This is a genomic window from Pseudomonas cichorii (genome assembly GCF_015471405.1).
Classification (GTDB): domain Bacteria; phylum Pseudomonadota; class Gammaproteobacteria; order Pseudomonadales; family Pseudomonadaceae; genus Aquipseudomonas; species Aquipseudomonas serbiensis.
In genome coordinates this window covers 227,382-273,065 of sequence record NZ_BLVZ01000010.1, presented here as the reverse complement: position 1 = coordinate 273,065, position 45,684 = coordinate 227,382, and the positions used below count along the sequence as shown (strand labels likewise).

Genomic DNA, 45,684 nt, shown 5'->3' with positions numbered 1-45,684 from the left:
TGGATAGGTGTAAACCTATTTCAGGACTAGACAGCGCTATTTGGGGGTTATAACGCTGGGTTTCTGTAGCCGCTGTCTGGGTGCTTTAAACGTTTTAAACGCCTCCAGATGCCTTGCAGGCCGCATCCTGCCTCGCGTCACTGTTCTTGTCCTCCATTCCCGCCTTTGCAGTCATGCTCCTGTCATGGATTCATGCCTGGTTGATATGAGCTCACATAAGTCAATACATGGGCTGTTCAAAATCATCCGGTCATGCTAAAACCTTCGGAGCGCTGATCTAGCTGCTTGAAAAAGAAGGGAAAAATATGACGAAGTCGGAGTTGATCGAACGAATTGTCACCCATCAAGGGCTGCTCTCATCCAAGGATGTCGAGTTGGCCATCAAGACCATGCTTGAACAAATGTCTCAGTGCCTGGCAACAGGCGACCGCATCGAAATACGCGGGTTTGGCAGCTTCTCCCTGCATTACCGCGCACCGCGGGTAGGGCGCAATCCTAAAACGGGCCAGTCTGTCAGTCTTGACGGAAAATTCGTTCCTCACTTCAAGCCAGGCAAGGAGTTGCGGGATCGAGTCAACGAGGATGAAGAAGAGGGCCTCTGAGGCCGATAACCAAAGGACCAGCGGATGCACATCTTCAAACGAATCATCTTGATCGTCGTTGTGTTGCTTGTCGTTCTGGCAACGACGGTATTCATGCTTGAGAATCAGCAGCCTGTCACGTTGGTTTTTTTCGGCTGGTCTGCCCCTCGGCTTTCCCAGGCCATCCCTGTCGTTCTGGCGCTCCTGCTGGGTATGCTGGTCGGGCCTGTACTTGCCTGGCTGGTAAGTCTGCGTAAAAAGCGTACGCGCTCGGCTCGTTCAATTTAAAGCAGGCATCCCGGAGCCTGCTGCCGTGCGAAAAGCTTATGAGAGCCTGGCAGTTTTTGTCTTCTGTCCCGATTCTGCGCATTCCTTGAGTTTTACTTGACGGGGCTGCCAGGCCCGTCTTTTGCCTGATAAGTTATGTGCTGATTTCATTTGTGGGAATTTTCTTATTGTTCTTAGAGAAAGTTAATTCTTGATAGTAGTCTTTTTTAGACTGTTTTTAGTTTGCCCCGATTTACGGGGTGTTTAGTGTCGTTTATCCATGTCAGGCGCTTTTTTCTGTTGTTCTTGTGCCCGCCTGTCAAGACTTGAAGATAAGTCTTTGCAGCGCAGAATAGTCCATCTTTCAATCATTCGATGTCACGCCCTGACGTTATTCACAGGGGCTGGCTTATAGAACAGGTGGCTGCATGTCTTTCCCTGAAATCATTCATCACGGCTCAACTAATAATGTCACGGGTTCTTGTCACCAGTTGTTCATGGAGTCTGCCAGTAGCCTGCTGATCGACTGTGGGGCGATTCAACATGAAAGAGTGGTGCCGGACACAGGCAAGTTCGGTTTTTCGCCAACTGACATCAAGGCTTTCATTGTCACTCATGTACACGCCGACCATGTAGGACGAATTCCCGGGTTACTGGCTGCGGGTTATCAAGGTCCTATTCTGTGCAGCGAGCCTTCTGCGCATTTGCTGCCTCTGGTAATGGAAGATCTCCTCAAGATTGAGTTTCACCATGACCGCAAGCAGATTGACCGCTATCTGGCGCTGATTGAAAAGCGCGTGATTGCCTTGCCCTTCGATCACTGGTTTGTTCTGGCCAACACTGATTCGCTGATCTGCAAGGTTCGTTTGCAACGTGCCGGGCATATTCTGGGCTCTGCGTATATCGAGTGCGATCTGCACTATCCGTTGGAAGGGCGTACGGAACGTGTCGTGTTTTCGGGCGATCTGGGCGCGGCTCATGCACCGATGCTTCCCTCCCCGAAGTCACCCGAGCGGGCTGACATCCTGGTGCTGGAGAGCACTTATGGCGATCGCCTTCATGCAGACCGCAGCACGCGGCAATTGCGTCTTGAGCAGGTGATTGACCAGGCTCTGGAGGATCATGGCACGGTCTTGATTCCCGCATTCAGCATTGGTCGCACTCAGGAGTTGCTGTACGAGCTGGAAGATATCCTGCGTCGCAAGACACTGCCGGGCAGGCTGTCCGATCAGGATGTCGGGCCTGCTGACACGTCTGTCTTGCCGATGGACTGGCCGCAGCTCCCGATCATTCTCGACTCCCCTCTGGCCAGCCGCTTCACCGGGGTCTATCAGGCATTTCAGGACTATTGGGATGAGGATGCTCAAGAGCGCTTGAAGAGCGGAAGACGGCCTTTGGGGTTTTCTCAATTGATTACCATCGATAGCCATGCCCGGCATTTGCAGACGGTCAACTATCTGGCCAGTACTGCACGACCCGCTATTGTTATCGCAGGCAATGGCATGTGTGCCGGCGGGCGGATCGTGAACTATCTGAAAGCCATGCTGGGAGACAGGCGGCATAACGTGGTTTTTGTCGGTTATCAGGCCAAGGGCACGCCAGGGGCTGCGATTCAGAAGCATGGCCCTGTGGGCGGGTATGTCGAGCTTGATCGAGAACGCTTCGAGATTCGTGCCGGTATCTCTACCGTGGCGGGCTATTCCGCGCATGCGGATCAGGAAGAACTGGTCAGATTTGTAACGGACATGGCCGAGTGGCCAGTGCAGATAAGGCTGGTACATGGCGAGGCGAGTGCCAAGAAGGCGCTGGGCAATGTTTTAAATCGAAAGTACTCACTGGCAAACCGGCGTCTGGAGTTGGTCATACCTTGAGCCCGTACGCTGAAAGTCATTCTGGTTTTCAGGGCGCGTAATACAGGGCAAGGCATGTTTTTCACAAAAGCTTTGTGATTCTTTGCAGGTCGATATTTCCAAAACCTGTACGATGTTCAAGTGGGCATCACTGCTGGGGGTGAATGACACGATGGAAGAAACAGTACGGTCTTTTCTGGAACGCAAAAAATGGTTGAGTGGTTTTCGGTAGTCGCTGTAGCGGTTTTATCTTTAGGGTTGACGGCAGTGCTTCGCAGGTACGCCCTGTCCAGAAGCCTGATGGATATCCCAAATGCTCGTAGCTCACACAAGATTCCCACACCGCGAGGCGGCGGGGTTTCCATTGTTGTAGCCTTTTTGCTTGCCATTCTGCTGTTGGGGCTTGGAGACCGGATTCCGTTTTCGGCTCTGATGGCCATCCTTGGTGCGGGCGGACTGGTCGCCGTGATCGGTTTCATGGACGATCATGGGCACATCGCCGCACGCTGGCGTTTGCTGGGGCATTTCAGTGCGGCGGCATGGGCACTTGCCTGGCTGGGAGGATTGGCGCCACTCGATTTCTTTGGTTTCACCCTCGACCTCGGGATTGTCGGCCATGTTCTTGCCGCTTTTTACCTGGTCTGGATGCTGAACCTCTATAACTTCATGGACGGCATCGACGGCATCGCCAGCATCGAGGCGGTAACGGTCTGTGGCGGTGTCAGCCTCATTTATGTACTGGGCGGCTTTGGCGAGTTGCTGTGGGGGCCTGTACTGCTGGCTGCTGCGGTGATGGGGTTTCTCTACTGGAATTTTCCTCCTGCACGGATATTCATGGGCGATGCAGGCAGCGGGTTTCTGGGCATCGCGCTGGGCGTGCTTTCCCTGCAGGCTGCATGGGCTTCACCTCAGTTGTTCTGGGCCTGGCTGATTTTGCTGGGGGTATTTATCGTCGATGCCACTGTGACGCTTGCCCGCCGTCTGTTGCGTGGAGACAAGGTATACGAAGCCCATCGAAGCCATGCGTATCAGTTCGCCTCGCGTCGTTATGGCAGGCACCTTCCGGTGACCCTGGCTGTCGGCTTTATCAATGTCTTCTGGCTTCTGCCTGTTGCGTTGTGGGTTTCGCTATTCGATGGCGACGGTTTGACGGGCTTGCTGATTGCCTATGTGCCGCTCGTCATATTGGCCCTTAAATTCGATGCGGGCCGCCTGGAATCCAATTGAGTTTAAGTATTAGCGCTTTTTCATCTAAATTGAGACATTGCATGTCTGCATTTGCTTCGGATATCGGGTGTAACGTTTTGTAGAGGATCGAGAGGTCGTGGAGGCATGAACAGATTACGAGCTTTGCTGCTGGCCTTGCCGCGGCGGAGAAAGCGAATAGTTCAAGTCGTTGCTGACCTCTTTCTGGTCTGGTTTGCTCTGTGGATGGCATTTGTCGTTCGTCTGGGCGTTGAGGACCTGATCAACCCTCTTGAAAAACACACCTGGCTTTTCGTCAGTGCGCCGATCATTGCCATCCCGCTGTTTATCCGGTTCGGGATGTATCGCGCGGTCATGCGTTATTTCGGTAACGATGCTCTGATAGCAATTATCAAGGCCGTAACGCTGTCTGCGCTCGTCCTTGGGTGCGTGGTCTATCTGTACAGCAACCACCAGCATGTGGTTCCCCGTTCGATCATGTTCAACTACTGGTGGCTGAGCATGATCATGATCGGCGGCCTGCGCCTGGCCATGCGGCAGTATTTTCTCGGCGACTGGTTCGTGGCCGCACAACACATGCCTTTCGCCAATCGCGACGATGGCCTGCCAAAGGTCGCCATCTATGGCGCTGGTGCCGCAGGCAATCAACTGGTGGCAGCCTTGCGAATGGGCAGGCTCATGCGCCCCGTTGCTTTCATCGATGATGACAGGTCGATCTCCAACCGCGTGATTTCCGGGTTGCACGTTTACAGGCCCAAACATATCCAGCGCATGATCGAAGTCACGGGTGCGCAGGAAATTCTGTTGGCGATTCCGTCTTCCTCACGTGGGCGCCGTCGAGAGATTCTCGGGTTTCTGGAGGGCTTTCCTCTGCACGTGCGAAGTGTTCCAGGGTTCATGGATCTGGCTTCGGGGCGCGTCAAGGTCGATGACCTTCAAGAGGTCGACATCGCGGACCTTCTGGGGCGTGACCCTGTGCCCGCCAGGGAAAACCTGCTTGAGCATTGCATCAAGGGGCAGACGGTCCTGGTGACGGGGGCGGGTGGTTCCATTGGTTCGGAGTTATGCCGGCAGATACTGGAGCTGGGGCCTACGAAGCTGCTGTTGCTCGACCATGGCGAGTTCAATCTTTACTCCATCTTGTCGGAGCTTGAGCAGCGTGTGGCGCGTGAATCCTTGCGGGTCAAGTTGCTGCCTATTCTGGCGTCTGTACGCAACCCTCCAAAGCTGCTGGACATCATGAGGACCTGGAAGGTCGATACGGTCTATCACGCCGCCGCCTACAAGCATGTGCCGATGGTCGAGCACAACATTGCAGAGGGGGTTGCCAATAACGTCATGGGCACCCTTCATACGGCTCAGGCGGCTTTGCAGGCCGGAGTTTCCAACTTCGTCCTGATCTCTACCGACAAGGCTGTCAGGCCTACCAACATCATGGGCAGTACCAAACGGCTTGCCGAACTGATCCTGCAGGCATTGAGCCGTGAAACCGCACCGGTGATCTTTGGTGACGTGGCCAATGTCCATCAGGTCAACAAGACCCGTTTCATCATGGTTCGCTTTGGCAATGTGCTGGGTTCTTCGGGGTCGGTGATTCCGCTGTTCCACAAGCAGATCCAGTCTGGCGGGCCGGTAACAGTCACTCATCCGAAGATCACCCGTTACTTCATGACCATTCCCGAAGCGGCGCAACTGGTCATTCAGGCGGGCTCGATGGGGCAGGGAGGTGATGTCTTTGTTCTGGACATGGGCGAGCCCGTCAGGATCACCGAACTGGCCGAAAAGATGATTCATCTGTCAGGCCTGAGCATTCGCTCGGAGAAGAACCCCCAAGGCGATATTTCCATCGAGTTCACAGGTTTGCGCCCCGGGGAAAAGCTTTACGAGGAATTGCTCATTGGTGAAAACGTCGTGGCCACCGAGCATCCGATGATCATGAGCGCCAACGAAGATCATCTGCAATGGGATGTGTTGAAAGGGCAACTGACGGCATTACTTGAAGCCGTTGATCAAGATGATTACAACAGTGTTCGCCAATTGCTGCGCGAAACGGTCAGTGGCTACAGCCCTGAAGGGGAAATTGTTGACTGGATATATCAGGAGCGTCGCCGGGGGACTGACTTGAAGTAATCGGGTGCGCATTAATATCTTGAATATATATTAGAATAATTAAAATGTTTCGCTGTTTTAAATTGAGCGCGGAAACAAGTAGACACTTTCCGTTCCTTTGATACTGATAACGAGTGGTCTAGATTATGAGGGCGGCATTTGGAGTGCTGCCTTTGAATCCTATGGAGCGTTATCTATGCGAACTGATTTTTTGTCCTCGTTGTTATTTGCCTTGCTTGCCAGCTTCTCGGTTGCCGTTACGGCGGCACCTGCTGGCCAGATGATGACTGATACCGTTGCCCCTCATTCTGTTGCCCAGCAACAGCAAACCGGAACTGTCAATATCAATAAGGCCGATGCCGACACACTTCAAAAGGAACTTGTGGGTATCGGTAAAAATAAAGCCAGTGCGATAGTTGCTTATCGGGAAGCCAACGGTGAGTTTGCATCCGTCGAAGAACTGATTGAAGTAAAGGGCATTGGCAAGGCTCTTCTGGACAAGAATCGCGACAAGTTGGCGGTTGAATGATAGCGCCTTGAAAGTCCGGTCAATCGCCGAGCTTTCATCCTCTGCACGGGAATGACGCTCGTGCAGCTCCAGCCTCGCGGGTTGGACGCTCAACGAACCTCTTTTATTTCCTGTTTGAGCCTGTCGCGTGTGTTGTTCAGAATCTGCTCCGACAGTTTGGCGTCCTGAGTACTGCGCGACAGTACCAGGGCTCCAACCAGTGTCGACAGGATGCTGATGCTTCTTTCCTCGATGTTTTCCCCTGGCAATACCTTGGCAAATGACGATTGCAGATGAAGGATGATTTCATCGGTGGTTATGCTGGGTTTGCCTGTCTGCCCCAGTTCTGCACAAATGTTTGGCAGCGGACAGCCTGATTCGGGAGAGTCGCGGTGCTCGGTCGAGAGGTACAGGTCGATGAGGCCAGACAGCGGGTCTTCCATGGCGAAGAACTTGCCGATGGTTTCCTCCGCTTCTTTCGCGGCGCTACGCAGGGCCTGCTCTACCAGGTCATCCTTGGATTTGAAGTGGGCATAAAAGCCGCCATGGGTCAGACCCAGCGCTTTCATCAACGGCTGCAGGCCTGTGGCACCAATACCGTCACGGCGAAAGCGTGCCGACGCTTCCTTGATGATGCGCTCATGGGTTTGAGCTTTGTGATCCAGGGCATAACGCATGTGATGAGCCTCCCGACTATGGCTCTTAAATTGTTACTGCGTATTTTCACATGGATAGGTTAATCGATGCAGCGATGATTTCTTAAATCGCATTTACAGCATCCGGGTGTTAGACACATTTGGCAATGCAAGTTCAAGATGGGCTCATGTTACGTGTTTTTACGCAAGGCAGAACCTGCCGATCGGCATACTACGAAAGGATGATACCGCTCGTCAGAGGGGGATCAGGGGGACGGGGACGACGCATCCTGGCGCGAAACCTTGCGGCAATGGACCAGCGCATCGCGAATCATGAAGTTGACCAGCGTCGGTGACACCCCCAGTTCCCGGGCGATCTCTTTTTGCGGCACACCATGCAGGCGGTACATCTCGAAGGCGTATCGAGTGCGGCTGGGCAACTCAGCCAATGCGTCGGCAATGTGCTCCAGCGTTGCAAAGTTGATGTGTGAGGTTTCGGGGGATGCACCATGCACGACCACGTTCAGCCCCTCTTCTTCGCTGCCGGAGTACTTCTGCTCAAGCGCCTGCTTGCGATAGTGGTCAATGGCCAGATTGCGCACGATCTGAAACAGGTAGCTGAGCTGGGCCTTGATCGACGAGGTGATTTCAGGGGCCGATTGCAGACGGAAGAAAGCATCTTGCACGACATCTTCTCCACGGGACGTGCAGCCGGTGATACGGGTTGCGACCTTGACCAGGATCGTACGGTTTTCGACGAAAGCCTGTAGCAGAGGAGTATCACACGTACTTGTGGTTAGTCGTTCCGGCATGGAAATCACCTGACAGCAATGGCAGCAGAGGTTTGCAGGGAGGCCCCGACATATCGCGCAACAAATTAGTGTGGATGATAATCATTGTCAATTGTAGTTAGTAACTAATTTCAGATATCCGGGGCTCTTTCCTCACGGATGGGGCATCTGATCCTGGCTTGACTGATATCAAAGGCATGAAGCCGACACGGGCCCAGAATGGCCGGGACCGTAGTGCCCGTTTTTGCGGGCGTGAATTTCGATGGAATGGGATACAGGAATCAGCATGAACGCCTCTGTAGATACGCCTGAAGCACCGCCGGACAAGGTAAGGATTCCGGTCGGTCTGGTGATCGGTGTACTGGCCATGATCGGGGTGTTGTTCTTGCCCATGCCCGCAGGCTTGCCAGTTGCCGGTCAGCGGATGCTGGCGATTCTGGCTTTTGCCGTAGTGGTATGGATTACCGAGGCCGTTTCCTACGAAGCCAGCGCAATCATGATCACCTCGCTCATGGCGTTCCTGGTCGGCTCGGCTCCTACCTTGCAAGACCCGTCAGTGGTTTATGGATCGTCCGCAGCGATCACCATGGCCCTGAGCGGATTTTCCAATTCGGCACTGGCGCTGGTGACAGGTGCGCTCTTTCTTGCCGCCGCCATGACCCATACCGGGCTGGATCGGCGTATCGCGCTGGTGACCTTGTCGCGAATCGGCACCAGCACCCGCAGGATCATGATCGGCGCGATTGCCGTGACGATCCTGCTCAGTCTTGTGGTGCCCAGCGCAACGGCGCGCAGTGCCTGTGTCGTGCCCATCATGATGGGGGTGATTGCGGCATTTGGTGTCGACAAACGCTCGAATATCGCGGTGGCGATCATGATTATCGTGGCCCAGGGCACCAGCGTCTGGAACATCGGTATCCAGACGGCAGCCGCGCAGAACCTGCTGACGGCAGGTTTCATGGACAAGATGCTCGGGCAGCGGGTTTCCTGGATCGACTGGCTGATCGCCGGCGCACCCTGGGCCTTGATCATGTCGGGTGTACTGATTCTGCTGGTCCTCAAGCTCTTGCCGCCGGAAAGCGACAGCATTCCCGGCGGCAAGGAGGCGGTTGCGCAATCGCTGGCTGACATCGGCCCGATGACCGGCGCGCAGAAGCGCTTATTGAGTGTCTCTGTACTGTTGCTGCTGTTCTGGTCGACCGAGGGCAAGTTGCACAGTTTCGATACGACCTCCACGACTTATGCAGGCCTGGTGATTCTGCTTCTGCCGCGCTGGGGTGTCATGACCTGGAAGGATGTGCAGTCACGTATTCCCTGGGGCACAGTGATCGTGTTCGGTGTCGGTATCAGTCTGGGGACGGCTTTGCTGACGACCCAGGCCGGTCAATGGCTGGGAGGCCAGGTGGTCAGCAGAACCGGGCTCGATCAGGTCGGGCCGCTGGGGATCTTCGCCATTCTGGGCGCGTTTCTGATCTTGATTCATCTGGGGTTTGCCAGCGCCACGGCCTTGACCTCGGCGTTATTGCCGATCCTGATTGCAGTGCTGCAAACCTTGCCAGGGGATTTCAACCGGCTGGGTATGACCATGTTGCTGGGGTTTGCGGTCAGCTACGGTTTTATCCTGCCGATCAATGCGCCGCAGAATATGGTCTGCCTGGGGACGGAAACCTTCAATGCCCGTCAGTTCGCCAGGGTCGGTATTCCCATGACCATCATTGGTTATGTACTGATGCTGGTATTCGGCATGACGTACTGGAAGTGGCTTGGCTGGATGTAATCCGCAATCGTCAGGTCGGGTAGGGAATGTTCTGTCTTTACCCGGCCTGTAACAGATATCCGGGACAAGCCAGGACGCCTTCGCACATCCCCGTTCATTTCCTCCTCACGATCGGGCTTTCGGTCTGATAACTCTTTGATTTCTGTCCGTGATCCCTGACAATCGCGGCCCCCTGTTTTGGGTGGGACCTTTGACTGCCAAGTTTCGATATGTCCCACCCGATTTGAATAACCGGCCACGGAGACTAGACCGGATGAATGATCAGGCCAATGGCGTCGTAGAACGCCTGGATGCAGAACCCGCGAGCATAGCCGCGTGGAGTCGTCACGATACAACCTGGATGCTGGGACTGTTCGGTACCGCTATCGGTGCCGGCACCCTGTTTCTGCCGATCAACGCAGGTATCGGTGGTTTCTGGCCGTTGCTGGCGCTGGCGTTGCTGGCTTTTCCCATGACGTTTTATGCACACCGCGGTCTGACTCGCTTCGTTCTTTCCGGACGTGACGGGGCCGACATCACCGAAGTGGTCGAGCAACATTTCGGCAAGAGCGCCGGTGCAATGATCACGCTGCTGTACTTCTTTGCGATCTTCCCGATCCTGCTGATCTATAGCGTGGCGCTGACCAACACGGTCACCAGTTTTCTCGAACACCAGTTGCACGTACAGGCTCCGCCGCGGGCGTTGCTTGCCTTTCTGCTGATTCTTGGCCTGCTGTCTGTCGTGCGTTGTGGCGAGAGACTGATCGTCAAGGCCATGAGCCTGATGGTGTATCCGTTCATCGTGGCGCTTGTGTTTCTGTCGGTGTACCTGATTCCGCACTGGACCGGCGGCATCCTGAGCACCGCGACCACCTTGCCTGAGCCATCGGCGTTCCTGCCGGCGCTGTGGCTGGCGATTCCGGTGATGGTGTTCTCCTTCAACCACACGCCGATCATTTCAGCCTTTGCCGTGGATCAGAAGCGCCTGTACGGCAAGAACGCAGATGTGCGCAGTTCGCAGATTCTGGCCCGCGCCCACGGTTTGATGGTGGTGATGGTGCTGTTCTTCGTGTTCAGTTGCGTGCTGACCCTGTCGCCCGCACAACTGGCTGAAGCCAAGGCGCAGAACATTTCGATCCTCTCGTATCTGGCCAACCACTTCAGCAACCCGACCATCGCTTTTGTCGCACCGCTGATTGCGTTCGTGGCCATCGCCAAGTCCTTCCTGGGTCACTACATCGGTGCCAGCGAAGGCTTGAAAGGTCTGATCGTGAAAACCGGTCGTCGTCCTGCGCCTCGTACCCTGGACCGAGTGACTGCCGGTTTCATGCTGCTGGTGTGCTGGCTGGTCGCGACACTCAATCCGAGCATCCTGGGCATGATTGAAACCCTGGGTGGTCCGATTATCTCGGCGTTGCTGTTCCTGATGCCGATGTATGCCATCCACAAGGTTCCTGCCATGCGTCAATACGCTGGCAAGCTCTCCAACATCTTCGTGGTAACGGCTGGCATCGTGGCGATTACCGCGCTGGTTTATTCGCTGTTGCAGTAAGCCATTGATCTTCCACAGAGTCTGCTCTGACTCTGTGGAAGGTTTACCTGGTTTCAGATTCCCTTCCTGCCAGATCCTTGCGCTACGCCCAACTTACCGGTTCATGTCCAGAATCATGCAGGTCGTGCTGGCGGTGGCGTACAAACGATCATCCACGTCATACAGACGGCCTTCGGCCAGCGCCGTCGAACGTCCAAGATGAATGACTTTGCCTTCGGCCCTTACCGGTCCGACCTTGTCGCTCAGTGCTCGAACATAGCTGATCCGCAGATCGAGGGTTGTGTAGCCCTGGCCTTTCTTGAGTTGGGTATGGATAGCGCATCCCATGCATGAGTCCAGCAATGTTGCGGCATATCCACCATGCACGCTTCCAAGCGGGTTGTAGTGACGCTTGTCGGGTGTGCCTTGGAAAATGAACAGGCCAGGCAGCCACTGCAACGGGATGAAGTCCATCAGATCGCCAATCGGAGGGGAGGGGAATTCACCCCGGCCGATGCCTTCCAGAAAATCGACAGGTTCCAGTGCGGCCACTTCAGCAAGGCTGGTAGTACCCACCGGCCCCAGACGCGCCCGCATGTATCTTTCTTCCTCATGCCATAAAGCAAGTTTTTCATCGCGCGAAAGGTTTTGCATGGCGCCTTACTCCTGAGCGGAACAGGGATTGTCAGAAAAATTATGCTCATAATATTTATTTGATTGTTGCAGCAATGTAAAGCGCAAAAAAGGATGGCGTGCCGCCGTTCGAGCGCAGCAGGTACGCGAAGGCAGTGGCGAGGGAGGAGGGCTGTTTATAAAGCGCGGGTACAGGAATGCATCATTGGGGCGTGAATGCCCCAAGTTGCGGATTGCCGTACTGCCCGTTCAGTCAGGCAGTGCTATGGATGAGCTAGTGTTTTAATCCACCGGCTCCGGGTACAGAGGTTTTGACAGGTGCATGATGCTCGCATAGTCATACACATACTGGCGTCCTGCATGGCTGGTCGAACGCAGTTGATCGATCAGCAGCCGCTCTTTCTTGTTCAAGTATCTTAACGCCGGTTCTTCGCTGGACTTCAGGCGATCACGTTCATGGGCGTCAGGAAAGGCGATGACGTTCGTCATGAAATATCTCCTTGATTGAGTCCTTGCTTGCTGCGGTGTAGCCCCTGTTTAACAGCGGTTTACATTACCCACAAAAACTCTGTGCGGGAACCCTGAAAATGACGGGCGTGTCACAGAGCTTGAGTGACTTCAAAGGATTGGCGGTTGCCATTGATGGTGATTTCTACAGTATCGCCTTCAGATTTGCCCAGCAGATTCTGGCCCATAGGGGCGCGTGCGGTGATGACAGTAATCGGCTGATTGTCTGAATTGATCTTCAGCCCGGCCGCATCCGGGCCAATGAACAGGTATTGCGGTTGATCGCTGCTGGCCTCAAGGGCGACCAGATCACCTGTCTGAATGCCGCGCGCGTCATCGAATGGCTTGAGGGTCCAGCCCTGGTAAAGCGCCAGCGACTGACGAATTTCTTCTACACGACGAGCCTGACCCGCTGCCAGGTAGGAAGCTTCCAGCCCTAGCGTGTCATATTTGTTCTCGGCGATGTTTTCTTCGTGGGTCGCGGTTTCATAAGCGGTCTGCGCTGCACGCAGAGCGATATCCAGATCGATTTTCAGCCTGTCGATAATCTGTTGTAGAACGTCTGCCTTGTTCATGGTCTATCCGCAGTATTGATTGATACCCGCCCGGCTTTTATCGCTGGGGGCCGTGCGGTCCTGCTGCATCCAGAAGTCGCATTTCGAGCGACTGAAGTTTTTCTGCTGTTGCTCCTGGGCCTGCTCACGCGCCTGACGGGCTTCGCTTTCCCGAAGGCTCTGCTCGTATTTCTGGAACATGGTGTTTTCCGGCTCGACCGGCGGCGCAGCAGGTGCCCGCAGTTGAGCGGCGGCTTTTTCCAGCGCCTGTATCTGGGCCGGTGGCAGATTCTTGTAATACAGCATGCCCGTCAGCGCGACCGCCATTGCTCCCAGCCAGATGCCTAGTGCTATACAGAGGATCAGCTTCAGGGAGACATACAGTTCGCGACGGTTTGGGTAGGACGGCATGGCTGGACTCCAGACGTGGGCGACAGTGGCAATTGTGCCATGCCTTACGCTGGTGGAAACCTGTTGTTCTGAAGGACAATCAGCGTTTTTATCAATCCAGCCTCAGGGAGCCGGGATGAAAGCCTCTTGGGACATTTTTTGCAGCGTCGTCGATAACTATGGCGACGTCGGCGTGACCTGGCGTCTGGCCCGCCAGTTGGTGGCCGAGCATGGGATAGGCGTACGCCTGTGGATCGACGATCTGTCGGCGTTTGTGCGCCTGTATCCTCAGGCCAGTGCCGAGGCGGCTCAGCAGTGGCAGGAGGGCGTGAGCGTCTGTCACTGGCCCGAGTCCTGGGTGGATACGCAGGTGCCGGATGTCGTGATCGAGGCTTTTGCCTGCCGCCTGCCACCCGTGTACACCGACTCGATGTTGCAGCGTTCGCCCAGGCCTTTGTGGCTGAACCTGGATTATCTGAGCGCTGAAGAATGGGTCACCGGCTGCCATGGTCTGCCTTCGTTGCAGTCGAGCGGCTTGAAGAAGTTCTTTTTCTTTCCCGGCTTTCGCGAGACGACCGGCGGTCTGTTGCGTGAGCAGGGGCTCATTGCGCAGCGTCAGGCTTTTCAGCATGACAAGTCGGCACAGCAAGATTTCCTGCAGCAGTTGGGTGTCGAGCCGTGTGCCGGTGCTCGCCTGATTTCGGTGTTTGCCTACGAAAACCCCGGCATTGGCAGTTGGCTGGATCTGCTGGCCAATGATGAACGCCCCACCCATTTGCTGGTGCCCGAAGGTCGTGTGCTGGGTGATGTGCAGCGCTGGCTGGGGACCGATGCCTTGCAGGCCGGAGCTTTGCAGCAACGTGGCGCCCTCTGCATTCAGGTGTTGCCATTCGTCCGACAGCAAGACTATGACCGGCTTCTCTGGTGCTGTGATTTCAATGTCGTGCGGGGTGAGGACTCTTTCGTGCGTGCCCAATGGGCGGGGCGTCCGATGCTGTGGCATATCTATCAGCAGGAAGGCGATGCCCATTTGCCCAAGCTCGATGCCTTTCTGGAGCTCTACCTCGCCGGGCTTTCGCCTGCTGCCGGGCAAGCGCTGAATGAGTTGTGGCAGGCCTGGAGTGCCGGCCGGGATCTTGGGGCAAGCTGGCTGGCGCTGGGCGTTCACTGGGCCGAACTCGAAAAGCATGCCGAGCGCTGGTGTCTGGAACAGGCCTCGCAAACCGATCTTGCTGCGGCGCTAGTACAGTTTTGTCGAAATTCGCTATGATACGCGGCCTTGATATCAGGCTCTGTACGAAAAGTGCCTGCGCAGGCTATTTCTCGTACAGAGCCTTTGGCTATTTCAATCCAAATTCGGATATATGCAATGAAAACTGGTAAAGAGCTGAAACCCGGCACCGTGATTCGTATCGACAACGATCCTTGGCTGGTCCAGAAGGCCGAGTTCACCAAGTCCGGTCGTAACAGCGCGATCATGAAGACCAAGCTGAAGAACCTGCTGACCGGTTACAAGACTGAAACCGTATACAGCGCTGACGACAAGCTGGACGACGTGATCCTGGATCGTAAAGAAGCCACTCTGTCTTTCATCAGCGGTGACTCCTACACGTTCATGGACACCACTGACTACACCATGTACGAGCTGAACGCTGAAGACATCGAAGCCGTTCTGCCATTCGTCGAAGAAGGCATGACCGACGTTTGCGAAGCTGTGTTCTTCGAAGAGCGTCTGGTTTCCGTAGAGCTGCCGACCACCATCGTGCGTCAGATCGACTACACCGAAGGTTCCGCTCGTGGCGACACTTCGGGCAAGGTCATGAAGCCTGCCAAACTGAAAAACGGTACCGAGCTGAGCGTTGCTGACTTCATCGAAATCGGCGACATGATCGAGATCGACACCCGTGACGGCGGTTCCTACAAAGGCCGTGCCAAATAAGCATGGTCTTGTAACCCCGATACGCAAAAAACCCGCAGCGATGCGGGTTTTTTGTTTCTGCCGGTTTTACTTCAGATGTACTTTCAGCTCTTGCGAAGCCTGCAGCATCGCGGAGCGAACAGCGGGTACCTGACTGACCACGTTGAGCAAGCCGTAATCGTGGATCATGCCGTTGTAACGTACGGCCGTGACCGCCACTCCAGCCTGATCCAGCTTGCGGGCATAGGCTTCACCCTCGTCGCGAAGGACGTCTGCACTGGCTGTCTGTACCAGCGCAGGTGGCAGACCTTTCAACTGATCGATGGAGGCGCGCAGTGGCGAGGCATAGATCTCGTTACGTTGCGCCGCGTCAGTGGTGTAGTTGTCCCAGAACCACTTCATCATGTTGCGAGTCAGGAAGTGCCCTTCGGCATACTGGTCATAGGAACCGGTATTGAAGTTGGCATCCGTGACAGGCCATAGCAGCACCTGATATCTGAGCGCCGGAGTGCCCTTGTCCTTGGCCATCAGGGCGACCACTGCCGCCATGTTGCCGCCGACACTGTTACCCGCTACGGCCAGGCGCTTGCCATCGACATTGATTTCCTTGCCATGCTCGGCGACCCACTTGGTCGCGGCATAGGCCTGGTTGATTGCCGTCGGGTAATGCGCCTCCGGTGATGGCGTGTAGTTGACGAAGACCGCCACTGCCCCGGAACCCTCCACCAGGTCACGAACCAGGCGTTCGTGAGTCGGGAAGTCCCCCAGAACCCAGCCGCCGCCGTGGAAGAACATGAATACCGGCAAGGTCCCCTTCACACCGGCAGGTCGCACGATGTTCAGGCTGATGGACTGACCGTCCACCTTGATGGTTTTCTCGCTGACCTCGGCCTTGGGCAGCGTCAGCTTGACCCCGGCTTGAGCGCCGACCAATACCGCACGGGCATCCTTGGGCGACAACTGCTCGATGGGCTTTCCGGTACCTGAGTTCAAGGCATCCAGAAAGGCCTGAGTGTTGTGCTCGATGTCTGTGCTGCCGGCTGCAAAGGCGCTGCCAACGGACAGGGCCAGAAGAGTACAGGTCAAGACTTTGCTGAAGGTTTTCATGTTCGACTCCTGTGCCTGGGCGGGTTTAGACGGTTACATGCAAACGTACGTCGACATTGCCGCGGGTAGCGTTGGAGTAAGGGCAGACCTGGTGAGCGGCATCGACCAGTTGCTGGGCATCGGCTTGTTCAAGGCCCGGCAGGCTGATGTGCAGATCAATGTCCAGACCGAAGCCGCCTGGAATCTGACCAATGCCAACGTGAGCAGTGATCGAAGCGTCTGCCGGAATGCTGCGCTTGCTCTGGCCAGCGACGAATTTCAGGGCGCCGATGAAGCAGGCCGAATAGCCGGCAGCAAACAGTTGCTCCGGGTTGGTGGCTTCACCGCCTGCGCCACCAAGTTCTTTAGGGGTCGACAGTTTGACGTCGAGGATCTTGTCGCTGGAAACAGCACGGCCGTCACGGCCACCGGTAGCAGTTGCAACAGCGGTATAGAGAGTGTTCATGGCATTACCTCGCAGGCTGGTTTGATTGTTCGCAAAAATATTGTGCGCTAACTAAGTGGCTGTAAATTTATAGCGCAAATATTTGGCGCGCAAGTTAATTTTTGAAAATCAGGGCTGCCTACGCATCCGCAAGGATGGAATCGTCATCCGGACATGGATTTAAATCTATTTAAAACAAAGGCTTATGATTTTTTTTGCCGTTCGTCGGCATGGCGCCGCAAGGCACGGGATGGCTTGCGCTTCGCTTAAAGGCTGTCATGCAGGTGGGTACGCAGCTCCAGCAGCTCGCTCTGCAGCACGCGCAATTTATCCAGAGTCAGTCCGCTGGACGAGAGGATACAGCCGGGAACGTCTCTGGCCTTTTGCTGAAGAGCGCGTCCCTGTTCTGTCAGATGCAGCAAGACCACTCGCTCGTCTTCCTTGCTGCGGGTGCGGCTGATGAAGCCTTCGGTTTCGAGACGCTTGAGCAGTGGCGTCAATGAGCCGGGATCGGTCAGCAGGCGCGTGCTGACATCACCGACGGTCAAGCCGTCTTTTTCCCACAGCACCATCATCGCCAGATACTGCGGATAGGTCAGCCCCAGTGCCTGGAGCAAGGGTTTGTAGACCTTGGTCATCATCAGCGAAGTGGAGTAGAGGGCGAAACACAGTTGGTTATCGAGCAGCAACGAGTCGCAATCGGCAGAAGTATCGGGGTCAAGACGGTCTTCGGCATTCATGGCCAATCCTCGTAAGCGGTGAAAATGTATCTAATTTAGTGCTGCGATCTTTAATGCGCCAGATAAATCAGGACGATCGTGGGTGCTGGATGCGAATCGTAGCCGGCCCAGGCACAGGATCCCGATGGATTCTCATGCATTGATCGTATGCCTGCGGGCCAAGACTGCGTAGCATTCACACCCGTGGGCTGACTGGGGGCGTGGTGTGATTGAAGTTGTGATGTTCGTATTGATGGGGGCCGCGATGGGCACCCTGGGTGGGCTCTTCGGAATTGGTGGTGGACTGGTCGCAATTCCGGCGCTGGGAGTATTGTTCGGGCTTGATCAGCAATTGGCGCAAGGCACGGCATTGCTGATGGTGTTGCCCAACGTTTTGCTGGCCTTGTGGCGTTATAACCAGCGCAATCGTGTGCTGTTACGCAATGCGTTGATGCTTGTCATTCCCAGTTTCTTCCTGGCCTGGTTGACCTCCCTGCTGGCGGTCAGGGTCGATGCGCAACACATGCGTATCGGATTCGTGGTTTTCCTGATCCTGTTGACGATTTTCAACCTTGCCCAGATGTTCTCGCGCAAGGGGCAGGCCAGTACGCAGTTGCGTCACGTCAACTGGCTGTGGCTTCTGGGGGTCGGCTCCGGCGTCACCGGTGGGTTGTTCGGGGTTGGCGGCGGGGTGGTTGCCACGCCGATTCTCACCAGCGTATTCGGTGCGACTCAGGTTGTTGCGCAGGGGCTTGCCTTGACGCTGGCGGTGCCTAGCACGGCGATTACCTTGTTCACCTATGCGCTGCATGACCATGTCAATTGGTCCATGGGGATTCCTTTGGCAATTGGTGGCCTGGCCAGCGTCAGTTGGGGCGTGAAGCTGGCGCACTCGATGCCAGAGCGGCTGCTGCGGTACCTGTTCTGCCTGTTTCTGGTGTTCTGTGCCGTGATCCTGATGTTCAAGCTCTGAGGTCTTTCTACGCTTAAAGTCCTGACAGAGCGTCGCAAAATCGGCTAGCGTTGCAGGCTCGGTCGGGAGTCTTGAATGTCTGTAGAGCTACCCCTCAAGCAAGCACGTCGCCTGGCACTGGCTGCTCAGGGTTTCAGTGGGCGCCAGCCGCCAGCCACCATCAAGGCCAGCCACGTCGCGCAGTTGATCCGGCGACTCGGTGTGGTGCAGATCGACTCGGTCAATGCGCTGGTTCGTTCACACTACCTGCCGTTGTATTCACGATTGGGCAACTATTCGCAGACGTTGCTGGATCAGGCTGCCTGGAGTCAGGGGCGGTATCGCACGCTGTTCGAGTATTGGGGGCACGAGGCTTCGCTGCTGCCCATCGAGCTGTATCCGCTGATGCGCTGGCGGATGAAGCGTGCAGCCCAGGGCGAAGGTATTTATCAGCAACTGGCCCGCTTTGGTCGTGAGCAGCAGCCGGTTATCGAGAGAGTCTTGCAGGCTGTTCATGAGCGGGGTGCGTTGGGGGCTGGCAGCCTCAGTTCTCGACAGGAGCGCGCAGGCCCCTGGTGGGACTGGAGTGCCGAGAAGCTTGCGCTGGAATGGTTGTTTGCTGCGGGTGAAGTCACGGTGGCCGGGCGTCGAGGTTTCGAGCGTCTGTATGACCTGCCGGAGCGAGTGTTGCCGGCTACCATCCTCGATCAGCCGGAAATCAACGAGGCCCAGGCCCAGCGTGGTCTGTTGCTGCATGCGGCAAAGGCCTTGGGTGTCGGTACGGAAAAGGACCTGCGGGATTATTTTCGACAGGATCCGCTCCCCAGCCGTCTGGCTCTTGCCGAGCTGGTCGAAACGGGCGAGTTGCAAAGGGTTCGGGTCGAAGGCTGGAAACAGCCTGCTTTCTGTCTGCCGGATATCCCGGAGCCTCGAAAAGTGTCGGCCAGCGCCTTGCTGTCGCCGTTCGACTCACTGATCTGGGAGCGTGCGCGCACCGAGCGGCTGTTCGATTTCCGCTATCGACTGGAGATCTACACGCCACAGCACAAGCGGGTTTACGGCTATTACGTCTTGCCGTTCCTGCACAACGAGCGTATCGCCGCGCGGGTCGACCTTCGTTCCGAACGGGCGGCAGGCTGTCTGGCGGTGCATGCCGTGCATGAAGAGGCGCGCGGGTTGGGCGAGGAGGGCAGAGAGGCATTGACCCGAAACCTGCGCCAGTTGGCCGACTGGCTGGGGCTGCCAGATATACGAATCGTACAGACCGTGTGAAAACTACTGCGCTCGGCCATGCTGCGTTGAAAACAGGCTCGTGCGCGAGTCCGGACTGGGCGCCCCCATCGCAATGCTCATTTACAACACGTAAAGTCGAGCGCGACTCCGACCGTTCCTCGCCTGTTTTCGCCTTGCCTGACCTTCGCTCGCTACGTTTTCACACGGTCTGCGCAGGAGCGACTTCAGTCGCGAATATCGGCCTTCGCGAATGAAGTCGCCCCCACGGTTTTTCAGCGTTTCACTTGCTTCAATGTCTCTGCAATCAAAAACGCCAGTTCCAGCGACTGATCGGCATTCATCCGTGGGTCGCAATGGGTGTGGTAACGATCCGACAATCCATCTTCGGTAATCGGGCGTGCGCCGCCGATGCATTCTGTGACGTTCTGGCCGGTCATTTCTATGTGGATACCGCCTGCGTAAGTGCCTTCGGCCTGATGCACCTGGAAGAACTGTTTCACTTCCCCGAGGATCTGCGCGAAGTCACGGGTCTTGTAGCCGCTGCTGGCCTTGATGGTGTTGCCATGCATCGGATCCGAACTCCACAGCACCTTGCGGCCTTCACGTTCCACGGCGCGAATCAGTTGCGGCAAGTGATCGCCGACCTTGTTGGCGCCCATGCGGGCGATCAGGTTCAGGCGGCCCGGATCGTTGTCGGGGTTGAGGGTGTCGATCAGGCGAATGAGGTCGTCGGTGTTCATGCTCGGGCCGACCTTGACCCCGATCGGGTTATGGACGCCGCGCAAGAACTCCACGTGGGCACCGTCCAGTTGTCGGGTGCGGTCGCCGATCCACAGCATGTGCGCCGAGCAATCGTAAAAGTCGTTGGTCAGGCTGTCGCGTCGCACGAAGGCTTCTTCGTAGTTCAGCAGCAAGGCTTCGTGAGCGGTGAAGAAACTGGTTTCGCGCAATTGTGGCGAACTGTCCAGGCCGCAGGCGCGCATGAATGCCAGGGTTTCGTCGATGCGGTCAGCCAGTTGGCTGTACTTCTGCGCCAGTGCCGAATTGGCAATGAAGTCCAGGTTCCACTGATGGACTTGATGCAGATCGGCAAAACCGCCCTGCGCGAAGGCTCGCAGCAGGTTCAGGGTGGCCGTGGACTGGTGATACGCCTGCAGAAGGCGCTCCGGGTCAGGGACGCGGCTCTTCTCGTCGAAACCGATAGCGTTGATGATGTCGCCGCGATAGGCCGGGAGCGTCACGCCGTCGATGGTTTCGTCGTTGGCCGAGCGAGGCTTGGCAAATTGCCCGGCCATGCGCCCGACCTTGACCACAGGGCAGCCAGCGGCAAAGGTCATTACCACGGCCATTTGCAGCAACACTTTGAACGTGTCGCGAATCTTCGCTGCCGAAAACTCCATGAAGCTTTCAGCACAATCGCCGCCTTGCAGCAGAAATGCACGGCCCTGAGAAACTTCGGCAAACTGGCGGCGCAGGTCTCGGGCTTCTCCGGCGAACACCAGAGGAGGATAGCTTGCCAGGCGTTGTTCGACTTCTGACAGGTGCGCGGCGTCAGGGTATTGAGGTTGTTGCTGAACAGGTAATGCCCGCCAGCTGTCGGGGCTCCAGGGTTGGCTCATTATTGGCTCTTGTGGGATATGCAATCGAATCGGCATGTTAACAGTTCAGGGTCGGGCTGCCAGCGCGCGCAGGACGAGCAGGCTCGATAGTTGTGACAAATGCTCTCGCTTGGCTGACAATTCGCCCTTTGCGCTCGGCGCGATTGCCAACCGGGAGAGGTGATGACTGAAGAGCGTGAGCGCGAAGAACGAATCCTGGCCGAAGTACATGATGATTTCGGCATGATTCGCGTGCTGGAGGTGGATGAGTATCGCTTCCTTGAATTTGGCGATGCCATTGAACAGAGTTGTACCTTCACTGCCGACCCTAGCTGGCTTGAGTATGACTACACCCGCGCCATGCTGATCGGTGCCTTGTGCCATGAAGCCCCCGAGAGCGCGTTGTTTCTCGGGCTGGGCGCCGGCACCCTCACTCAAGCCTGCATGAAGTTTCTGCCGCTGGACGATGTGGAAGTCATCGAGCTGCGCCCGGATGTCCCGCGCCTGGCAATCGAGTACATGGGGCTGGATGATGATCCGCGGCTGTATATCCGTATTGGCGATGCACTTGAGCTGCTCGACAGTGCGGAAACTGCCGACCTGATCTTTGTCGATCTCTATACCGATGTCGGCCCGGGAGCCGGGCATCTGGCGTGGAATTTTCTCCAGAGTTGCCAGCAGCGCCTCAATCCGGGCGGGTGGCTGATCATCAACCAGTGGGCCACCGATGACGGCAAGCCTTTGGGGGCGGCGTTGCTGCGCGGGCTTTATCACCGCCACTACTGGGAACTGCCGGTGAAGGAGGGCAATGTCATCCTCATCGTGCCGGCCGATCTGGAGCAGACCCTGAACGTCGAGTCGCTGACCCGCCGCGCCGAGGTGCTTGCGCCGCAGTTGGGCTACTCGTTGCTCCCCTTGATCAAGGACATTCGTTCGGCAACCTGACAGGGAATCAAGCGGTTCGACGAGAAGCTGGAGTGAGACATTTCGCCGCATGTCGCGATGCGTGATCCCATTCATATGCATGAATGGGTGAAACGTTTAATTGATTGTGCCCGTAATCGCGGGCTCTCAAGGGATTCCGGTTTGTTTGCCCAGTTGCGCGATGCCTGCAAGCAGCGCTCCAGCCGCCAATATTTTGTAAAAAAAGCCTCACTTTCAAACGCAATTCCGGTATAGTGCGCGCCGGCCTTAAGAGGCCCTCGTCAGGTATTGCAGTTTTCCGAAGCCTGCTTCGGTAGCTTGTCCGTTTAGGACTATTCTTGACGATCCATTCATCAAACGTTTTCGCAAATCCCCGCCGACAAAGCAGCCAGGGTGACCTCAAGGTCGTACACGGCACGCGCAGCTTTGAAGCATGGGTCTTTGCGGATGCACCAGAGGCAGACCCATGACCCAGGAAATCGGCGGCTTCGCCGCTCTCGACCTTCATCCGAGTATTGTTGCAGCCGTCATCGCGACCGGCTACGAAGAGCCTTCGGCCATTCAGCAGCAATCCATCCCGATTATTCTTGCCGGCCACGACATGATCGGCCAGGCGCAGACCGGTACCGGTAAAACCGCCGCGTTCGCCCTGCCTATCCTGCATCGTATCGATCCGAGCAAGCGTGAGCCGCAAGCCCTGATCCTTGCTCCGACCCGCGAGCTGGCACTGCAAGTCGCCACCGCGTTTGAAACCTACGCCAAGCAGATGCCGGGCGTGACTGTTGTTGCCGTATACGGCGGTGCGCCAATGGGCCCGCAGCTCAAGGCTATCCGCAATGGCGCGCAGATCGTTGTCGCCACTCCAGGTCGTCTGTGCGATCACCTGCGTCGTGATGAAAAAGTCCTCGCTACCGTGAACCATCTGGTTCTCGACGAAGCGGACGAAATGCTGAAGCTGGGCTTCATGGACGACCTGGAAGTCATCTTCAAGGCCATGCCTGAAAGCCGCCAGACCGTTCTGTTCTCGGCTACCCTGCCGCAGTCGATCCGTGCCATCGCCGAACGCCATCTGCGCGATCCGAAGCACGTCAAGATCCAGACCAAGACCCAGACCGTTACCGCGATCGAGCAGGCTCACCTGCTGGTTCACGCTGACCAGAAGACCTCTGCCGTACTGAGCCTGCTGGAAGTCGAGGACTTCGACGCCCTGATCATGTTCGTCCGCACCAAGCAGGCGACCCTGGATCTGGCCAGCGCTCTGGAAGCCAAAGGCTACAAGGCCGCTGCGCTGAACGGCGACATCGCCCAGAACCAGCGTGAGCGCGTTATCGATTCCCTCAAGGATGGCCGTCTGGACATCGTTGTGGCGACCGACGTTGCTGCCCGTGGTCTCGACGTTCCGCGTATCACTCACGTGTTCAACGTGGACATGCCTTACGATCCTGAGTCCTACGTTCACCGTATCGGCCGTACCGGCCGTGCCGGTCGCGAAGGTCGTGCGCTGCTGCTGGTGACTCCACGTGAGCGCCGCATGCTGCAAGTGATCGAGCGTGTGACTGGCCAGAAAGTCGTGGAAGTCCGCCTGCCGGATTCCCAGGCAGTTCTGGATGCCCGCATCAAGAAACTGACCAACAGCCTGTCGCCGTTGGTGGCTGATGCAGAAGCCAGCCACGGTGACCTGCTGGATCGCCTGACTGCCGACATCGGCTGCACGCCACGTGCTCTGGCCGCTGCCCTGCTGCGCAAGGCTACCAACGGTCAGGCTCTGACGCTGTCCGCCATCGAGCGTGAGCGTCCACTGGTGCCGAACAACGCGCCGCGTGCTGATCGTGGTGAGCGTAGCGACCGTGGTGATCGTCCTGAGCGCGAGCGTCGTGCTCCGTTGCCTCTTGCCGAAGGCCGTGCTCGTTGCCGTACCGCGCTGGGCGCGCGTGATGGTATTGCTGCCAAGAACCTGCTGGGTGCAATCCTCAACGAAGGCGGCCTGGCCCGCGAAGCGATCGGCCGTATCCAGGTTCGTGACAGCTTCAGCCTGGTCGAGCTGCCGGAAGATGGCCTTGAGCGTCTGCTGACCAAGCTCAAGGACACCCGCGTTGCTGGCAAGCAGTTGAAGCTGCGTCGCTATCGCGAAGACTGATCGACACCTGAGTTGATCGTCAGATGAAAAAATCCCCGACTGGTTCGGGGATTTTTTTTGCCCTGGATTCAGTCAGTCAAACCGGTAGATATCCATACCCAGTGCTCCCATGGTGAAGCCCTTATAGGCAATGCTGAATCTGCCGCCAGCCCCGCTTGCGAAATACAGCGGTAACAGGTGCTCATCGCTCGGATGGTTGCGTACTGCATGTGGCGCGAGTGTGCGGTAGTTGTGCAGTGCCGGCTCGTCGTTGCTTTCCAGTCGTTCGGTCATCCAGTCACGAAACTCTTTTGCCCAGGGCTCGATGCTTTCCGGGCCGGCATTCCAGTCCAGCTCGCGCAGGTTATGGGTAATGCTGCCGGAGCCTATGATCAGCACGCCTTGTTCGCGCAAGCTGGCGATCGCCTGGCCGACACGGGTCTGCAAGGCGGGGCCTTGGCGGCTTGGCAGCGAAATCTGCACTATCGGGATATCGGCTTGCGGATACATCAACGACAGCGGTACCCATACACCATGGTCAAAGGGGCGGCGGCTGTCTGTGCGGGCTGGCAGACCGCTTGCAGCCAGCAGCTCGACCAGCTCGGCGGTCAGTGTCGGCAAACCTTTGGCCGGGTACTGAACAGCGAACAGAGCGGCCGGGAAGCCACCGAAGTCATGCCAGGTTTCCGGTTGCGGATTGCCGTTGACGATCAGTTCGTTGCTTTCCCAGTGCGCTGAAACAATCACGATGGCCCTGGGTCTGGGCATTTCGCTCGCCAGACGGGTCAGCGCCGGGCCGCTCTCGCCGGGTTCAAGCGCCAGCATGGGAGAACCGTGGGAGATAAACAGGCTGGGGAACATGATGAAGTCCTGAGTCTTTGAGATGCGCCTATCTTGGGGCAGGGCATTGATCGGAATCCAATATAAGTTCTTAGGCGTTCTGATCGAAATTTCTGAAGTGTTGGCGGTGCGGCAATTAGAGGCCTGCAAGGCAGGCACAAAAAAGGGCGACTCGCGTCGCCCTTTCTGGATTGCAGCTCTGGATCAACCGCGACGACGCAGCGCCTCGATACGTTCTTCCAGTGGCGGGTGGCTCATGAACAGGCCAGCCAGACCGTGTTTCAGGCCGCCATTGATACCGAAAGCGCTCATGGTGCTAGGCATATTGACCGGTACGCCCTGCTCGGAGCGCAGGCGTTGCAGCGCGCCAATCATTGCGCTGGTGCCAGCCAGTCGGGCACCGGCTTCGTCAGCCCGGTATTCGCGCTTGCGCGAGAACCACATCACGATGGCGCTGGCCAGGAAGCCCAGTACCAGTTCGGCAAAGATCGTGGTGATGTAGTAGGCGATACCCTGGCCGTTTTCAGTCTTGAAGATCACCTTGTCGACGAAGTTGCCGATGATCCTCGCAAAGAACATCACGAAGGTGTTCACAACGCCCTGCACCAGAGCCAGCGTCACCATGTCGCCATTGGCTACGTGACCGATTTCGTGAGCCAGCACGGCTTTTACTTCATCGGGCGAAAAACGCTCCAGCAAACCCTGGCTGACCGCAACCAGCGCGTCGTTCTTGTTCCAGCCTGTGGCGAAGGCATTGGCCTCGTAGGCAGGAAAAATACCGACTTCCGGCATTTTGATGCCCGCTTCCCTGGACAGTTGTTCAACGGTCTGCAGCAACCATTGCTCATGGCGAGTGCGAGGCTGGGTAATGATCTGCGTGCCGGTGCTCATTTTTGCCGACCATTTGGAGATGAGCAGCGAGAACAGAGAGCCGGCGAAACCGAACACGGCGCAGAAGACCAGCAGCTGATTGAGGTTGAGATCAACCCCGTTGGCCGCCATGAACCCATTGAAGCCAAAAAGGCTCAAGGTGATGCTGGCAATCAGCACGACCGCAAGGTTAGTGGCCAAAAACAGCAAAATGCGCATCATGGTCGAAACGTTCTCCTCGGGAATAAATGCAACGTGATGCCGGGTATATAAGGTGATGCCCGCTGCTATTCAACAGGGGGACTATTTCAAACTGTGTCGTTTTGTCGTATTCGATGTTAATCCTCCCAACCTGAATGGCACCTGAGCCAATGCTGCGGGCGTTTTGTTGGAGGATTGAGGGACGGCGGGGGCGGGGAGATATTGCAGGAACTGCCCCGAATCGGGTTCGGGGCAGGAGGTCAGGTGGCTTACTGCTTGTAGCCCTTGACGAAGTTACCGATGCGTCCGATGGCCTGTTCAAGGTCGTCGACACGTGGCAGCGTCACCACGCGGAAGTGGTCAGGCCATGGCCAGTTGAATGCGGTGCCCTGTACCACCAGCAGCTTTTCCGACAGCAGCAGGTCGAGGACGAATTTTTCGTCGTTATGGATAGGGCAGACCTTCGGGTCGATACGCGGGAAGGCGTACAGCGCGCCCATGGGTTTGACGCAGCTTACGCCGGGAATGTCGTTGAGCAGCTCCCAGGTGCGGTTGCGTTGTTCCAGCAGGCGTCCTTGCGGCAGAACCAGGTCGTTGATGCTCTGGTAGCCGCCCAGTGCCGTTTGAATGGCGTGCTGGCTCGGTACGTTGGCGCACAGTCGCATGTTGGCCAGGATGTCGATGCCTTCGATGTAGCTCTGGGCATTGTGCTTGGGGCCGGAAATTGCGACCCAGCCGGAACGGAAGCCCGCAACGCGGTAAGACTTGGACAGGCCGTTGAAGGTCAGGCACAGCAGGTCCGGTGCCAGCGATGCGGTGCTGATGTGTACAGCTTCGTCGTAGAGGATCTTGTCGTAGATCTCGTCCGAGAACACCACCAGATTGTGCTGGCGAGCCAGCTCCAGCATCCCCAGGAGTACTTCCTTGGAATACACGGCGCCGGTCGGGTTGTTCGGGTTGATGATGACCATGGCCTTGGTGTTCGGCGTGATCTTGGCCTTGATGTCTTGCAGGTCAGGCCACCAGTTGGCCTGCTCATCGCACAGGTAATGCACCGGGTTGCCGCCTGCCAGGCTGACGGCAGCGGTCCACAGTGGGTAATCCGGGGCCGGGATCAGGACTTCGTCGCCATTGTTGAGCAGCGCCTGCATCGACATCACGATCAGTTCGGAGACGCCGTTGCCCAGGTAGATGTCCTCGATGCCGATGCCGTCGACCTGTTTCTGCTGGTAATACTGCATCACGGCCTTGCGAGCGCTGAACAGGCCCTTGGAGTCACTGTAGCCCTGGGCTGTCGGCAGATTGCGGATCACGTCCTGGAGGATTTCGTCCGGCGCCTCGAAACCAAACGGTGCCGGGTTGCCGATATTCAGCTTGAGGATGCGATGACCTTCCTCTTCCAGGCGTTTGGCGTGCTTGAGCACTGGCCCGCGAATGTCATAGCAGACGTTTGCGAGCTTGTTCGATTTGCTGAACTGCATGTGATTGATCCCGAAAATGGACGAGTTGTTGCTTGCTTGCAACGAAGGTCGCTGGACATGACCCGATGAAAATGGGTTTGTATGCGACAAACGCGGGTGACAGACTGACATCTGATGAGGCGCAATCATACGTGCCACCCGATCAGTGGAAAAGACACAGATCGGGCTTTTTCGGATTCGGAGGTGTACCTGTGGACAAGTTGCACAAGACGCTTGAAGAGTGGAAGCAAATGCTCGATCCAGAGCAGTACAACGTCTGTCGCCTGAAAGCGACCGAACGACCTTTTACGGGCAAGTACAACGGCACGAAGACCCCGGGCGTCTACCATTGTGTGTGTTGTGACGAGGCGTTGTTCGATTCTGCCACCAAGTTCGATTCCGGCTGTGGCTGGCCGAGTTTCCATGCGCCGATAGAAGGCAGTGCGGTGGTAGAAGTACGCGATATCAGCCACGGGATGATTCGTACCGAGGTGGTGTGCGCGAAATGCGATGCCCATCTGGGGCATGTATTCCCCGATGGCCCGCCACCGACGGGCCTGCGTTATTGCATCAATTCGGTGTGCCTGGATCTGGTGCCACGGGCGTAGCCCTGTCATGTTCGTTGTCTGGCTTATCGACCTCTATCAACAGGGGAAATTGAATGCGCGCGTCATTCGATTGCAGGCTAACGTCATCATTCATTTTTGTGAGGCATCGTCATGAGCGAAAACCTGTTGAGCATTCCTTGCACCACGATCAAGGGTGAGCAGAAGACCCTGGCCGATTTCGCGGGTAAAGCGGTGCTGGTGGTCAATACGGCAAGCAAGTGTGGTTTCACCCCGCAATACAAGGGGCTTGAGGAACTCTGGCAGCAGTATCGCGACCGCGGGCTGGTGGTGCTGGGCTTTCCCTGCAACCAGTTCGGCAAGCAGGAGCCGGGCAATGAAGGGGCTATCTCCGAATTCTGCGAGCTGAATTACGGTGTCAGCTTCCCCTTGTTCAAAAAGATCGACGTCAACGGCAGTCAGGCTCATCCGCTGTTCGTGCAGTTGAAGAAGAAAGCGCCGGGCCTTCTGGGTTCGGAGCGTATCAAGTGGAACTTCACCAAGTTCCTGGTCGACAGGGAGGGGAAACTGGTCAAGCGCTTTGCCCCGCTGACCAAGCCCGAAGAGTTGACCGGCGAGATCGAAGCCCTGCTCAAATAGCCCGGTTGTCCTGCACGAGCGGAATCCACTGGTCCAGCATGCTGACCAGTTCCGCTCGGCGAAACGGCTTGGCCAGATAGTCGTTCATGCCCGCTGCCCTGCAACGTTCACGCTCTTCGGGCATGGCGTTGGCGGTCAGGGCGACAATAGGCAGGTCGGGCCAGCGCCCGCTGCTGCGGATCTGGCGGCTGGCCTCGTAACCGTCCATGACTGGCATGTTGCAGTCCATCAGGACCAGATCGAAGTAACTGTGCTCCAGTTGCTCGATGGCCTCTGCTCCATGGGCACTGACAATCACTTCGCAGCCCAGTTTGCTGAGCATGCCCTTGGCGACCAGTTGATTGACCGGGTTGTCTTCCACCAACAGGATTCGTGCCGGGCGCTGGGTCGCCAGTTCTTCGGGAGATGTATCGTTTACCCCCGATTCCTCCATATGCAGGGCGCGTCGCAAGGTGTTGTAGAGCGCATTGCGGGCCAGCGGTCGAGCCTGCTGCTGCAAGGGCGCCAGGGCGCTGACCTGCTCGACGGGCATGAAGTTGCCATAGGCGGTGACCAGCAGAATGGGCACCTGTGTGGCCGGACGTATCGCGAACAGGCATTCCGGGCAATCGGTAATCACCAGGTCGGTATGCGGGTCGAGTTCCAGCTCGCAGGTTTGATCGTCGATGCCCCGGCGGGTGAAGTCGACTCCCCAGGTGGGCAGCAGGGTGCCAAGCAGTTCCACCAGGCCGCTGCCCGCCATGCTGATCACCGTCACGCGCCCCTTGAGCGCTGGCGGCATGACGGCTGTCAGGTGGACCGGCAACGGTAGCTCGGCACAGAACAGGCTGCCGAAGCCTGACTGCGACTGGATACTCAGCTTGCCGTTCATGGCCTCGCACAAGTTGTAAGTCAGGGCCAGCCCAAGCCCGGTGCCGCCAAATTGCCGGGTGATTGCGGTTTCGGCCTGGGTGAAAGGCTGGAAGATCCGTTCCTGAGCTTCCTTGGCGATGCCAATGCCAGTGTCGCGTACTTCGATCCGCACCCGGTTTTCACGAGTTTCAGGGTCCGGCGCGCAGGAAAGACGCACATCCACGCGCCCGAAACGAGTGAACTTGAGGGCGTTGGAGAGCAGGTTGCTGACGATCTGCCTGACCCGTGTAGGGTCGCCGATCACCAGCGGGGGGAAGTCCGGGGCGATCAGGCAGGTCAGCTCCACGCTGGGTGCAGCGTTCTGCGAGAGCAGGTTGGCGGTGTCTTCGACCAGTGTGCCCAGATCGAAAGGGATGTGCTCGATTTCCAGGTGCCCGGCGTTGAACTTGGACATGTCGAGAATATCGTTGAGCAGTTCGACCAGCACCTTGCCCGAGTCGTGGGCAATCATCAGTTGCTGGCGTTGCTCGGCGCTGAGCGGGCCATCCAGTGACAGGGCCAGCATTCCCAGCAGTCCGTTGAGCGGCGTGCGGATCTCGTGGCTCATGTGCGCCAGGAAGGCCGAGCGGGCGTGGGCCATGTCCAGTGCGGTGCTGCGGGCGATCTGCAATTCTTCGTTGGACTGGCTGAGGCGAATGTTGCTGGCCTTGAGTTCGTTGGTGCGTGCCGAAACGATGTTTTCCAGTTCGTTCAAGTGATTGGTGAGTCGATCCTCGGCCTCTCGGCGTCTGGCGAACTCGGTACTCATGGTTTCGATATGCAGGTTGAATGTCTTGACCAGCACGCCGATTTCATCGTTTTCATGATTGGGCGGGCAGGCCATTTTCTTCTGGATCGGGCTGCGCGGATCGTGACGGCTCAAGTCGCGGATCAGATTGACCAGCGGCTTGGTCAGGGTCGCGTAGAACAGCATGGTCAGAATTCCCGCCAGTACGAGGCTGCGGACGAAGCCGTTGAGCAGGGTGATCTCTGCCCGTTGCAGGAAGTGGCTGCCGAAGGCAAAGGTATCGACGGTCAGGCTCAGGGTCCCGATCACCTCGCTGGGCATATGGTCCAGGTGCAGGACTTCCTCGAAATGCCGGCTTTCGCCGAACAGCCAGTCACTGAGCATCCGGTAGCGCCCGCTCGCCATGGGGCGTTCGACGCTGGAGAGCACCATATTGTTGTTATCGGTCAGCCGGGCGCTGACCACGGCCGGGGAGTGCAGCAGGCCGAGAGTCAGCTCCTGGGCCAGTTCGGCGTCGATGTTGTACGCCATGCGTGAAGCCGGGTTGTGGCTGATTTCCATCAAAGAGCCAATTTCACGATCGATGGAGGCATCTTCGCTGGCATAATCGAGGGCAATCTGGAACAGGCTGAGCAAGGTTCCAAGAATGAAACCGATCAATACGGCCATCCGGGCCTGCTTGAACGACAGCCTGTTAGTGAACGATATATCCATGGAGTTCAGTCGCTTCTGGTACCCGGTGCGGGGCTAGCATAGCCGATCATGCATTGTCGTTAATCAGTTAAATATAAGGAGGTTTCGTGGATTCTCGGTTGATGGCTTTTCTGGAGCGCGCCGATGCCGTGCTGGCTCGTCTTGAGCCCTTGTTGCCTGCCGTTCGCGAGCCTGTCGACTGGTCCGCGACCCTGGCGGCGCGTTGGGTGCGCGAGGGGCGCAGCGGTTATCTGTTGCCGCTTGAAGTCAGCCTGACCATGCGCCTGTCCGATCTGATCGGGGTCGATCTGCAACGTGATCAACTGGGGCGCAATACTCGCCAGTTCATCGATGGCCTGCCTGCCAACCATGCGCTGCTGTGGGGTTCGCGTGGCACTGGCAAGTCTTCGTTGATTCGCGCCTTGCTGGCCGAGTATGCCGGGGCAGGCTTGCGTCTGATCGAAATCGAGCGCGATCATCTGGGTGACCTGCCGCGTCTGGTCGAGCACTTGCAGAAACTGCCGCAGCGTTTCGTGCTGTTTTGCGATGACCTCTCTTTCGAGTCGGGCGAGGGTGATTATCGCGTACTCAAGAGCGTGCTCGATGGCTCGCTGGAGCAGGCGCCGGACAACGTGCTTCTGTATGCAACCTCCAACCGCCGCCATCTGGTGCCCGAGAAGGAGAGCGATAACGAAAACTGGAAGCATGTGGATGGCGAACTGCATCCCAGCGAGGCGGTCGAGGACAAGATCGCGTTATCGGATCGCTTTGGCCTGTGGCTGTCTTTTTATCCGTTCACCCAGGAGCACTTCCTGAATGTGGTGGAGCACTGGATTAGCCAGTTGGCACAGAGTGCCGGTCTGACCTGGCAGCGTGATGAAGAGCTGGACAAGGCTGCTGTCCGTTGGGCGACAGGGCGGGGTAATCGTAATGGTCGTTGTGCCTATCAGTTTGCGCGTTACTGGGTAGGCCTGAAATTGTTGGAGCAACAGGCATGATCGATTTGCAGGGTGTGGGTGCAGGCCAGGAAGGTTATGACCTGCTCGCCGCACAGTTACAGGCATTGTTGGCCGATGAGCGTGATTTCATTGCCAATGCCGCGCAGTTTTCTGCGTTTCTCCATACCCAGATAACGGATCTGAACTGGGCCGGCTTTTATCTGAATCGCAACGAAGAGCTGGTGCTCGGGCCGTTCCAGGGCAAGGTTGCCTGCGTGCGGATTCCATTCGGGCGTGGTGTGTGCGGTGCTGCGGCACAAAGTCGGCAAACCCAGCGGGTTGAAGATGTTCATGCATTTGCCGGGCACATCGCTTGCGACAGTGCCTCGAACAGTGAACTGGTCATCCCGTTGATAAAGGAAGGGCGCCTGATAGGTGTGCTGGATCTGGATAGCCCGAAGCTGGGGCGATTCAAGGAGGAGGATCAGAAGGGGATCGAGCGTATGGCGGCTATCTTTCTGGCGTCCACCGACTGTTGAGTCGGGAGCCTTTCCGCCGTTGCGCAGTGCAGCGCAACGGCGGTGCGGTTATCAATCGTAGATAACCTTCTTCTTCCATTCCGATTCGACTTCGTCGGCCTTCAGGCCTTCAGTCAGGGCGTTGTCATCGTCATCGGTAGGCGCAGTATTGGTCAGCACCATGGAGTTGGCGCGGGCCAGTTGTTTTTCCATGGCCTGCAACTGTTGTTGATAGGTCACAGGGTCCGGCTGGTTGCGCAGGTATTGCACGCCGCGCTCGAATGCCAGGCGGGCCTGACCCGGCTGCTCTTGAGAGAGTGCAAGCTGGCCCAGGTTATTGAAGAACTCGATATGCAGGTTCACCAGGATGACGCGGATTTCACGAATCCAGTGTTTGGCTTCGCTGGTCGGCAGAAAGCCGTCATGGGCGGCGCGAGTGACCTGGCCATGAAGCGCTTCCAATAGAAAGCGAATGTCCTTGGCCTTGGCTTCGGTCTGGATCGGGCTGACCTGATTGGTAACCTGAATGCGGTCGCCTTGGGCTACCAGTTCTTCCAGTTCGGTGACGCGGGTCTTGAGCTGCGTGTTGCTTTTTTCCAGCGCAAGCATGCGCTGCACGACATTGAGCTCAAGACGGGTCAGCAACAACTTGAGGGCTGGCGACATTAGCTGGCCAGGGAAGGTTTCGCTGATTTCACTGCAACGCCGCAGTCGGTCGCTGAGTTCTACCTTTGCGCGAGCCTTGTCCAGTTTGCTGTTTTCAGCGACATGGTTCAGGTAGCCAATCGCTATAAGCAGCGCGATACCAGCTACTACCATCAGCGTGATCATGAGTGGTGTCACTGCGCAAACCTCATTTTTTCCGTAAATATTGTGCGAGTGTAGTGGCTAAGCACTATTGCGCATAGATGCCTCCGTCGGACATTGCAACTAAATGTTCTCTTTAGACAAGGGTTTTCCGGCCAACGGTCTTCACCTTAAAGAGGGGCGAAGTCGTTGATTTAAATAAATTTTCAGAATGGGGTTGACGACCTGCCAAACCATCCATAGAATGCGCGCCACTTACAGCGTAAAGCACACAGCGAAGCGCAATAAGTAGTGAATGTTGCACGTGTGTCCCCTTCGTCTAGTGGCCTAGGACACCGCCCTTTCACGGCGGTAACAGGGGTTCGAGTCCCCTAGGGGACGCCATATTGCGGGAATAGCTCAGTTGGTAGAGCACGACCTTGCCAAGGTCGGGGTCGCGAGTTCGAGTCTCGTTTCCCGCTCCAGTTTTATACAATCTTGCTTTAGGGCGAGGTTGAGTGAAACCAGAACCAAGTCTTCGGATGCGGATCTGGACACTGGAACACACACCATGTGTTCCGGGTAGTGTGTCCCCTTCGTCTAGTGGCCTAGGACACCGCCCTTTCACGGCGGTAACAGGGGTTCGAGTCCCCTAGGGGACGCCATTGCGGGAATAGCTCAGTTGGTAGAGCACGACCTTGCCAAGGTCGGGGTCGCGAGTTCGAGTCTCGTTTCCCGCTCCATATTCTACGAAAACGCCGCTCATTGAGCGGCGTTTTTGTTTTTGCCTTTTCCCTTTGTGTGCCCCCCAGTCATCAGGGGGCACGTTTTTTCCTTCTATATATAAGAAAGCCTTCAAGGCATCTGTGGCCGCTCGTTCGGGCGCAAATCGAAGACCAGTACTTCGGCATCGACGCCTTCACTCAACTGAATCAGTTGTTCGTTGCGCAGACGCACACCATCTCCTTCTCCAAGCCGTTCGCCATTGAGCACAACACTGCCGCGGGCTACATGCACGTAGGCATGACGGTCGGCTGCAAGTTTGAGGCTGGCCGTTTCATCTCCATCGAACAGACCGGCATAGACCCGGGCATCCTGACGAACTTTCAACGAGCCGTCGTTTCCTTCGGGGGAAATGATCAACTGCAAGCGGCCGCGTTTCTGTTCAGGGCTGAAATGCTCTTGCTGATAGTTCGGTTCAGCACCCGCCACATTCGGCACAATCCAGATCTGCAGGAAATGAACCTGTTCGCTTTTGGAGTGGTTGAACTCGCTGTGAGCGACGCCACTGCCAGCACTCATCAATTGCACATCGCCAGGGCGGATGACCGAACCGGTTCCCAGTGTGTCCTTGTGTTCCAGAGCACCTTCGAGCACATAGGAGAAAATCTCCATGTCGCGGTGGGGGTGTTGGCCGAAGCCTTTGCCTGCTGCAACACGGTCATCGTTGATCACCAACAGATCGGAAAACCCTTGTTCCAGCGGGTTGTAGTAGTTGGCAAACGAGAAGGTATGAAACGATTTCAGCCAGCCATGGTTGGCTGCGCCACGTTCGGAAGCTTTGCGAAGAGTCAGCATGATTCTTTCTCCATCCAGATGTCGACGCTGCACATTCAGGTATCGACCAAGTGAGATAGAGGTTACTGGTTATCGAAGTGCGTAATAAGTAGCTGAAAAACGAATGACTGTCCTGTTCTGGTTGACAGTCAAGGGCGTGCAGCAGAGCTGGCTCATCTTCGTCATAATGCGCAGTCTGTCTTCCCACCTTATTCAAGTGATGCACAACTTATGAAAACTGTGGCGATGGTTCTATTCCCGGACTTTCTCTTGCTCGACATGGCTGGGCCTATCGAGGTTTTTTCCATTGCCAATCGCTACCTGCATCCCGATAAGCACTATCAGATATCGACCATAGGGACCGAGCAGGGCGCTCTTCGTGCGTCCAGCGGCGTAAACATCGTGGCCGACCGGCATATGGATCAGGCCATCGAGGATTACGACCTTCTGTTGATACCCGGAGGGCCGGGTGCTTACAACGAAAGGCACCAGCCTTTATTGAACTGGTTGAATGAGGTTGCGCCCCGTTCTTCTTGCTATGGCTCCATCTGTACCGGGGCCTTCATTCTGGGAGATGCCGGGCTGCTCGACGGGCACCGCGTCACTACCCACTGGCATTACACGGACCGGCTCATCAAGCGTTTCCCCAAGGCGCAGGTGGAAACCGATCAGATCTACATCCGGGACCGCAACCTCATGACGTCGGGTGGCGTCACTGCCGGTATCGACCTCGCTCTCGCGGTTGTGGCTCAGGACCATGGCAAGAAGGTCGCTCAGGATGTGTCCAAAGTGCTGCTGGTATTAATGAAGCGCCAAGGCGGCCAGGCACAGTTCAGCCCCTTGATGACTGCCGTCGCCCTTCAGGAAACCGCCATCACTCGTGTGCAGAACTATGTGCTGGAGCATCTGGACGAGGCCTTCAGCATCGAGCGCATGGCAGGATTGGCCAACATGAGTGCCCGACACTTTGCCCGCACCTTTGCTCGTGAAGTCGGGATGACGCCCATGGACTTCCTGCAAAACGCCCGTATCGATCACGCGAGGAACCTGCTGGAAACCACGGACCTGCCGCTCAAGACCGTGGCGTATAAAAGCGGCTTCGGCAGCGTGCGACACATGCGGTTTTTATTCAGCGGCAGGATCGGGCTGACGCCAGCCCAGTATCGTGAGCAATTCAGCTAGGACTGTGCGGGGCTGCATAGCCCCGGCTCCCTCCGAGCCCAACGAGCGCTTCAACGGCTGATTCCACTCCCCATTGTCCGTATTGCGCACCGCAATGACCGTATCACGTCTCCCGTGCCGGTTGTCCCGACGCTCCTGCCTGCCAAGATAAACGCCAATCCTTTACAAAGGTCGTGCGGTGGTCCGGAGAGCCGGGTTTATCGGCGCATGAATGGATATGGACAGCCTCAAGAACATTCACAACGATTCGGTGCTGGGCTTCGGTCCCTATGTGTTTCATGTGCGTCAACGCCTTGTGATGAAGGGCGATACGGCGTTGCGTGTGGGGGGCAGGGCGCTCGATATTCTTCAGGTGCTGATCGCGCACGCGGGTAGCATCGTCAGCCAAAAGAGCCTGATGGCCCAGGTCTGGCCCAATTCTATCGTCGAAGACATCAACCTGCGTGTACAGGTTGCAGCCCTTCGGCGTGCCTTGGGGGATGGGCGTAACGGTCAGCTCTACATCCAGACGGTTCCCCAGCGAGGTTATTGCTTCGTGGCCAGCGTTCAGCATGTCGAACCGTGCAGCGAGCCCCCTGCGTCACGGCATAATCTGCCAGCACGTCTGACGCCGGTCATTGGCCGTGACGAGGTCGTGGGCAAGATCGTGCGTCAGTTGCCAGGCCGGCGTTTCATGACGCTGGTCGGGCCTGGAGGTATCGGCAAGACAACCGTGGCCTGCCGGGTCGCCGAATCACTCCTCAGGCATTATCCGGACGGTGTCTGGATGATCGATTTTTCTGCGCTGGATGGCCCGCAGCAGGTGGCCGATCAATTGGTGACGGCGCTGGGGCTTGCCCGGCAGTTGTCTCTGGATGGTCTGGTCGATACCTTGGCCGGACGTCGTGCGTTGTTGATATTCGATGGTTGTGAACATCAGCCCGAAAGCGGCCGACGTTGGGCCGAGTCCTTGTTGCCGGCCTGTACCCATCTGTCGATTCTGGTGACCAGTCGCCAACCGCTGCATGCCGAAGGCGAGTCAGTGTTGCGCTTGCCTGGGCTGGCCCTTGCGCCAGCCGGTACACATGACGCCATGGCCTATTCCGCCATGCAGCTATTTGTTCGTCGAGCCCAGGCATGTCAGCAAGGTTTTGTCTTGCGCGAGCAGGATGTCGCGGTGGTGGGCGATATCTGTCGACGGCTCGATGGCATTCCCTTGGCAATCGAACTGGCGGCTGCGCGAGTCGACGTCTTCGGGCTATCGGGTTTGCAGGCGCAACTGGACAATTTCTTTCAGTTGCTGACCTTTGGCCGACGCACCGCCGTCACCCGGCATCAGACCTTCAAGGCCTCGCTGGACTGGAGTTTCGAGCGCCTGAGTCTTCATGAGCAAGTCGTGTTTCAGCGCCTTGCGGTCTTTACATCGGCATTCACGCTGGCGGCCGCCATTGAGGTGATCGCCTGTACCTCGTTGAGTGCCGATTGCGTGTGCAAGGCTGTGGAGCAATTGGTAGACAAATCGCTGCTGTCGGTAACCCAAAACACCGGCACGTTACGGTATGGCTTCCTGCATACCACTCGCTTCTATGCTCTGGAAAAACTGCAACACAGCGGTCATGGGCGAGTATATGAAGCACGTTTTGCGAGACATCTCGCTCATGGGCGTGTCTGTGAGACGTACACTCCGTCACTGCAACTGGTCGAGTAGTCGCCGGGCAGCGATCAGGTCCGGTGTTGCAAAACCTTCGGTGAACCGCGCATGGACAGCCTCCAGCACGTCGTACGCCTGCCGTTCATGTCCCTGACGCTGCTTGAGCCGCGCCAGTGATGTTGCGCTGCGCAGTTCCCAGGCGAGTGCTCCCTGTTTTTTCGCCACCTTCAACGCTTTATGCAGTATGGCTTCGGCCTCGTCTGCCTCTTGAGGCGGCAGGCTGTCGGCCCTGGCCCGCAGGATTTCCGATGTACACCAGCCGGCAGCTCCGCTTTGCGCCCGCTCGAACAAGGCATCATCGATCTGCCCCTGGCGCAGGGTGAGCATGATGTCCCTGATAATCCCGTCACTGTCCGTAAAGTTGATATCGGTGTCGGGAGATGCCATCAACTGCGCATAGTGTTGCCCCCAGTCATAGAACAGCAGCGCCGAGTGCCGTTGTGACTGTTCGCGCAGCAGTTTCAATAATTCGCTGGCTGTCTCGGTATTGCCGTTGTAGAGCGCGATGGCGCAACCGGCGAGGGAGAGGGTGTGGCAGATCGAGGTTCCGTGGTTGATCTGCAAGGCAATCTCCAGCGCCTGCCGGGCTGTCTGCCAGGCCAGTTCGGGGCGACCTTGCAGCCAGAGAATACGCGCCTGTATGGTCAGGGCCGCAACGCTCTGGTCGTACTGCACGCCGAAACCATAGGTGAATCGATTGAGATGCCCGCTTTGTGCCAGGCGCTGAATGACCCGGTCGGCATTCTGTCGCGCCAGAGTCTGATCGCCTGAAAAATGCAGCGCCAATACCCGTAAACGATGGGTGCTCAGGCAGGTGATGAGGTCGGTGCGCATGCCCAGTCGATTGAACTGCCGGTTTTTTTCAAGGGCTTCCTTGTACTGACCCTGACACAGATTGACGGTCATTTGCCCGGAGATTGCCCGCAACTGACCTGCCACATCATGAGTCTGTTCGGCCAGTGCCTGGGCTGTCACGAAGGCATCCATCGTTTCGGATATGTTGCTGTGCGTGTGATAGGAAACGCTGCCCAGTGCCAGCTTGAGAGAGATCAGCAGTTTCGGTGATGGAAATGGATCTGCTTCCAGCAGCTTCAAAGCCTTGCGTACATAAAAGCCATGTTCCTTGAGCAGCGAAAGCTCCTGCCAGAGCGGTGTGCAGTATGCGATCAGTTCGATGACCAGCTTCTGCGCATGCCAGTTATCGAGCCCCCAATCCAGCGCAGCCCTGATGTCTTCCAGGCTGTGGATATAGCGCTCGGTCCATTTATGAGTGGGGATTTGCTCCCAGTCACTATGAGCCTGCTGCATGATGGCCAGGCAGCGTTGGGCATGGCGTTCGCGTATGGCCGGCAGTTGTTCGCTGTGGCGCAGTTTTTCCAGGGCATAACTGCGGGTGGTATCGAGCAGGTAATAGAGCACGTCTTCGTCCACGAACTCGACATTGAGCAAGGACTTGGTGACCAGTTGGGGCAGGGTGGCAAAGACTTCAGGCGCTGTAATCTCTGGATCGGTCACCACTGCCATGGCTGACTCCAGGCTGAAGCGGCCCTTGAACAGGCTCAGGCGTTGCAGGCAGATCTGCTCGCTGGTGCTCAACATCTGGAAGCTCCAGTCCAGTGTGGCGCGCAAGGTCTGATGGCGAGCCAATGCACCCTGATGGTTTTGGCCATGCAGGAGGAAGCTGGCTTGCAGATGTTCAAGCAGATTACTGAAGCCCAGGTTGCCCACCTGAGCGGCTGCCAGCTCGATAGCCAACGGAATGCCATCGAGCCGCTGGCATATTTCAATGGCCAGCTGCAGGTTGGCTTCAGTCAGTTCAAAGTGTTCCTGGTTGGCCGTCGCGCGCTCGACGAACAATTGCAGGGCAGCAAAACTCATGGCTTCGGCAAGGCTTTTTCCCGCAGCGGGCGGGCAGTCCAGAGGCTCCAGGCGCTCCACGAACTCGCCATCGATCTGCAGGCTCTCGCGGCTGGTGATCAGAATATGCACATCGGGCGCATTGAGCAGAATGCCTTCGCTCAGCAAGGCAATGGCATCGACCATATGTTCGCAATTGTCGATCACCAGCAGCATCTGTCGATCTCGCAGGAACGCGCCGATACGGTTCATCGGCTCGTCATCGTGCGCTGCGATATCGAGCAGCATGGCCAGATGAGTCGTGATCATTGCCGGGTCGGTAATGGGGGCCAGATCCATCAGGCGAATGCCATCGCGGTAATGGCCTATCAGTTGTTCCGCGACCCGCAATGCGACCGTGGTCTTGCCGATGCCACCGGGGCCGGTCAGTGAAATGAAACGGTGTTGTTGCAGTTGGCTCGCCAGCCTGTTGACCAATGCATTACGTCCCAGAATACGCGATTGACGAGTGGGCAGATTATGGCTGGTCGAGGTATTCATATTGGCGTTTGGCCTGTGTTCGACCCGTTGCAGGGTGATGGGAGCGACAAAGCTGTAACCACGTTGCGCAACTGTAACAATATAGCGCTGCCCGGACTGTCCATCGCCCAGCGCTTTGCGCAAGGCAGCCATGTGTACGCGCAGGTTGCCGTCCTCAACAACGCTTCTTGGCCAGACATGAGCCATGAGCTGTTGCTTGCTGACCATATCCCCGGCGTTCTCGATCAGGATCAACAGAATATCCATGGCGCGGCTACCCAGCCGCACGGGACGGTCGGCGTCCAGCACCAGACGTTGTTGAGGGTAGATCCGATAAGGGCCGAAATGCACAGCCAGTTCGGTGAGAAGGGTCAAGGGTTCATTCCTGTTATGTCGCCTCCGGCTGCTGTTTTTCGGGCAGATAAATGCGCCCCCGAGCTTGCTCGTGATGCGACTTTCAATCTAGCTCTTATTTCAGAATTCAGATGCGACAAAATGCTCGGTGTGATGTGTTTTCTTTAGCGCATGGCCACGCCATGTAAAGGGATTGATGCCCTCGGCGCGGGAAAATATATGCGAGAAGTGCGACTGGTCACAGAATCCGCACTCCTGGCTTATCTGCGTCAGGGTCATTTCAGTGTGCTGGATCAGGCATTTGGCGCGGGCGATGCGCTGGCAGCGGATCCATCCCTGAGGGGACAGGCCGGTGCTGCATTTGAATGCCCGGGAGAAGTAGCTCCTGGACAAGGCACAGGCGCGAGCCAGTTCGGCGACTTCGATATTTTCGCCCAGCCTCTCAAGGATCAACTGTTTGGCCAGGCGCTCGCGCCAGGGAGTAAGGCCACCGCTGACTGCTGTCTGCTTCTCGATGCCTTCCATGCGTTTGCATGTCGGGCAGGGGTATTGCGGAGCGTGGGTCATGGCAATGTCCATTATCGCGGTAGGGTGCGGATGGGTTGGCTGTGTTGTCAGCACCTTTCGATGGGCAAAAGTCTGCGCAGAGAGCGCCATTCTTGAGTGCAGGAACAGGGCTGACGAGTTAATCGTTGTTAATTTCGCAGGCGACGATCAGTCGCCATTTGCTTTTTCGCAGTGCTCTGGCCTGCGGTTTTCAGTGTTTTCTCAGCGAGTTTTCAGCCAGCCGAGAAAGCCGCCTTTCTTGATCTGGGCCGGCCTTGCCAGCAGCGCCGAATGGCTGTTCTTCTGCCGGACCGCCTGCAATTTGTGCAGCGCGTTATTGACCTGGCCGGATTGCTCCATGCAGGCCCGTGCGACGTTCTTGTCGATGCGATAAATGATGCTGGAGGTCATGGCCGTGAAGCAGGCTTCGGAAGGCGTATCGGCGAGAATGCTTTGCTCGCCCATGACTTCGCTCGGCCCCATGCGGCCTGCTTCGATCCGTTCGTTGCCGTCGGGGACCGAGGCACTGACCACTCCCGTGGCGATGACGAACAGGCAATCGGCAACCTCATTGAGATCCAGCACCACCTGACCGGCCGAGTACTGCTGCGCCGTCATGTTCTGTGCCAGTCGGTCCCGCTCCGATCCACTCAAGGAACGGAAGACTTTCACCTCTTCGAGCAGGGTCCGGGCACGGGAAGTCGGTTCGCTGCTGCCGTCTGGCTGGCGAGCGATGCCTGCGGCTTCCAGGTGGCGATGCGCAAGGTCGAAGAGTTGATTGCGCACTTCGCCTTTCTTGCCCAGGTCCGCGATAAAGCCGCTGGCCACATACTCGGACATGTTTTCGCCGGCTTCCTTGAGCACAGCTTTCGGGGCTGGCGAAAGCAACAGGCTGCTGCTGCCCTGCAAGGTGCGATCCAGTGCGTCAAGCACACGGCGTGGGCGGATATGGTTGGGGACCTGAATGCTGATCGAGACACCGTGCATGTGAGTCGGCCTGCTCAGGTTGACGATCTTGGCCTTGGCCGCTACGGAGTTGGGCACGACGGCAGTGCTGCCGGCGCCGGTCAGCAGGTGTGTGGCGCGCCAGTCGATATCGGTCACCTTGCCTTCGATACCGTCGATCGCGACCCAGTCATCGACCTGATAGGGTTTGGTGGTGTTGAGCACGATCCCGGAAAACACATCGCTCAAGGTGCTTTGCAGTGCCAGACCGACAATGATTGCCACGGCGCCCGAGGTTGCCAGAAGCCCTTTGACGGGGAGTTCCAGCACATAACCGGCCGCCGCAACCACTGCAATCAGAAACACCAGCGCGCCTATCACGTCCTGAAGAAGGCGTCCGCTATGACCGATGCGGTGCATCAAGGCCAGGCCGATCAGCACGGTCAAGACACGGGCGGCATACACCCACCAGAGAATGGCCAGTGCCGTGGCACCCAGTTGCAGCACGCTGTCATCCGGCCAGGACGGGGCCAGCAACGGGCTGATACCGGCATTGATGATGAGCGTACTGAAGGCCAGGAACAGACCCAGGCGAATGCCGACCCGAATCACTCGTAGCTGGATGGGCGACAGATGCCAGATCGACACATCGGCCAGCAGCAACAGGGCACTCCACAGCAAGGGATGGCTCAGCAGAACAGACATGATGCGACTCCGGGCATGACAGGCTGGAACCTGCCCGGTCGGGCAGGTTGTGGCGGGTGGCTGATCAGTTGCCGAGGTGGGCTTTCAGCTCGTTAGCTGCCTGGCGCATCGCGGCGCGGACTTCAGGCACCTGGTTCAGCGGGTTGAGCAGGCCGAAGTCATGGATCATCCCGTTGTAGCGCACTGCCGTAACCGGCACGCCTGCCGCATCCAGCTTGCGGGCATAGGCTTCGCCTTCGTCACGCAGCACGTCGAACTCGGCGGTCTGGACCAGTGCCGCAGGCAGGCCACGCAATTGTTCGCTGCTGGCTTGCAGGGGCGAGGCATGGATCCGGGCACGCTGGCCGGCATCGGTGGTGTAGTTGTCCCAGAACCACTTCATCATGCCTTTGGTCAGGAAATGACCTTCGGCAAATTGCTGGTAGGAGCCGTTATCGAAGTTTGCATCGGTCACCGGCCACAGCAGCAACTGGAATCGCAGCGCCGGGGTTTGCTGTTCCTTGGCCATCAGCGCAACGACGGCTGCCATGTTGCCGCCTACACTATTGCCCGCCACCGCCAGACGGCTGCCATCGACACCGATCTGCTTGCCATGCTCGGCCACCCAGCGGGTTGCGGCATAGGCCTGGTTGATTGCCGTCGGGTATTGCGCCTCAGGTGACGGCGTGTAATCCACATACACGGCTACCGCACCGGAGCCCACCACCAGATCGCGGATCAGTCGCTGGTGAGTCTGGAAGTCGCCCAACACCCAGCCGCCGCCGTGGAAGAACATGAACACCGGCAGGTCACCCTTGAGCTTGGCAGGGCGGACGATCTTGAGGGTGATCTTCTGACCGTTGGCATCAATGGAACGCTCGCTGACCTCCACGCCCGACAGATCCACCTTGACCGAGGCCTGCGCGCCGGTCAGCACTGCACGGGCGTCCTTGGGGCTCAGTTGCTCAAGTGGCTTGCCACCGCCAGCGGCCAGTGCTTCGAGAAAGGCCTGAGTGTTGTGCTCTACGCCTGGGCTGCCAGCGGCAAAGGCGTTGTTGACGGACAGGGCGAGCAGGGTGGTGGTCAGGGCTTTTTGCAGAGTGTTCATGGGGTCAGTCCTTTTGAGAAAACGAAAGTGGTTAGCGGGTGAGGGCAGTCCTGGCTTCGGGCCTCGGCTGCACCATGGACACAGATTAATAGGGTGCCGAAAGGCGAAAAAGCGGCTATAAAGCGTTTAACTGTCAACCAGGTTGTGACAATGAACCCTTTTGAAGATATGCGTATTTTTTGCCAGGTCATGGAGTCGGGCAGTTTCACGGCGGCCTCCGACAAACTGGGCCTGTCCAAACAGTTCGTCAGCCGCCGCTTGATGCAACTGGAGGAGCGGCTGGGCGTGCGCTTGCTCAATCGCTCGACCCGGCGTCTGGATGTCACCCCGCTGGGGCAGAGTTATTACGAGTCAGCCTTGCGCCTGCTGAGTGAAGTGGAGCAGGTCGAGCAGGGTATTTCTGGGCAGAACAGCGAACCGCGTGGCACCTTGCGTCTGAGTGCGCCACTGTCGTTTGCCGTGGCGCATCTGGGTTGTCTGCTGCCGTTGTTCTTGCAGCGCTATCGGGATGTGGCGGTGGAAGTAGACCTGAGTGATCGCCCGGTGGATCTGCTCAGCGAGGGCTATGACCTGGTGCTGCGCATTGGCGTGCTGGAAGACTCCAGCCTGATTGCCCGGCGTATCGCCACGATCGACAGGGTTTACTGCGCAAGCCCTGTTTACCTGGCCGAGCGGGGTCGCCCGGAAAGACCGGAAGACCTGCATGCCCATGATTGTTTGCCCTACGGCCATAACCGTCAGGTGCAGTGGCGTTTCCAGAGCAGTGGCAAACCCGTGAGCCTGAATGTCAGCGGGCGCATGCGCACCAATAACGGCGAGTTGCTGCGCGATGCAGCGATTGCCGGGTTGGGCATCACCTACTTGCCGACCTTCATTGTGGGGGCCGCGCTGAGCAGCGGAAGTCTGGTCAGGGTGCTGGACGATCTGCGTCCCGAGCCTCTGACGCTGTCGGCGGTTTATCCGCAGCATCGTCAGGCTTCAAGGCCGGTTCAGGCCCTGATCGAGTTCCTGCGCGAACGGCTGGAACTCAATGACATGCTTTGAACCGAGAGGGCGGTAACTGAGTCGTTTGCATATTAGGCTAGATCGAAAATGAATTTAGATAATGATTTTCAGAGTGATAAGGTTCTAAAAATACCTTTCAAACGTTGAAATCGTTATCAAAAAGTCGGTGACCGTGCATGCGGACCCAGGCTTCATTCTGATCCAGTGGAGATTGCACGTGCCCGACAACACCCTCGCCCGATGGAAGAAAAGCGTTCTGTCCGGTCTGTTCATGACGCTTGCGGCTTCCTTGACTGCCGTCCATGCCGCCGATCTGGTGGTCGGCGACCAGAGTTACAGCGCCCGTACCGTGATGGAGGCCGCGGGTGTACTCGATGATCTGCCTTATGAGCTGGAGTGGAAGCAATTCACCGCTGGTTCGCCCGTGGCCGAAGCCCTGAACGTCGGCAGCCTGGATGTCGGTTTGCTGGGCGATTCGCCCGCCTTGTTCATGGGCGCTCTGGGCGCGCCGATCAAGGTCATCGGTGTTTCGCGGCAGAATCTGGATGGCGTGGCCATCGTGGTGCGCAAGGACTCCTCCATCAAGAGCGTTGCGGATCTGGCGGGCAAGAAAGTGGCGATCTGGAAAGGCTCGTTCAGCCAGCAATTGATGCTTACTGCGCTGGACAAGGCGGGCGTGCCCCGTGATGCCGTGGAGTATCGTTACCTCAGTGCGCTGGACTCCTCCCATGCCCTGGACGGTGGTTCGGTGGATGCCATCGCGACCTGGGAGCCCTAT

The 45,684-nt window shown here is 57.3% G+C and carries 42 protein-coding genes and 4 tRNA genes (1 of these 46 cut by a window edge); 26 read left to right on the top strand and 20 right to left on the bottom strand.

Annotated features, from left to right (window positions below):
• Positions 1–305 precede the first annotated feature (305 nt).
• From ihfB to JL015_RS17825, 6 genes are all read left to right on the top strand, one after another.
• Positions 306–602: an integration host factor subunit beta gene (ihfB, locus tag JL015_RS17850; protein ID WP_003369729.1), complete on the top strand. Its 297-nt coding sequence runs from the start codon at positions 306–308 to the stop codon at positions 600–602.
• Between the two features lie 24 nt (positions 603–626).
• Positions 627–869, top strand: coding sequence for a lipopolysaccharide assembly protein LapA domain-containing protein (locus JL015_RS17845; protein WP_200999927.1), 243 nt, complete (start codon positions 627–629; stop codon positions 867–869).
• A 407-nt stretch (positions 870–1,276) separates the two neighbouring features.
• Positions 1,277–2,719 (top strand): MBL fold metallo-hydrolase RNA specificity domain-containing protein, encoded by a 1,443-nt coding sequence (locus JL015_RS17840; RefSeq protein WP_201019391.1) that lies wholly within the window; start codon positions 1,277–1,279, stop codon positions 2,717–2,719.
• Between the two features lie 189 nt (positions 2,720–2,908).
• On the top strand, positions 2,909–3,925 hold the full coding sequence (locus JL015_RS17835; RefSeq protein ID WP_201019390.1) for an MraY family glycosyltransferase: 1,017 nt from the start codon (positions 2,909–2,911) through the stop codon (positions 3,923–3,925).
• A 105-nt stretch (positions 3,926–4,030) separates the two neighbouring features.
• Positions 4,031–6,034, top strand: coding sequence for a polysaccharide biosynthesis protein (locus JL015_RS17830; RefSeq protein WP_201019389.1), 2,004 nt, complete (start codon positions 4,031–4,033; stop codon positions 6,032–6,034).
• A gap of 175 nt (positions 6,035–6,209) precedes the next feature.
• On the top strand, positions 6,210–6,542 hold the full coding sequence (locus tag JL015_RS17825) for a ComEA family DNA-binding protein (RefSeq protein WP_201019388.1): 333 nt from the start codon (positions 6,210–6,212) through the stop codon (positions 6,540–6,542).
• A gap of 89 nt (positions 6,543–6,631) precedes the next feature.
• Here the strand turns inward: JL015_RS17825 and JL015_RS17820 are convergent, their stop codons facing one another.
• Positions 6,632–7,198, bottom strand: coding sequence for a TetR/AcrR family transcriptional regulator (locus tag JL015_RS17820; protein ID WP_201019387.1), 567 nt, complete (start codon positions 7,196–7,198; stop codon positions 6,632–6,634).
• Between the two features lie 224 nt (positions 7,199–7,422).
• Positions 7,423–7,968, bottom strand: coding sequence for an RNA polymerase factor sigma-70 (locus JL015_RS17815; protein ID WP_201019386.1), 546 nt, complete (start codon positions 7,966–7,968; stop codon positions 7,423–7,425).
• A gap of 265 nt (positions 7,969–8,233) precedes the next feature.
• Here JL015_RS17815 and JL015_RS17810 point away from each other — a divergent pair, with 265 nt between their 5' ends.
• Positions 8,234–9,724, top strand: coding sequence for a DASS family sodium-coupled anion symporter (locus tag JL015_RS17810; RefSeq protein ID WP_201019385.1), 1,491 nt, complete (start codon positions 8,234–8,236; stop codon positions 9,722–9,724).
• 253 nt (positions 9,725–9,977) lie between these two features.
• On the top strand, positions 9,978–11,255 hold the full coding sequence (locus JL015_RS17805; RefSeq protein WP_200999919.1) for an HAAAP family serine/threonine permease: 1,278 nt from the start codon (positions 9,978–9,980) through the stop codon (positions 11,253–11,255).
• A gap of 93 nt (positions 11,256–11,348) precedes the next feature.
• Here JL015_RS17805 and JL015_RS17800 read toward each other — a convergent pair whose 3' ends face one another.
• From JL015_RS17800 to JL015_RS17785, 4 genes are all read right to left on the bottom strand, one after another.
• A complete protein-coding gene (locus JL015_RS17800; RefSeq protein WP_201019384.1) occupies positions 11,349–11,888 on the bottom strand; it encodes a PaaI family thioesterase in 540 nt (179 codons plus the stop codon).
• A 261-nt stretch (positions 11,889–12,149) separates the two neighbouring features.
• Positions 12,150–12,356: a hypothetical protein gene (locus tag JL015_RS17795; protein ID WP_200999917.1), complete on the bottom strand. Its 207-nt coding sequence runs from the start codon at positions 12,354–12,356 to the stop codon at positions 12,150–12,152.
• A gap of 110 nt (positions 12,357–12,466) precedes the next feature.
• Positions 12,467–12,949, bottom strand: coding sequence for a GreA/GreB family elongation factor (locus JL015_RS17790; RefSeq protein WP_201019383.1), 483 nt, complete (start codon positions 12,947–12,949; stop codon positions 12,467–12,469).
• A gap of 3 nt (positions 12,950–12,952) precedes the next feature.
• Positions 12,953–13,339, bottom strand: coding sequence for a hypothetical protein (locus JL015_RS17785; protein ID WP_201019382.1), 387 nt, complete (start codon positions 13,337–13,339; stop codon positions 12,953–12,955).
• Between the two features lie 115 nt (positions 13,340–13,454).
• Between JL015_RS17785 and earP the strand changes: the two genes are divergently transcribed.
• The gene (gene earP / locus JL015_RS17780) at positions 13,455–14,588 is read left to right on the top strand and encodes an elongation factor P maturation arginine rhamnosyltransferase EarP (protein WP_201019381.1); all 1,134 of its coding nucleotides are present in this window, start codon (positions 13,455–13,457) and stop codon (positions 14,586–14,588) included.
• Between the two features lie 99 nt (positions 14,589–14,687).
• Positions 14,688–15,257, top strand: a complete 570-nt coding sequence (locus JL015_RS17775) for an elongation factor P (protein WP_025261272.1) — start codon at positions 14,688–14,690, stop codon at positions 15,255–15,257.
• A gap of 66 nt (positions 15,258–15,323) precedes the next feature.
• On the opposite strand, the gene JL015_RS17770 is transcribed toward JL015_RS17775, so the two are convergent.
• From JL015_RS17770 to JL015_RS17760, 3 genes are all read right to left on the bottom strand, one after another.
• Complete coding sequence (locus JL015_RS17770) at positions 15,324–16,343, bottom strand: alpha/beta hydrolase (protein WP_201019380.1); 1,020 nt, start codon at positions 16,341–16,343, stop codon at positions 15,324–15,326.
• A gap of 25 nt (positions 16,344–16,368) precedes the next feature.
• Positions 16,369–16,788, bottom strand: coding sequence for an organic hydroperoxide resistance protein (locus JL015_RS17765; RefSeq protein WP_201019379.1), 420 nt, complete (start codon positions 16,786–16,788; stop codon positions 16,369–16,371).
• A gap of 245 nt (positions 16,789–17,033) precedes the next feature.
• The gene (locus JL015_RS17760) at positions 17,034–17,507 is read right to left on the bottom strand and encodes a MarR family winged helix-turn-helix transcriptional regulator (protein ID WP_201019378.1); all 474 of its coding nucleotides are present in this window, start codon (positions 17,505–17,507) and stop codon (positions 17,034–17,036) included.
• 205 nt (positions 17,508–17,712) lie between these two features.
• Here JL015_RS17760 and JL015_RS17755 point away from each other — a divergent pair, with 205 nt between their 5' ends.
• Entirely contained in the window at positions 17,713–18,459 is a 747-nt protein-coding gene (locus tag JL015_RS17755) for a sulfite exporter TauE/SafE family protein (protein ID WP_200999910.1), read from the top strand.
• A 75-nt stretch (positions 18,460–18,534) separates the two neighbouring features.
• The gene (locus JL015_RS17750; RefSeq protein WP_201019377.1) at positions 18,535–19,710 is read left to right on the top strand and encodes a winged helix-turn-helix domain-containing protein; all 1,176 of its coding nucleotides are present in this window, start codon (positions 18,535–18,537) and stop codon (positions 19,708–19,710) included.
• Positions 19,711–19,943: 233 nt separating this feature from the next.
• On the opposite strand, the gene JL015_RS17745 is transcribed toward JL015_RS17750, so the two are convergent.
• Complete coding sequence (locus tag JL015_RS17745; protein WP_200999908.1) at positions 19,944–21,290, bottom strand: class II 3-deoxy-7-phosphoheptulonate synthase; 1,347 nt, start codon at positions 21,288–21,290, stop codon at positions 19,944–19,946.
• A gap of 162 nt (positions 21,291–21,452) precedes the next feature.
• Between JL015_RS17745 and JL015_RS17740 the strand changes: the two genes are divergently transcribed.
• Positions 21,453–22,214: a spermidine synthase gene (locus tag JL015_RS17740; protein WP_200999907.1), complete on the top strand. Its 762-nt coding sequence runs from the start codon at positions 21,453–21,455 to the stop codon at positions 22,212–22,214.
• Positions 22,215–22,626: 412 nt separating this feature from the next.
• Positions 22,627–24,330 (top strand): DEAD/DEAH box helicase, encoded by a 1,704-nt coding sequence (locus tag JL015_RS17735; protein ID WP_201019376.1) that lies wholly within the window; start codon positions 22,627–22,629, stop codon positions 24,328–24,330.
• Between the two features lie 72 nt (positions 24,331–24,402).
• Here JL015_RS17735 and JL015_RS17730 read toward each other — a convergent pair whose 3' ends face one another.
• From JL015_RS17730 to JL015_RS17720, 3 genes are all read right to left on the bottom strand, one after another.
• On the bottom strand, positions 24,403–25,170 hold the full coding sequence (locus tag JL015_RS17730; RefSeq protein ID WP_201019375.1) for a DODA-type extradiol aromatic ring-opening family dioxygenase: 768 nt from the start codon (positions 25,168–25,170) through the stop codon (positions 24,403–24,405).
• Positions 25,171–25,353: 183 nt separating this feature from the next.
• Positions 25,354–26,241, bottom strand: coding sequence for a protease HtpX (gene htpX / locus JL015_RS17725; protein WP_025261263.1), 888 nt, complete (start codon positions 26,239–26,241; stop codon positions 25,354–25,356).
• A gap of 248 nt (positions 26,242–26,489) precedes the next feature.
• Positions 26,490–27,701, bottom strand: a complete 1,212-nt coding sequence (locus JL015_RS17720; RefSeq protein WP_025261262.1) for a pyridoxal phosphate-dependent aminotransferase — start codon at positions 27,699–27,701, stop codon at positions 26,490–26,492.
• Between the two features lie 191 nt (positions 27,702–27,892).
• Here JL015_RS17720 and msrB point away from each other — a divergent pair, with 191 nt between their 5' ends.
• Both msrB and JL015_RS17710 read left to right on the top strand, forming a co-directional pair.
• Positions 27,893–28,288, top strand: coding sequence for a peptide-methionine (R)-S-oxide reductase MsrB (msrB, locus tag JL015_RS17715; RefSeq protein ID WP_236123884.1), 396 nt, complete (start codon positions 27,893–27,895; stop codon positions 28,286–28,288).
• Positions 28,289–28,399: 111 nt separating this feature from the next.
• On the top strand, positions 28,400–28,885 hold the full coding sequence (locus tag JL015_RS17710) for a glutathione peroxidase (RefSeq protein ID WP_200999903.1): 486 nt from the start codon (positions 28,400–28,402) through the stop codon (positions 28,883–28,885).
• Here JL015_RS17710 and JL015_RS17705 read toward each other — a convergent pair.
• Positions 28,878–31,238: a hybrid sensor histidine kinase/response regulator gene (locus tag JL015_RS17705; RefSeq protein WP_201019374.1), complete on the bottom strand. Its 2,361-nt coding sequence runs from the start codon at positions 31,236–31,238 to the stop codon at positions 28,878–28,880. The two genes, JL015_RS17710 and JL015_RS17705, sit on opposite strands and share 8 nt — an antisense overlap.
• Before the next feature lie 86 nt (positions 31,239–31,324).
• On the opposite strand from JL015_RS17705, the gene JL015_RS17700 reads away from it, so the two are divergent.
• Both JL015_RS17700 and JL015_RS17695 read left to right on the top strand, forming a co-directional pair.
• The gene (locus tag JL015_RS17700) at positions 31,325–32,215 is read left to right on the top strand and encodes an ATP-binding protein (protein ID WP_200999901.1); all 891 of its coding nucleotides are present in this window, start codon (positions 31,325–31,327) and stop codon (positions 32,213–32,215) included.
• A complete protein-coding gene (locus JL015_RS17695; protein WP_201019373.1) occupies positions 32,212–32,694 on the top strand; it encodes a GAF domain-containing protein in 483 nt (160 codons plus the stop codon). Before JL015_RS17700 ends, JL015_RS17695 begins: the two co-directional genes overlap by 4 nt.
• A 51-nt stretch (positions 32,695–32,745) precedes the next feature.
• On the opposite strand, the gene JL015_RS17690 is transcribed toward JL015_RS17695, so the two are convergent.
• Positions 32,746–33,504: a hypothetical protein gene (locus tag JL015_RS17690; protein WP_200999899.1), complete on the bottom strand. Its 759-nt coding sequence runs from the start codon at positions 33,502–33,504 to the stop codon at positions 32,746–32,748.
• Positions 33,505–33,788: 284 nt separating this feature from the next.
• Between JL015_RS17690 and JL015_RS17685 the strand changes: the two genes are divergently transcribed.
• The 4 genes from JL015_RS17685 to JL015_RS17670 all read left to right on the top strand — a co-directional run bounded on the left by JL015_RS17685 (position 33,789) and on the right by JL015_RS17670 (position 34,202).
• Positions 33,789–33,864 (top strand) — tRNA-Glu (locus JL015_RS17685).
• 4 nt (positions 33,865–33,868) lie between these two features.
• Positions 33,869–33,944 (top strand) — tRNA-Gly (locus JL015_RS17680).
• 104 nt (positions 33,945–34,048) lie between these two features.
• Positions 34,049–34,124, top strand: a tRNA-Glu gene (locus tag JL015_RS17675).
• A gap of 2 nt (positions 34,125–34,126) precedes the next feature.
• Positions 34,127–34,202: transfer RNA gene (locus JL015_RS17670), tRNA-Gly, on the top strand.
• A 112-nt stretch (positions 34,203–34,314) separates the two neighbouring features.
• Here JL015_RS17670 and JL015_RS17665 read toward each other — a convergent pair.
• On the bottom strand, positions 34,315–35,037 hold the full coding sequence (locus JL015_RS17665) for a pirin family protein (protein ID WP_201019372.1): 723 nt from the start codon (positions 35,035–35,037) through the stop codon (positions 34,315–34,317).
• Between the two features lie 210 nt (positions 35,038–35,247).
• Between JL015_RS17665 and JL015_RS17660 the strand changes: the two genes are divergently transcribed.
• Positions 35,248–36,198: a GlxA family transcriptional regulator gene (locus JL015_RS17660; protein WP_201019371.1), complete on the top strand. Its 951-nt coding sequence runs from the start codon at positions 35,248–35,250 to the stop codon at positions 36,196–36,198.
• Positions 36,199–36,415: 217 nt separating this feature from the next.
• Positions 36,416–37,885: an ATP-binding protein gene (locus tag JL015_RS17655; RefSeq protein WP_201019370.1), complete on the top strand. Its 1,470-nt coding sequence runs from the start codon at positions 36,416–36,418 to the stop codon at positions 37,883–37,885.
• Here the strand turns inward: JL015_RS17655 and JL015_RS17650 are convergent.
• The 4 genes from JL015_RS17650 to JL015_RS17635 form a co-directional block, all read right to left on the bottom strand.
• On the bottom strand, positions 37,865–40,639 hold the full coding sequence (locus JL015_RS17650; RefSeq protein WP_201019369.1) for an ATP-binding protein: 2,775 nt from the start codon (positions 40,637–40,639) through the stop codon (positions 37,865–37,867). The two genes, JL015_RS17655 and JL015_RS17650, sit on opposite strands and share 21 nt — an antisense overlap.
• Before the next feature lie 99 nt (positions 40,640–40,738).
• The gene (locus JL015_RS17645) at positions 40,739–41,143 is read right to left on the bottom strand and encodes a helix-turn-helix transcriptional regulator (RefSeq protein WP_201000267.1); all 405 of its coding nucleotides are present in this window, start codon (positions 41,141–41,143) and stop codon (positions 40,739–40,741) included.
• A gap of 243 nt (positions 41,144–41,386) precedes the next feature.
• On the bottom strand, positions 41,387–42,814 hold the full coding sequence (locus JL015_RS17640) for a mechanosensitive ion channel family protein (RefSeq protein ID WP_201019368.1): 1,428 nt from the start codon (positions 42,812–42,814) through the stop codon (positions 41,387–41,389).
• A gap of 64 nt (positions 42,815–42,878) precedes the next feature.
• Entirely contained in the window at positions 42,879–43,901 is a 1,023-nt protein-coding gene (locus JL015_RS17635) for an alpha/beta hydrolase (RefSeq protein ID WP_201019367.1), read from the bottom strand.
• Between the two features lie 150 nt (positions 43,902–44,051).
• Here JL015_RS17635 and JL015_RS17630 point away from each other — a divergent pair, with 150 nt between their 5' ends.
• Both JL015_RS17630 and JL015_RS17625 read left to right on the top strand, forming a co-directional pair.
• On the top strand, positions 44,052–44,945 hold the full coding sequence (locus JL015_RS17630) for a LysR family transcriptional regulator (RefSeq protein ID WP_200999893.1): 894 nt from the start codon (positions 44,052–44,054) through the stop codon (positions 44,943–44,945).
• Between the two features lie 232 nt (positions 44,946–45,177).
• A protein-coding gene (locus JL015_RS17625; protein ID WP_201019398.1) for an ABC transporter substrate-binding protein crosses the window boundary here: on the top strand, positions 45,178–45,684 show its 5' portion. It continues 417 nt past the right edge of the window; only the first 507 of its 924 coding nucleotides appear in the window; the start codon lies at positions 45,178–45,180; its stop codon lies off the right edge, out of view.

Bases quoted from the DNA above. Each gene is read 5' to 3' on its own strand.
- JL015_RS17750 (WP_201019377.1), top strand. From the start codon at position 18,535: ATGTCTGTAGAGCTACCCCTCAAGCAAGCACGTCGCCTGGCACTGGCT.
- JL015_RS17820 (WP_201019387.1), bottom strand. From the start codon at position 7,198: ATGCGTTATGCCCTGGATCACAAAGCTCAAACCCATGAGCGCATCATC.
- JL015_RS17645 (WP_201000267.1), bottom strand. From the start codon at position 41,143: ATGGAAGGCATCGAGAAGCAGACAGCAGTCAGCGGTGGCCTTACTCCC.
- JL015_RS17730 (WP_201019375.1), bottom strand. From the start codon at position 25,170: ATGTTCCCCAGCCTGTTTATCTCCCACGGTTCTCCCATGCTGGCGCTT.
- JL015_RS17690 (WP_200999899.1), bottom strand. From the start codon at position 33,504: ATGATCACGCTGATGGTAGTAGCTGGTATCGCGCTGCTTATAGCGATT.
- JL015_RS17640 (WP_201019368.1), bottom strand. From the start codon at position 42,814: ATGTCTGTTCTGCTGAGCCATCCCTTGCTGTGGAGTGCCCTGTTGCTG.
- JL015_RS17795 (WP_200999917.1), bottom strand. From the start codon at position 12,356: ATGACGAACGTCATCGCCTTTCCTGACGCCCATGAACGTGATCGCCTG.
- JL015_RS17785 (WP_201019382.1), bottom strand. From the start codon at position 13,339: ATGCCGTCCTACCCAAACCGTCGCGAACTGTATGTCTCCCTGAAGCTG.
- JL015_RS17655 (WP_201019370.1), top strand. From the start codon at position 36,416: ATGGACAGCCTCAAGAACATTCACAACGATTCGGTGCTGGGCTTCGGT.
- JL015_RS17845 (WP_200999927.1), top strand. From the start codon at position 627: ATGCACATCTTCAAACGAATCATCTTGATCGTCGTTGTGTTGCTTGTC.
- ihfB (WP_003369729.1), top strand. From the start codon at position 306: ATGACGAAGTCGGAGTTGATCGAACGAATTGTCACCCATCAAGGGCTG.
- JL015_RS17695 (WP_201019373.1), top strand. From the start codon at position 32,212: ATGATCGATTTGCAGGGTGTGGGTGCAGGCCAGGAAGGTTATGACCTG.
- earP (WP_201019381.1), top strand. From the start codon at position 13,455: ATGAAAGCCTCTTGGGACATTTTTTGCAGCGTCGTCGATAACTATGGC.
- JL015_RS17665 (WP_201019372.1), bottom strand. From the start codon at position 35,037: ATGCTGACTCTTCGCAAAGCTTCCGAACGTGGCGCAGCCAACCATGGC.
- JL015_RS17635 (WP_201019367.1), bottom strand. From the start codon at position 43,901: ATGAACACTCTGCAAAAAGCCCTGACCACCACCCTGCTCGCCCTGTCC.
- JL015_RS17790 (WP_201019383.1), bottom strand. From the start codon at position 12,949: ATGAACAAGGCAGACGTTCTACAACAGATTATCGACAGGCTGAAAATC.
- JL015_RS17805 (WP_200999919.1), top strand. From the start codon at position 9,978: ATGAATGATCAGGCCAATGGCGTCGTAGAACGCCTGGATGCAGAACCC.
- JL015_RS17775 (WP_025261272.1), top strand. From the start codon at position 14,688: ATGAAAACTGGTAAAGAGCTGAAACCCGGCACCGTGATTCGTATCGAC.
- JL015_RS17830 (WP_201019389.1), top strand. From the start codon at position 4,031: ATGAACAGATTACGAGCTTTGCTGCTGGCCTTGCCGCGGCGGAGAAAG.
- JL015_RS17765 (WP_201019379.1), bottom strand. From the start codon at position 16,788: ATGAACACTCTCTATACCGCTGTTGCAACTGCTACCGGTGGCCGTGAC.
- JL015_RS17630 (WP_200999893.1), top strand. From the start codon at position 44,052: ATGAACCCTTTTGAAGATATGCGTATTTTTTGCCAGGTCATGGAGTCG.
- JL015_RS17810 (WP_201019385.1), top strand. From the start codon at position 8,234: ATGAACGCCTCTGTAGATACGCCTGAAGCACCGCCGGACAAGGTAAGG.
- JL015_RS17705 (WP_201019374.1), bottom strand. From the start codon at position 31,238: ATGGATATATCGTTCACTAACAGGCTGTCGTTCAAGCAGGCCCGGATG.
- htpX (WP_025261263.1), bottom strand. From the start codon at position 26,241: ATGATGCGCATTTTGCTGTTTTTGGCCACTAACCTTGCGGTCGTGCTG.
- JL015_RS17770 (WP_201019380.1), bottom strand. From the start codon at position 16,343: ATGAAAACCTTCAGCAAAGTCTTGACCTGTACTCTTCTGGCCCTGTCC.
- JL015_RS17760 (WP_201019378.1), bottom strand. From the start codon at position 17,507: ATGAATGCCGAAGACCGTCTTGACCCCGATACTTCTGCCGATTGCGAC.
- JL015_RS17710 (WP_200999903.1), top strand. From the start codon at position 28,400: ATGAGCGAAAACCTGTTGAGCATTCCTTGCACCACGATCAAGGGTGAG.
- JL015_RS17745 (WP_200999908.1), bottom strand. From the start codon at position 21,290: ATGAGCCAACCCTGGAGCCCCGACAGCTGGCGGGCATTACCTGTTCAG.
- JL015_RS17815 (WP_201019386.1), bottom strand. From the start codon at position 7,968: ATGCCGGAACGACTAACCACAAGTACGTGTGATACTCCTCTGCTACAG.
- JL015_RS17660 (WP_201019371.1), top strand. From the start codon at position 35,248: ATGAAAACTGTGGCGATGGTTCTATTCCCGGACTTTCTCTTGCTCGAC.
- JL015_RS17800 (WP_201019384.1), bottom strand. From the start codon at position 11,888: ATGCAAAACCTTTCGCGCGATGAAAAACTTGCTTTATGGCATGAGGAA.
- JL015_RS17735 (WP_201019376.1), top strand. From the start codon at position 22,627: ATGGGTCTTTGCGGATGCACCAGAGGCAGACCCATGACCCAGGAAATC.
- JL015_RS17740 (WP_200999907.1), top strand. From the start codon at position 21,453: ATGACTGAAGAGCGTGAGCGCGAAGAACGAATCCTGGCCGAAGTACAT.
- JL015_RS17720 (WP_025261262.1), bottom strand. From the start codon at position 27,701: ATGCAGTTCAGCAAATCGAACAAGCTCGCAAACGTCTGCTATGACATT.
- JL015_RS17835 (WP_201019390.1), top strand. From the start codon at position 2,909: ATGGTTGAGTGGTTTTCGGTAGTCGCTGTAGCGGTTTTATCTTTAGGG.
- JL015_RS17825 (WP_201019388.1), top strand. From the start codon at position 6,210: ATGCGAACTGATTTTTTGTCCTCGTTGTTATTTGCCTTGCTTGCCAGC.
- JL015_RS17840 (WP_201019391.1), top strand. From the start codon at position 1,277: ATGTCTTTCCCTGAAATCATTCATCACGGCTCAACTAATAATGTCACG.